The following is a 56,304-nucleotide window of genomic DNA, read 5'->3' as shown; positions in this document are numbered from 1 at the left end:
GGTTCTCATTGGTTCCATCAACTTCCTTGATTTATATGGACTGATATGTCACATTTTGAAAATGAATATTTTTGAAGAGATGCATAAGGATCTGTGAACATGCGAAATCTGGACATCACCACCCTTCGTTCATTTGTTGCCGTTGCGGATCAGGGCGGCGTGACGCGGGCCGCCGGATTTCTGCATCTGACTCAGTCTGCTGTTTCCATGCAGCTGAAGCGGCTGGAAGAGTTGCTGGGTTTGGAGTTGCTGGACCGCAGTGGTCGCACAATTGCGCTGACGGCCTCTGGTGAACAACTGCTGGCCTATGCCCGGCGTATGATCGCTTTGAACGATGAGGTGATATCTAAGCTCACGGACCAGGCTTACGAAGGCGAAGTTGTTCTGGGCGTTCCGCATGACATCGTCTACCCGGCCATTCCTCGGGTTTTGCAACGGTTCAACGCTGACTTCCCGCGGGTCCGCGTGCAATTGGTATCGTCTTATTCGCTGCAGCTGAAAGAGATGTTCAATCGCGGCGAATGCGATCTGATTCTGACGACCGAGGCTTCGACGGCGGACGGATCTGAAACCGTGGCCGAGTTGCCGTTGCGCTGGATTGGTGCTCCGGGCGGGTCGGCATGGCGCAAGCGCCCGATCCCTCTGGCAGTTGGCCGACGGTGCGTGTTCCGGCCGCAGATGATTTCGGCCTTGGACGCGGCGGGCATCCCGTGGGAACTGTCGGTCGAAACGGAAAACGACCGCACCATCGAGGCCACCGTCAGCGCTGACCTGGCTGTTCACGCTATGCTTGACGGCACCGAGGCGGCACATCTCGAACAGATCGATGCCGCAGGGGCGCTGCCCGATCTGCCAGCGCACATGATCAACCTGTATGGGGGCGAGGCCGGACGCGGTGCCGTCGTTGAGGCTCTGGCCACCTTGGTTCGTCAGAACTTCCGTATGCTGGGCAGCGCGCCGTTAAAGGCTGTTGTTGGGTAAGCGCCTGTCAGGGCGTCACCACGACTTTGCCGGTGGCAACCCGGTCGCGCAGCAGGTCCATGCCCTTTTCGGCTTCGGCCAATGGAAGCACATGGCTGATATGGGGCTTGATCCGACCCTCAGCGAGCCAGCCAAATAGTGTGTCAAAACTGTCCTGAACGATCTGGGGTCGGAACTTCAGGTAGCCGCCGATGTAGAATCCAATCACCGTCAGGTTTTTTACCAGCAGATGATTCGCCGGGATTTGCGGAACATCACCGCCTGCAAATCCGATGGGCAGCAGTCGGCCTTCGGGGTTGGTTGCCCGGAACGCGGCTTTGAACACGTCGCCGCCGATTGCGTCATAGACGACATCCGCGCCGCCCAGTTCCTTGACGCGTGCGCGCAGGTCTTCGGACGCGTCGATCAGATAATCGGCACCTGCCGCGCGGGCGACATCCAGTTTGTCCTGCCCCCGTGCATGGGCGATCACAGTGGCGCCCATCAGTTTGCCGATCTCGACGGCTGTCAGCCCGACGCCGCCTGCTGCACCAGTTACCAACAGGGTTTCGCCGGGTTGGAGGTGCGCGCGATGGTCCAGGGCGATGTGGCTGGTGCCGTAAGCGATCTGGATCGCTGCAGCGTTTTCAAAGCTTATCCCATCGGGCAGGGGGATCGCCCGGTTCGCGTCAAAGACGCCATACTCAGCCAGGCCGCCCTGACCTGAATATACAGCCACGCGATCTCCGAGGCTGAGGTGCGCGACGTCCGGGCCCAGCTTGTCGACGACACCGGCGATTTCCAATCCAAGCGTGAACGGAGCCGTCGGTGTGTCCTGATAGGTCCCTTTCTGCATCAACAGGTCAGCGAAGTTCAGTCCACAAGCCTTTATAGCGACGCGAACCTGTCCTGCGCCGGGCTCGGGCAGGGCGACTTCACTCAGTCGGGCTGCGGCGCCTTCGGTTGGAATAGAGTATGCCAGCATGATCGCGCTCCGTCCTTTTTTCGGGGCATAGATTCGTTTCAACTGCGGATTGTCAATCATTTCCCGACGGTGTCGGTTGTCTGGTGCACAATTGGTTGGCGGTGCAGGCCAAGACGCTGCGTCGAAATTGTACAACCCTAAATCTTTGTCGCCCGAAACAAATTCAACCTTCTTGAAAAAATACCCAAATGAGGCAATATTGCGCTATGGTGCTGTTTTGGGGGCATGATCCAAAATTAGGGAGTGGTTAAGCACGACTCGCTAGTGTTGCGATGACAAAGATCACGCGCCCTTGGTAGTTGTGTGTAGTAGAGGAGAATACCAATGACCCATCACGTCGATGTCCATGTGGGCAAGCGCGTCCGACATCGCCGCTGGCTGATTGGCATGACCCAGCAACAGTTGGCTCAGCAAGTTGGTATTAAGTTTCAACAAATTCAAAAGTATGAAACGGGTGCCAACCGGATCAGCGCGTCTCGCCTGTGGGATATTGCTGAGGCATTGGACGTTCCCGTCAGTTTTTTCTTCGAAGGTCTGGAAGAGGCCGAAAAAGAGAGCACTGGCAAAAAATCGGTTCCTGCCGATCTGATGGGGGACAAGGAAGCTCTGGATCTTGTGCGGTCCTATTATGCGATTCCCGAAAACCAGCGCCGCCGCCTGTTCGAACTGGCTCGGGTTCTCAGCGACGTAGCATAAATTCGCGGGTTGACTCTGTATCGCATGCGCCGCACGGGTAACGCATGCAAGAGTCTTCGTTAAGCGATCTGGAAGTAGCCGAAGAAATGGCCGACGCGGCACGCGTGGCCATTCTTCCGTTTTTCCGGCAAACCAATCTTCAGACCTCGAATAAACTGGATGACGGGTTCGACCCTGTCACCATCGCCGACCGCGATGCCGAAAAGGCAATGCGCGAGGTTCTGGCGCGCCATCGTCCCAACGACGGCATCTTTGGCGAAGAGTTTGGCCGCGACGAAGGCACCAGTGGCCGCACCTGGGTTCTCGATCCCATCGACGGCACCCGAGGGTTCATCAGCGGAACACCCACCTGGGGTGTGTTGATTGCCCTCAGTACCTCTCACGGCCCGATCATGGGTGTGATTGATCAGCCGTATATCGGCGAGCGGTTTGTAGGCTCGGCGGACATAGCGCAAGTCACTGGGCCGACGGGGACGGCAGCTTTACAAACACGCTCAACGTCCGCTTTGGATCAGGCAATTGTCTTCACCACCTTCCCCGAGGTCGGTACGCCCGAAGAACGTTCGGGGTTCGAGGCTGTGGCCCGGCAAGCAAAACTGACCCGCTATGGTATGGATTGCTATGCCTATGCGCTGGTGGCGGCGGGGCAGGTTGATCTGGTGATCGAGTCCGGCCTGAACGCATACGATATTCAAGCCCCAATCGCGGTTATCGAGGCCGCAGGTGGTGTCGTGACAGACTGGCAGGGTGGCCCGGCCCACAATGGCGGTCGTGCTTTGGCGGCCGCAAACCCGGACCTGCACGCAGCGGCTTTGAAAATCCTGCGAAACTACTGATATTGGTTGCTGCGCTCAGATCGGTCGGGTAGGTTCTGCCCGGCTGGTTCTTGTGTCCGTTTTCCGCCAGCCGTTGCACTCCATGCATGAAACGGGCTGATGCAGGAGGGCAAAATGACTGAAATCCTTATCAAAAACGCAGACACCATTCTGACAATGGATGACGCGCGGCAAGAGCTGCCGGGCGCGGATATTCTAGTCCGAGGTGGGCAGATCGAACAGATCGGCCACAATCTGCAGACAACCGGAGAAATCCACGACGCTTCGGGTTGTGTCGTGACGCCGGGGTTGGTGAACACCCATCACCACCTCTATCAGACCCTGACGCGGGCAGTTCCAGGCGGGCAGGATGCGCTGCTGTTCGGGTGGTTGCAGACGTTGTACCCGATCTGGTCGCGCTTTGGCCCGGAAGAGATGTTCGTGTCGGCTCAGATCGGTCTGGCTGAACTGGCCCTTTCCGGCTGTACGCTCAGTTCCGACCATCTGTACCTGTACCCGAACGGTGCGCGCCTGGATGACACAATTGCCGCCGCTGCCGAGATTGGCATGCGGTTCCACCCGACCCGCGGCGCGATGAGCATCGGTGAAAGCGACGGAGGGTTGCCGCCAGATGCGTTGGTCGAGGTCGAAAGCGCGATCCTTGACGACATGACCCGTGTGGTCGACACCTTTCATGACCCCTCCGAGGGATCAATGTGCCGGGTTGGATTGGCCCCTTGTTCCCCGTTTTCCGTCAGCCGCGATCTGATGCGCGACACAGCGGTTCTGGCGCGCGACAAAGGCGTGATGCTGCACACCCATCTGGCTGAAAACGATGAGGATATTGCGTACTCGCAGGCTCAATTCGGATGCCGCCCCGGTCAATATGCCGAGGACTTGGGCTGGACCGGATCAGACGTCTGGCATGCCCATTGCGTCAAGCTGGACGGGGCAGAGATCGATCTGTTCGCCAGATCCCGCACGGGTGTTGCGCATTGCCCTTGTTCCAATTGCCGATTGGGTTCGGGTATTGCACCGATTCGGGCGATGCGCGATCAGGGCGTCCAGGTCGGGTTGGGTGTCGATGGATCGGCCAGCAATGACTCTGGCAATTTGATCCTTGAAGCGCGTCAGTCCATGCTGCTTCAGCGTGTCGCCAATGGCGCGGATGCCATGTCTTCCCGAGAAGCGCTTGAGATCGCGACGCGCGGCGGAGCGGATGTCTTGAACCGCCCCGATTGTGGGCGGCTAGAACCGGGAAAACGTGCCGACATCGCCATTTGGAACACACGTGGCATTGAAAGTGCGGGCAGTTGGGACCCGGCCGCATTGCTGCTGGCCGGGCCGATGAAGGTGAAGCATCTGTTTGTAGAAGGACGACAGATCGTGCGGGATGGGCATGTCACAACCCTAGACATACCCCGCGTGATCGAACGGCAGAACCAACTGGCCCGCGCGTTGCAGGCCTAGGGAGTCACGCGACGACCGGCGATCCAAACCTCGGCGATTGCCCGGTCGTCGCCCATCATGATGGTTGGGAAGATTGCCTCCCACAGGTCATCGGCGCAAGCTTCGCGTTGAGCGATTGCAGGGGTCGAGGCCAGGTCGAGAACGACCAGATCAGCCTCCATCCCCGGTGCGACGTTGCCAATGCTATCGTCCATTCGCAACGTGCGGGCCGATCCGACCGTGCCCAGCCAAAGCAGTTGCGCGGCGTGCAGGGGTGATCGGCGCAATTGCCCGATCTCATAAGCCGCCGCCATCGTCCGCAGCATTGAAAAGCTCGACCCGCCACCAGTGTCCGTCGCCAGCCCTACCCGATGTCTGTCGCGCATCAGTCCAGCCATGTCGAATAAGCCGGACCCGATGAAAGTGTTTGAGGTTGGGCAATGGATCAGCGAGGCGTCGATCTCGCGCAACCGGTCGCGTTCGCGTGCTTCAAGGTGAATGGCATGACCATACAGGCCATTTGGACCCAGCAGGCCGAATTTCTCATAAGTGTCCAGATAGTCCCGCGCGTCGGGGAACAGCTCGCGAACCCAGGCGATTTCATCCGTCTGCTCGCTGAGATGGGTTTGCATCAGGCAGTGAGGGTATTCGGCCCATAGGGCGCCCATCGCTTCCAGTTGCTCGGGCGTTGAGGTCGGCGAAAACCGTGGAGTGATAGCGTAGGATATCCGATCGACGCCATGCCATTTTTCCAGCAGCGCCTGGGATTGGTCATAGGCCGTTTGCGCAGTGTCCTGCAGCCCTTCGGGCGCGTTGCGGTCCATACAGGTTTTACCCGCTACCACACGCTGACCGCGTTGTTGGGCAGCGGTGAAGAAGGCGTCGACGCTTTCGGGGTGGATGGTGCAGAAACTGCACATGGTTGTGGTGCCCTGCGCCACCGTCAGATCGAGATACCGGTTGGCAATCTCACTTGCATAATCGACGCTCCCGAACTTCATTTCCTCGGGGAACGTGTAAGAATTCAGCCAGTCGATCAGGCGCTTACCCCAGCTGGCGATCATGGCCGTCTGGGGGTAGTGCACATGCGCGTCCACGAAACCGGCCATGATCACATGCTGGCCGTGGTCAACAACTTGGGCGTCTGGGTTCGCGGCGATCAGGCTGTCTGCATCCGCGACAGCAGAGATGCGGCCATCTTCAATCAGTACCGCTTCGCTGATCGTCACGGCCTCTGTCGGCTCACCTTCAAAAGGTGATCCGTTGAAACTCAGGACGCGCCCTTTCAGAAGCGTTTTTTGCGCCATTTCCATCTCTCTCCGCCTGTATGGGACTGCGAAACAGCATAAGGGGACGAAACTTGCCGGTAAATCGGCGCATTGTCATTGTTTTCCGGTAGCTGCTTCTTCTAATTAGGGGTCAATGCGCGAACAGACGGGGGCAGACATGACGACAGGCTATGATGAACCCGTAACTGACCCCGCCAACGAAGAAGATGCCTATGCGCTGGACCGACGGACCGTCGCAGCGATCCTTTATGCGGTTGATGTAAACGACCGGGACAAGCTGACGGAGCTGATGGAGCCGCTGCATCCGGCAGACATCGCCGACCTTCTGGAACAGATAAACCCCTATGACCGTGGGCGCCTGATCCGTCTTTACGACAAGGAATTTGACGGCGATATCCTGTCTGAACTGGACGAAGCCGTGCGCGAAGAGGTCATCGGCGTCTTGCGCCCCGACGTTCTGGCCGACGCCGTGCGCGACATGGAAAGCGACGATGTCGTCGACTTGCTCGAGGACCTCGAAGAGCCGCAGCAAGAGGCCATTCTAGATGCGCTGGAGGATTCCGAGCGGATCGCGGCGGAACAGGCGCTGTCTTACCCAGAAAACTCGGCTGGCCGCCTCATGCAACGCGAAGTTGTCATGGCGCCCGAGCACTGGACGGTGGGACAGGCCATCGACTTCATGCGCGCCAACGATGATCTGCCCGAGCAATTCTATCACGTTGTTCTGGTCGACCCGCGCCTGAAGCCAGTAGCACAAGTGACGTTGGGCAAGCTGATGGCGACCCGTCGGGATGTACCGCTGCACGATATCGCAGAAGAGGAATTTCACACCATTCCGGTCGATCAGGACGAAGAGGATGTGGCCTATGCCTTTAACCAGTACCACCTGATTTCCGCTCCGGTCATTGACGGGGACGGGCGTCTTGTAGGTGTCATCACCATCGACGATGCGATGGTGGTTCTCGATGAGGAACACGAAGAAGATATTCTGCGTCTGGCTGGTGTGGGCGAGGAAAGTTCGTTGTCCGACAGTGTCGCCGCCACCAGCAAGCGCCGGTTGCCTTGGCTTGCGGTGAACCTCTGCACGGCAATCTGCGCTTCGTTGGTGATTTCCCAGTTCGAGGCGGCAATTGATCAGTTGGTGGCGCTGGCCATCCTGATGCCGATCGTCGCCTCGATGGGCGGCAATGCCGGCACGCAGTCGCTGACGGTTGCGGTGCGGGCGCTGGCGACTCGCGACCTGACCAATGCGAACGTCATGCGCGTGATCCGGCGCGAATTGTTGGTCGGCATGCTGAACGGGCTGTGTTTTGCCATCGTCCTGGGCACGGTCGGGATGATGTGGTTCGATTCTCCGATGCTGGGTGTCGTGATCGGGTCGGCCTTGGTCGTGAATATGATCATCGCAGGCTTTGCAGGTACGGTAGTACCGGTCTTGCTGGACCGTCTGGGCGTTGACCCGGCGCTGGCGTCAGGGACTTTTGTGACGACCACGACGGATGTCATGGGGTTCTTTATCTTTCTTGGGCTTGCCAGCGTGGTGCTACTGTGACCGATCTGGCTGAAATCAAAGCCGCTGCGCGTAAGGCGGCTTTTGCTCGCCGCAAGGTGGCGTTCGATGCGCGTTTGCCGGGGGCGGCCGGGCGCTTGTCCGAAGTTCTGGCAGGCCATCGTAGCGTGCCGATGTCGGGTTACATGCCGATCCGCACCGAAATCGATCCGCTGCCCGCCATGGCCGAAGCTGCGGCCTACGGCCCGGTTGGCGTGCCGGTCATTCAAGCGGCCGGGCAGGCGTTGCGGTTTTCGCGATGGACGCCCGAGGGCGTTTTGAAAGATGGCCCGTTCGGCGCAATGATTCCCGAGGTTGACGACTATTTCGATCCCGAGATTCTGATCGTGCCGCTGGTTGCCTTTGATGCGCGTGGTGGAAGGCTGGGTTATGGGGGCGGTTTCTATGACCGCACTCTGGAAGGGTTGCGCGCCAAGCATCCGACCCTGGCCATCGGCTTTGCCTTTGATGCGCAAGAGGCAGAGGGACTGCCTCTGGAGCACACAGATCAGCCGCTGGACATGGTCATCACGGAAAGCCGGATACTGACCTTCAAACCCTAACCCATGTTTTCAGCGCGGAAGTACTCCCATGCATCTTGCTTGGAACCGTCCGGCAAGGTGCAGATTCCGGTTTGGCCGTTCTCACCATCCTGTATCTCGTACTGCCCGCCTTGTTCGATACAGAAGGTCGCGGCCGGATTGGCCAGCCCGACGGGCTGATCCGCAGTCTGATTAGTCTGATCGCAGGCAGCAAGGAGGGCCATGGCGGCCACAAGAGTGCAGTAACGGGTCATTTATGTCTCCTGTCCAATGCGTTTTCACAATGCATGGCGCCACCTTAACCACTTGTGCTTGCCGGATGCCACACTTAGGACGTTAGGCATGAGAATACTATTTCTGGGTGACGTCATGGGCCGCGCCGGACGCGCGGCCATTCAGCAGCATTTGCCACGTCTGCGCGACGAATGGCGGTTGGACTTCGTTGTGGTCAATGGCGAAAACGCTTCGAACGGTATGGGTCTGACGGGGGATCACGCCAAGCTGCTGTTGGACTCGGGCGCTGATTGCCTGACGCTGGGCGATCACGCGTTCGACCAGAAGGATATGCTGCAGTTCATCGAAAACGAACCTCGTATCGTGCGCCCCGTAAATTTCGCCAAAGGCGCGCCGGGCAGGGGGCATCGTTTGTACACAGCACCCGGCGGGCGCAAGGTTCTGGTTGTTCAGGTGTTGGGGCAGGTTTTCATGAAGCGTCCCTTCGACGACCCGTTTTCGGCCATTGAACCGATCCTGAAATCGCACCCGCGCGGTGGTCAGGCACAGGCGATCATTGTTGATATGCACTGCGAGGCGACATCCGAGAAGATGGCCATGGGCCACTATTGCGATAAGCGCGCAAGCCTTGTGGTGGGCACGCATACGCATGTTCCGACTGCGGATGCGCAGATCCTGCCGGGTGGCACGGCCTACCTGTCGGATGCGGGAATGTGCGGTGATTATGACTCGGTCATTGGGATGGACAAATTGGAGCCCATGCGCCGGTTTATCACCGGCATGCCGAAGGCCCGGTTCACACCGGCCAACGGTGAGGCCACGCTGAGCGGTGTGTTCGTTGAAACTGACGACCGCGATGGGCAGGCCAAATCTGTTCAAATGGTGCGCGTTGGCGGGCGGTTACAGCAGGCGGGGCCGCAATAAAGGCACGTCAGGCTTGCTCTGTCGCGCGCAATGCGTGAAACTGCCTGACGGGCGCGCAAGCCAGGCCAGGGTTCGGACAGAATACCAAGAATGCAATTCCTTCAACTGACAGAAACGGGAAGCGCAATACTCGCGCTGTTGGTCGTTGCAGGCATGTTCATCATGTTCCTGCGCGAAGTCTATCCGACGGAGGTCGTCGCCATCGGCGGTGTTGCGGTGATGCTTGTGACGGGTATTCTGCCCTACCAAAGCGCGCTGGCTGTCTTGTCCAACCCCGCTCCTTGGACGATCGCCGCGATGTTTATCATCATGGGCGCGCTGGTGCGGACCGGCGCGTTGGACGCGTTTACCTCGACGGCTCAGAAACAGGCGCAGGTAAACCCAAAACTCGCGATCGCGACGCTAATGGCATTTGTTGTCCTGGCCTCGGCTGTTGTATCGAATACGCCTGTCGTCGTCGTTATGATCCCGGTTTTCGTTCAGATTGCCCGAACTCTGAACGTACCCGCGTCAAAGCTGCTGATCCCGCTTAGCTATGCCGCCATAATGGGCGGAACGCTGACGTTGATCGGTACATCGACCAACCTGCTGGTGGATGGTGTTGCCCGCGCGCAGGGCATGACGGCCTTTTCGATTTTTGAAGTTACGCCGTTGGGCATTGCCGTAGTGATTTACGGGATGTTCTATCTGCGTTTCATCGCGCCGCGATTGCTGCCGGATCGGGACAGTATGGCGTCCATGCTCAGCGATCGTTCAAAGATGAAGTTCTTTACCGAGGCCGTGATTCCACCAGACAGTAACCTGATCGGGCGCGAAGTGACCGGAGTCCAACTGTTCAAGCGCCCGGGCGTGCGCTTGATCGACGTGGTTCGGGGTGACGAGTCACTGCGTCGTAACCTCAAGGGCGTTAACCTGAAGGTCGGCGACCGTGTGGTCCTGCGAACCGAGATGACGGAATTGCTTAGCTTGCAGACAAATAAAGAGCTTAAGCGTGTCGACCAGGTCTCGGCGGTTGAGACCAAAACGGTCGAGGTTCTGATCACCCCCGGTTGCCGCATGGTCGGACGGACACTTGGCGCAATGCGGTTACGGCGGCGTTATGGTGTCTATGTGCTGGCCGTGCACCGACGGAACCAGAATATCGGGCGCCAGTTGGATGATCTGGTTGTTCGGGTTGGGGACACTCTGCTGTTGGAGGGCTCACCGGCGGATGTCCAAAAGCTTGCCGCTGATATGGATATGGTTGATGTAACTCAACCTTCGGCCCGCGCCTTCCGCCGAAGCCACGCGCCGATTGCCATCGGATCGCTTACGGGGATTGTTGTGTTGGCTGCGCTGGGCGTGGCACCAATCCTGCTACTGTCGATTTTGGCAGTTGCAGTTGTTTTGATGACCCGCTGTATTGACGCGGATGAGGCGTTTTCCTTCGTCGAAGGTCGGCTGCTGGCCTTGATCTTCTCGATGCTGGCGATTGGGGCGGCACTCGACAAGTCCGGTGCGGTTTCGCTGATTGTCGAGGCTGTGGCTCCTGGCCTCAGTGCCTTACCGCCATTCCTGATTATTTGGGCCGTCTACTTGTTGACCTCGGTGCTGACCGAACTTGTGTCGAACAACGCTGTGGCGGTTGTGGTGACACCGATTGCAATCGGGTTGGCACAGGCAGTGGGGATCGACCCGCGTCCATTGGTGGTGGCGGTCATGGTGGCCGCTTCGGCGTCATTCGCGACGCCGATCGGATATCAGACCAACATGATGGTCTACGGCCCCGGCGGGTATAGATTCACGGATTTCCTGAAAGTTGGCGTACCACTGAACCTGACCGTCGGTTTGTTGGCGTCGCTGCTGATCCCCTTGATCTGGCCCCTTTGAAGTCGGCGCAGAACCGCTGGTTTTCCTGCGAAGTCCTTGTAAACTCTGATTCTCACACAATGTTTTGAATAAGTGAATTTACAGGAAGGAGCACGCCAATGCTCAAGACCGGATACACTGTGCTGACGGCTGCAGCCATTTCTGCCGTGCTGACTGGCGCGGCCGCAGGTGGAACGATCGAAGGTACGGCCACGTATCGCGAACGCATCGCGGTTCCGCCCGACGCGACGCTTTATGTGCAATTACAGGATGTCTCGCGCGCGGACGCGCCGTCGGTGACCCTGTCGGCCAAGCGTTACGCGTTGACCGGTGTGCCCGCGCAGTTCGAGTTGAGCTATGATGACGCGCTGATCCGGGAGGGGATGCGCTACGTGGTGCGCGGCTCGATTTTCCAGGGCGACAAGTTGTTGTTCACAACAGACACCGCCTATCCGGTTTTGACAAACGGTTCCGGCAACACAACAGACTTGGTTCTGGTGAAAGCACAACCTGCGGGTTCTGCTACGCTGGAGGACACTAACTGGATGGCCACCGGACTAAATGGGGCCGCGCTTGAGACTGAAAAGCGCCCGTCGCTTTCTTTCGCTAAGGATGGTGCATTCTCGGGCAGCGGTGGATGCAATCGCTTTTCTGGTCAGGCCGAAATCTCTGGCAACAAGATCAATTTCCCGGACAATATGGCGGCAACGCTGATGGCCTGCCCGCCGCCCTTGGATGATGTGGAACGGCAGTTTTTTAAAGCTCTGCAGGGTGTCACCGCATATGCCTTCAAAGGCGATACGCTGGTGTTACTGGACAGCGCCGGGCAACCCGTCGTGCAACTCGCCCGGCAACAATAGGCCGTAATGGGCCGTCAAGCGACGGCCCTAGACCGTCCGGCATTTCGACCCGAAAAGATGCAGCCACCCAAGAACGAGCCCTCCAGTGCGTTGTAGCCGTGGTAGCCGCCACCGCCAAATCCTGCGACTTCTCCGGCGGCGAACAGGCCGGGGACAACCTGACCATCCGCGCCAACCATTTGGCTGTCGAGATTAGTCTGCAATCCACCCAGCGTTTTACGCGTCAGCACATGCAGTTTGACCGCAATCAGCGGACCGTTGGCTGGATCAAGAAACTTATGCGGCTTGGCGGTCCGGATCAGTTTATCCCCCCGATAGTTGCGCGCTGCCAGAATGGCTGCCATCTGCGCGTCTTTGGTAAAGGGGTTGTCGATCTGTGAATCCCGCGCCTCGATCTGGGCGCGCAGGTGGGCTTCGTCGATCAGACCTCCGCCCAGATGGTTCATTCCGCTGACCAGTTCGGTCAGGGTATTCGCGACGATGAAATCCTCGCCGTGTTCCTTGAACGCCTCGACCGGAGCGGTGGCCTTGGACCCGGTCAGAATGCGTTGGAACAAAACCTCTTTCCAACCGCCGTCGGTCATATCAGGATTCTGTTCGGACCCGGACAGCGCGAATTCCTTCTTGATCACCTTCTGGGTCAGAACGAACCAGCTGTATTCATGGCCGGTCTTCAGGATTTCCTTCAGCGTGCCCAAAGTATCAAAACCTGGCAGGCACGGCGGCTTCAATCGGTTTCCCTCGGCATCGAACCACATGGAGCTTGGGCCCGGCAGGATACGGATGCCATGTGACGGCCAGATCGGGTTCCAGTTGCGCACACCTTCGGTGTAATGCCACATACGGTCGCCGTTGATTACATGACCGCCAGCCTTTTCGCTGATGCCAATCATACGCCCGTCGACGTGGAATGGCACGCCTGCGACCATGTCCTTTGGCGGCTCACCCAGCCGGTCACGCGGCCAGTTTTTGCGCACCATCTCAAAGTTGCCGCCGATACCGCCCGATGTCACGATGACAGCTGGGGCGTAAAACTCGAACTCTCCAACTTCGTCGCGATTGGTTTTGGAACCGTGTGCCGCGGTGTCGTCGGCCAGAACCTCGCCCGAAACGCCTTTGGCCGCACCGTTCTGCATGATGATGTGGCTGACCTGATGGCGGAATCTCAGCTCGATCAACCCGTTTTTGACGTGTTCGCGGACACGGCGAATAAAGTGTTCAAGTACACCCGGACCGGTACCCCAAGTGATGTGAAAACGGGGAACCGAGTTTCCGTGACCATCTGCGTATGAGCCACCCCGTTCAGCCCAACCGACAATCGGGAACCAACGCAGGCCCATGTCGTGCAGCCAAGGGCGCATCTCGCCGGCCGCGAATTCCACATAAGCCTCGGCCCATTTGCGGGGCCACGCGTCTTCATCGCGGTCGAACTGTGCGCTTCCCATCCAGTCGCGCAAGGCCAGGTCATAACTGTCCTTGATGCCCATTCGCCTCTGCTCGGGCGTATCGACCATGAAAAGCCCACCGAGGCTCCAGAATGCCTGACCACCAAGGAAATGCTGGGGCTCCTGATCGACCACGATCACCTTCTTGCCGCGATCGCCCAACTCGGCGGCGGCTGCCAGCCCGGCCAACCCGGCCCCCACGACGATGGCATCTGCAGAATTGTTGGTCATGTTATGTCCTTTCAGCGGCGGCGGAACCACAGGATGAACGGCAGCGCCACGGCGTACATCGTGATGCCGTACACGGCCGAGGGCAGTGCCAGCGGGCTGAACCCGCTTTCAGTCCCGGTGATCAGCGCGGCCAGCGTAATCCCAAGCGTAGAGTTTTGTATGCCGGTCTCGATTGAGACCGTTTTACTTTCCTTCCACGACAGATCTGCGGCACGCGCCAGTCCCAGCCCGATCAGCAACAACGCGATGTTCAGCGAGATCAACCCGGCGCCCATGACGCCGAGGTTGTCGACGAACAGCTGCCAGTTTCCGGCCAGGGCCGCCAGAACAATCAGCACGAACAGGACGGTCGCGAGCTTTGAAAGCGGCGCTTCGATCCTGTTTGCAAACCCTGTTGCAAAGCTGCGAAGTGCTACGCCGATGGCAACGGGCAGCGTGGTGATAAGAAACATGGCGATGGCCAGCCCTGTGATCGAAACCTCTGGCGCGGCATCGCCCAAAAAGTAGCTCACTGACCACGCGGCCAGGAATGGAACGGTCATCATCGAAAGCAGGCTGATGATGGCGGTAAGACTGACCGAAAGGGCGACATCCCCTTTGGCCAGCTTTGACAGGATGTTGCTGGTCACACCACCCGGGCAAAAGCTGAGGATCATGATGCCAACCGCGATCTCGGGTGGAAGGGCAAACAGTTTGACCGTGATGAAGGCCGCGACCGGCAGCAGCACAACCTGACTCAGCGCGCCGATGGCGAATGGGTAGCGCCGGTTAAAGACGCGGCGGAAATCGGCAACCTCGAGCCCAACGCCCAGAGACAACATGATTATGGCCAGCGACAACGGCAGGCCGACATTTATTAGAAGATCCAAGAACAACTCCTCCCAAAGCCGTTCGGGTCACCCTAAGCGAGCGATCGTGGATCAGGCAATAACGCCGTTAGGTCATCCGTAGCGTTCGGCAAATCTGCGGAGGATTTCGGCCGGTTGCGTGACGTCCGCTGCGTGGCACATGTCGATCAGGCGCTGCGCGTCCTCGGGCGGGAAATAGCCGTGGTTCTTGTAGATATTGATGCGTTGCTCAAAGTCGCGCGCATCAGCTTCGGGGTGGAATTGTGTGGCGTAGACATTCTGCCCCCAGCGGATCATCTGAAACGGACAGGAGTCCGAGGCCAGCAGGTGGACGCACCCGTCTGGCAGCGCTTGCACCGCTTCCTTGTGGCCTACGAAAGCGTCGAATGTTCCCGTCAGTCCAGCCGTCAGCGGATCTTGAGCGCCATCTTCTGTCAGGTGACAGGTCGAGGGGCCGACGGGTTCGCCATACTTGTCTTTGCTGACGTTTCCCCCAAGGTGTGCGGCCAGAATGCCCAGCCCATAACAGCAGCCCATAAAGGGATGATCCTGCGCGATGATCTGCGGCATTAATCCCATGATGGCCGCCTCAATGCGCGCGTCGGTCTCGGATTTTGTCGCCGGGTCGTCACTGACGCAACCGGGGCCGCCGCCGACGATCACCCCGGCATAATCCGTGACGTCCAGATCATCGGGCAATTCCTCGCAATCCAATCGAATACGATGGGTTTGCTCGGGTGCAAGCCCGGTTTTGTCCAGGATCGATGCGTATTCGGCATCGGACGCGTCGGTTTCAGGGCGCAATTGCAGGATCAGAAATCGTTTCATGGGGGGCTCTTATCCGTCACAGCGGCCAGAACACAAGGATCGAAGGGACAGAAACGGCAACGATCAGGATTTCCAGCGGTAACCCCATGCGCCAGTAGTCGCCAAAATGATAGCCTCCGGGACCAAGCACCAACGTGTTGTTCTTATGCCCAATTGGGGTCAGGAACGCAGCAGAGGCAGCCACGGCGACGGTCATCAGGAACGGATCGGGCGATACCTCCAGCGTGCGTGCCATTTGTATGCCGACCGGGGCCGCAACGATGGCCGTCGCCGTGTTGTTCAGCACATCCGACAGCGTCATGGTGACGACCATAAGGACTGTCAGAATGGCCCATGCGGGCAGGCCGTCGGTGAGTTGTACCAGTGCATTGGCGATCAGCTCGGTGCCGCCGGATGTTTCCAATGCGCTGCCCAAGGGGATCATCGACCCAAGCAGCACAACCACAGGCCATTCGATGTGATTGTAGATATCCGCAATCGGCATAATCTTGGTCAGCACATACGCAACCACAACCAGACCCAAGGCGATGGGCAGGTAGATCAGCCCGACACTGGCCGCCATTACGGCGGCAGCAAACAAACCGATCGCCAGCCAAGCCTTTTCGTTGGCGGTAACATTCAGCCCGCGTTCAGCCAGCGGCAGACATCCCAGCCAATCGGTTACATCGGCACTCCGGTCGCGCGGGCAGAGCAGCAGAAGGATATCCCCCGCCTCGATCTGCGTTTTGCGCACCTGCTCGGTGATGCGGCGGCCCTGGCGTGAAATGCCCATGAGAACAGTACTCTGACGCCAGGCCAATCCCAGCCCCTGCGCTGTGCGCCCGCTGACGCGGGAGTTCACCGGTACGACCACCTCGATCACTTCGAGACCGTCCCCTTCAGCCGTCAAAAGTTCCTGCCGGCGTGTGTCCGAAAAGTCGAGGTTCAACGCAGCGCGAAATTCGTCCAGCGCCTCGGGGCGGGCCTCCAGCACCAGCGCGTCGCCCGGTTTGATTGTCGCGTGAGTCGACCTGCCATAGCGCCGTTTGCCATCCCGGATCAGGCCGATGATGGCCACATCTGATTTTTCGGCGGCTTCGTACAATTCGCTGACACGCTTGCCGATTTGTGGCGACTCGGGTGGTATGGTGAGCTCGGCGATGTACTCAGCCAACATTTCGGAAGTTTCTTCCTGCGGTCCACGGTTCGGGATCAGGCGCCAGCCAACCAACGAGACAAAGGCCAGCCCGGCGATTGCCGCCAAACCACCAACCGGGGCGAAATCGAACATGCGGAACGGCTCGCCCAGCGTCTCGGCACGGATTGAGGCGATGATGATGTTGGGTGGTGTTCCGATCAGCGTGGCCATGCCCCCGAGGATGGTGGCAAAACTCAGCGGCATCAGAGTCAGACCAACTGACCGGCCCGCCTTGCGTGCGGTCTGGATATCGACCGGCATCAGCAGCGCGAGCGCGGCCACGTTGTTCATGAAGGCCGACAGAACAGCGCCGATCCCACCCATCAGCGCGATATGCGCACCCAGTCCCCGCGACGCATCCACCAGTGTGCGCGTAATCAGAAAAACCGCGCCCGACCGCACCAACCCGGCTGAGACGACCAGGACAAGCGCCACGATGATGGTAGCGGGGTGCCCGAACCCGGCAAAGGCGTCATCGACGGGCACGACGCCCAGAACAACTCCGAACAACAAGGCAGTGAATGCCACGAGGTCGTATCGAAATTTCCCCCACAACAGCATTCCAAATACAGTGGCGAAAAGGGCAAAAAGAATAATCTGGTCTGACGTCATGCCGCCACCATACCTGTCGAGGGGGCTGTCGCAAGCCGCTCCCTTGATCCCATGCCCTGCAAACGTCTATATGAGCGCCGAATACGCAATCACTATCACGAGGACGCATCATGGCAGGCCATTCCAAATGGGCCAACATCCAGCACCGCAAGGGGCGTCAGGACGCCGCGCGGTCCAAACTGTTTTCCAAACTGTCGAAAGAAATCACCGTCGCCGCCAAGATGGGCGACCCTGATCCTGACAAGAACCCGCGCCTGCGTCTGGCCGTAAAAGAGGCCAAGTCGCAGTCGGTCCCCAAGGATGTGATCGACCGCGCGATCAAGAAATCGGTGGCGGGCGAAGGCGATGATTACGAAGAAATCCGGTACGAGGGCTATGGCCCCAACGGCGTAGCGGTGATCGTCGAAACGATGACCGACAACCGCAACCGCACCGCTTCGACTGTACGTTCGACCTTTTCAAAGAATGGCGGGAACCTGGGTGAGACCGGCTCGGTTGGGTTCATGTTCGAACGCAAGGGCGAAGTGGTCTACACGGCGACCGTAGGCGATGCGGACACAGTATTTGAGGCGGCAATCGAGGCTGGTGCCGAAGATGTCGAAAGCTCGGACGAAGGTCACATCATCTGGTGTGCCGATACCGACCTGAACGAAGTGTCGAACGCACTCGAGGCGGCGCTGGGCGAAACCGAGTCCACCAAGCTGGTTTGGAAGCCCACGACGACGACTGAACTGGGTCTGGAAGACATGCAGAAGCTGATGAAACTGGTTGATGCGCTGGAAGACGATGATGATGTTCAGCGCGTGACCACGAATTTCGAAGCGACGGATGAGGTCATGGCGCAGCTCTGACCCGTATTGCGGTAGAAGCTTGTAAAACCCGGCCTCTGGCCGGGTTTTTTGCATTGCGCACATAGGGTTCTTGGCCGGTCGCGCTGAAGTGAGTATGCTGAAAAGACTAGATTATTCGACCCTGTGCAGCGAACACGCTGCGCAGAGCACGGAGAAACACAGACAAGCGAGTGACGGACATCGCTCAGGACACGTCCAAAAGAAACGTCCCGGTCCTGGCCGGGCAAAGCATTTTATCCCAGGTCGCCTGGACTTTGGGCAGCCCGTCCGTCGTTTTGCCGTTTCTCGCGGTCTCGTTGGAGCTTCCGATGTTCATAGCCGGGGCATTGGTGTCGGTGCGCATGGTTGGCAGCATGATTTCGGACGTGTTTCTGGCGCAACCGATTGCGGCGCGTGAACGGAAGAAACGCGCAATTGCTATGACCGAAATTGCCATCGGCGCCTGCCTCGTCATGGCCGTGGTCGTTGCAGCGACCGGTGTCGTGCCGGTCATCGGGCTGGCCTTTGTGGCGGCCTTCTTCCTGATCGGTGTGATCGAAGAGATTCAGTCGCTCATGTTCACCGACCTGCTTGGGGATCACGTACACTCCAAATCGCGGATGATCATGCACTACCTGCAGCTTGGCGTCGGTGGGTTGGGGGCGATTGGTATCGTCCTGCTGGTTCATGAGATCACTAAGGAAAACCCACCGTTTTCCCGCCATTCCGCAGTCATCGCTGTCTCTGTGACCTTTTTCGTTTTATCCGGCCTGTCGATCCTCATGATGTCAGAGGATGCAGGGCCGTCAGAGGAAAATGCCAACCCGCGGCCCGTGAAAAAGCGAAAGTTCATCGAGAATTTCACCGATATCGCTGCCATGTTCGATGAGGCCTGGTTCCGCCGATATATGCTTATGCGTATGCCGCTTGTGGTTGTCTCGCTGTCCGTGCCCTTCTTCGCCCTGATCGCGGCCGAAGCTCATCACAGTTCGGCCAAGGGGCTGACAGCCATGATCGTGTCGTCGGCGTCGGGATATCTGGTGTCTGCCCCGTTGTGGCAGTTTGTAAACATGAAATCACACCGCGCCGTGATGGTGGTCGGGAACCTGATGGTTGCATTCACCGGGGGTGCGCTTTTGGCGGTTCATTTTATGGGCATGGATCATGAGGTGCATCTGCATGCCGTTGCCTTGTTCATTGTGACAGTGGCGGTGACGGGGATCGGCAGCGCCAGAAAGCTTTATTTTCTGGATGTCGCGCCCAAGGACCAGCGGGTCAAAGGAGCGGCTGCAGTCAAAAGCATTTGCCGGATTTCCGGGGTGTTGTTCTCTGCCGCTCTGGCGGGTGTGGCGCATATGCACGAGGTCGCCTGGGCAATCGCGTTCATTGTCGCCACCAGCGTATTTGCAGCAATCACCTGTTACCGTGTGGTTCTTCCACGTACCAAGAAAGCAGTTCGTTCTTGAACCGGCGTCTCAGGTGTCGACAGGAAGAAGGGCCTTCGCCGCAGTGCGTCTGACCGCGGCGGTGAGCGGGGCAAGTGCGGTGGACAGGACCCGGCCGACTTGCCAGGTCAGCCTGACGTCCAGCGGAGCGTTTGGTAGCACAGGGCATAAGCGGCCGTTCTCCAAAGCTTCCTGCGCAAGGCCGACTGGGTTCATGCCCCATCCCAATCCGGAAATAGCGGCCTCAACAAACCCTTGCGAAGAAGGCAGAAAGTGCGATGGCGGTGAGAGGCGTTGACCTGTTTGCCGAGTTATCCACGCTTTTTGCAGGCCGTCTTTGCGGTTGAACGTCAAGCAGGGTGCGCGGGACAATGTGTCGGCATTGACGCCGTCCACAAACCACTTGCGCATGAAATCCGGGTTGGCCGTGGGTAGATACCGCAAGGCGCCAAGGGCGAAGGCGTCGGCGCCAGGGATCGTGTCTCCTCCGACTGTGATGGCGGCGCTGACCTCGCCGCGTCGCAGCCATTCTGCCGAGTGGTCCTGATCGTCGACGACCAGATCGAACAGCAGGCCGTCGACCTGCGACATTGCGTTGATGAACCACGTCGCCAGGACGTCGGCTGGAACCGCGATGCGTACACGTGCTGGGCCGCTCGTCTGATCCATTGTCAGTTCGCGGGCCAATTCCGCCTCAAGCAGCCCAATATCCTCGGCATGCTGCGCGATACGTAAACCCATCGGAGTGGCCGTGCAGGGTGTTCCCCGATTTATCAGGGCCGCACCCACGCGGTCCTCAATCGCTTTGATCCGCTGTGAAATAGCCGATGGCGTCACCGATAGTTCAGATGCGGCAGCGTCAAAACTACCATGGCGCAAAATGGCGGACAGCGCGGACAGGTGGTTGGGGTCCAGTAGCATTAGCCTAGCTTAATTCTGATAAACATCTTTAATTTGATAGATGGCCGCCGGGCGCGTAGTCAATGCTTCAGAACGCAGGAGGCTACATGTCCACATCTCTGATCGCCGGTTTCGCGCTTGGTTTCAGCCTTATCCTCGCCATTGGCGCACAAAACGCGTTTGTCTTGCGTCAGGGACTGCGGCGTGAGCATGTATTTCCCTTGTGTCTCACCTGTGCGGTATCGGATGCCATCCTGATCGCGGCAGGGGTGGCCGGGTTTGGAACGCTGGCGCACGCCTTGCCGTGGTTCGAGACGGTCATGCGTTATGGCGGCGCGATTTTCCTGACATGGTACGGGCTGCGCAGCCTGAACTCGGCCTGGCGCGGCGGCGCGGTGATGGAGATCGGTGAGGCCAGCCGCACCAACCTGAAACCGGTTCTGCTGACCGTACTCGCGTTCACCTGGCTCAATCCGCATGTATATCTGGATACGGTTGTTCTGATCGGGTCGATCTCGGCGCAGTATGATGACCGTATGGCATTTGCATTGGGCGCCATGACCTCAAGCTTTGTCTTTTTCTTTTCACTTGGTTACGGGGCTGGCGTTCTTTCGCCGATTTTTGCGCGACCAAGAGCATGGCAAGTGTTGGATATTCTTATTGGTTTGGTCATGTTGGCAATTGCTGCCAAACTTGTGTTGATGTGACGGGTTGCCTCTTCCAGGCTTTCGGTGTTCTACCGTTAACATGACAACTTTAGCCTCCCAACCTCGCCCCGTGGCGGGCATGCTCTGGATGTTCACCGCTGGCTTGTCCTTCGTGGTCATGACCGCTCTGGTAAAATCGCTTGGGGCTACGATGGACCCAATTCAAGCTGCGTTCCTACGGTTTGCAATCGGGTTGATCTTTCTGTTGCCGGCATTGCGTCTGGTGCTTGCGACCCATCTGACGCGCAGGCACATAGTCCTGCTCGGAACGCGCGGGTTCGTCCACGCCTTTGCGGTGATGTTGTGGTTCTTTTCGATGACGCAGATCCCGCTGGCCGAGGTCACGGCAATGAACTACATGACGCCGGTCTATGTCACTCTGGGAGCAGCGCTGTTTCTGGGCGAAAAACTGGCCATTCGCAGGATTGCAGCGATCTGTGTGGCGCTGGTCGGTGTCTTGATCATCCTTCGCCCCGGGTTTCGTGAAATTTCGCCAGGCCATATCACCATGTTGGGGGCAGCTCTGACATTGGGTGGGTCATACCTGATTGCCAAGGTCCTTGTTCGCGACCTTCCGCCTTCGGTCGTCGTGGCCCACATGTCGATCTGGGTGACCGTGGCGCTGATCCCTTTTGCGATTGCCGTTTGGACGCCACCAAGTCTGCGCGACCTTGGTGTGCTGGTTCTGGTGGCCAGCTTTGCCACTGCGGGCCATTACTTCATGACGCTGGCGCTGAAAGCTGCTCCGGTAGCGGTCACGCAACCCGTAACGTTTCTGCAGTTGATCTGGGCCACACTGCTTGGGGCGCTGGTCTTCCATGAAGGCATCGACGTCTGGGTCGTTGCAGGGGGTTCTGTGATTCTGATTGCTGTCAGTTTTATCGCCTGGCGTGAGGCGGTTCTGAACCGCAGCAGCTTGACGACCCCCAGTATCGCGCCCAAACTTTAGCTGTCTCGGATGGTTAAAAACGTTATTGATTGACGAGTCAATAAAAACCCCTTAGCGTTTTCTCAGTATACGTAATGAGGGGATAGCGATGCCGAAACTCGGAATGGAGCCAATCCGTCGTGACGCGATCGTCAAAGCGACGATCGCCGAACTCGGGTCGAAAAAATCCCTTGATGTGACCGTAAGCCAGATCGCCAAACGGGCCGGTATGTCCAGCGCGCTGGCGCATCACTACTTTGGCGGCAAGGATCAGATTTTCCTGGCCGCCATGCGCCGTATCCTGTCCGATTTCGCAGCCGAAGCCCGCGATGAACTCAGAAAGGCCGCTCCGCAAGAACGGGCTCAGGCGATTATCCGGGCCTGCTTTGCACCCTCCTGTTTTACACCGGATGTCATTGCGGCGTGGATGACGTTTTACGTGTTGTCGCAGACCAACGATGACGCTTTGCGTTTGTGGCAAATCTATCAGGCGCGGATTCGGTCAAACCTCATCGACGCCTTGCGTCCGCTGCTGAGCGACCCGGTCGAGGCGGCCGAAAACATGATTGCCCTGATCGACGGGCTGTATATCCGCGCCGCACTCAGCGCACCGGAAGAGCCACAACTGGCCGTTAACCACGCAATGCGTGTCCTCAACACTCTGCTCGAGGCTGAAAAATGACAAAACCGAACATTCTGATCCTGATGGTGGATCAGCTTAACGGGACCCTCTTTCCAGACGGTCCCGCTGACTGGCTTCACGCTCCTAACCTGAAGAGGCTGGCGGAACGGTCAACCCGGTTTGCCAATGCATACACGGCCTCTCCGCTTTGCGCGCCGGGACGGGCCAGCTTCATGTCCGGTCAGTTGCCCTCGCGCACAGGTGTTTATGACAACGCCGCCGAGTTCCGCAGCGATATTCCCACTTATGCGCATCACTTGCGCCGGGCGGGCTACTACACCTGCCTGTCTGGCAAGATGCATTTCGTCGGCCCCGACCAGTTGCACGGGTTCGAGGATCGCCTGACCACCGACATCTACCCGGCCGATTTCGGCTGGACGCCGGACTATCGCAAACCGGGCGAACGGATCGACTGGTGGTACCACAACATGGGCTCTGTCACGGGTGCGGGCGTGGCCGAAATCTCGAACCAGATGGAGTACGATGACGAGGTCGCCTACAATGCTACCGCCAAGCTGTACGATCTGGCGCGCGGCAAGGATGACCGCCCTTGGTGCGTCACCGTCAGCTTTACCCACCCGCATGATCCTTACGTGGCGCGCCGCAAGTATTGGGACCTGTACGAAGACTGCGAACATCTGCAGCCCGAGGTTGCAGACCTAGGTTATGACAATCAGGACCCGCACTCTAAGCGTATCTTTGACGCCAATGACTGGCGCAGCTTCGACATCACCGAAGAAGACGTCCGTAAATCGCGACGCGCTTACTTTGCCAACATCTCGTACCTGGACGACAAGATCGGCGAGATCCTCGAGGTACTGGAAACCACACGGCAAGAGGCAATCATCATGTTCGTCTCGGATCACGGCGACATGCTGGGGGAACGTGGCCTGTGGTTCAAAATGAACTTTTACGAAGGTTCGGCCCGCGTGCCGCTGATGATCTCGGCGCCCGACATGCCTGCAGGTCGTATCGACACACCGGTTTCAACAATCGACGTTACGCCGACCCTTGGTGCGCTGGCGGGAGTTGATATGGCCGAGATCGCCCCATGGACCGATGGTGAAGACCTCGTGCCGCTGGCCAATGGAACTGAACGGACCGCTCCGGTGAAGATGGAGTACGCAGCCGAGGCCTCGTATGCGCCGCTGGTTTCGCTGCGCTATGGGAAATGGAAGTACAATCGCTGCGCATTGGACCCCGATCAGTTGTACGACCTGGAGGCCGACCCGCATGAGCTGGAAAACCTCGCCGACAAACCTGATCACGCAGGCACGCTGGAGACGCTGCGCGCCAAATCCGAGGCGCGCTGGGATCTGGACCAGTTCGATGCCGACGTCCGCGCCAGCCAAGCCCGCCGTTGGGTTGTGTACGAAGCGCTGCGGCAAGGTGGCTATTACCCGTGGGACTACCAGCCGCTGCAGAAGGCATCCGAGCGCTACATGCGCAACCACATGGATCTGAATGTCGTAGAGGAAAACGCCCGCTTCCCGCGCGGCGAGTGACCTCTGCACCTTTTTGAAAATACTCCCGCCGGAGGCGCCTTGAACGGGCTCGGCGGGTTATGGAGACCTGAAAATGGAAGCAGATTTCGTCATCGTAGGCGCAGGATCCGCAGGATGCGCGATGGCTTATCGACTGAGCGAGGCCGGGGCCTCGGTTCTGGTTATCGAACATGGCGGCACCGATGCCGGGCCGTTCATCCAGATGCCGGCGGCACTGAGCTATCCGATGAACATGCCGATGTATGACTGGGGCTATCGGTCCGAGCCCGAACCGCATCTGAACAACCGTCAACTGGCTTGCCCACGTGGGAAAGTCATTGGCGGTTCGTCGTCGATCAACGGCATGGTCTATGTCCGCGGTCATGCGCGTGATTTTGACACCTGGGCAGAGATGGGCGCCGATGGCTGGTCCTATGCAGATGTGCTGCCGTACTACAAACGTATGGAGACATGGCATGACGGCGGCCATGGTGGCGATCCGACATGGCGTGGCACAGATGGTCCGCTGCACGTCTCTCGCGGTCCACGTGAAAACCCGCTGTTTAAGGCCTTTGTCGATGCAGGCCAGCAGGCGGGTTACGAAGTTACCGGCGACTATAATGGTGAAAAGCAAGAGGGCTTCGGTCCGATGGAGCAAACCGTCTGGAAAGGACGGCGCTGGTCCGCGGCGAATGCGTACCTGAAGCCCGCGCTCAAGCGTGAGAATTGCGATATTGTGCGCGGACTGGCAACTCGGGTCGTTTTGGAAAATGGTCGCGCGACCGGGGTTGAGTTGATCCGTGGCGGCAAGAAAGAGGTCATCCGTGCCCGACGCGAAGTAGTTCTGGCGGCGTCCTCAATCAACTCACCCAAACTGCTGATGTTATCGGGCATCGGACCCGCAGCGCATCTTGCAGAGCACGGGATCGAGGTTGTTGCCGATCGCCCGGGGGTGGGTGCGAACCTGCAGGACCACTTGGAACTGTACATTCAGCAAGCATCCTTGCAGCCGATCACGCTGTACAAGCATTGGAACCTGATCAGCAAAGGCCTGATCGGGGCACAGTGGCTGTTCACAAAAACCGGCCTAGGCGCGTCGAACCAGTTCGAAAGTGCGGCCTTCATCCGATCCAAGCCGGGTGTCGAATACCCGGACATTCAGTATCACTTCCTGCCTATTGCTGTTCGCTATGACGGTCAGGCGGCGGCAGAGGGGCATGGGTTCCAGGCGCATGTCGGGCCGATGCGCTCGCCCTCACGCGGTGCAGTCACCCTCCGGTCTGCGAAGGTCGAAGATGCACCGGTGATCAAGTTCAATTACATGAGCCACGAAGAGGATTGGGAAGATTTCCGCACCTGTATTCGCCTGACCCGCGAGATCTTCGGGCAGGACGCCTTCAAACCCTACTCTGGTAAAGAAATCCAGCCAGGTTCGGATGTGCAGTCGGACGAAGAGTTGAATGCCTTTATCGCAGAGCATGCGGAAAGTGCCTATCACCCTTGCGGAACCTGCCGCATGGGCCGCGCCGACGACAAAAACGCCGTGGTCGATCCACAGGGGCGTGTGATCGGAGTGAATGGGCTGCGCGTCGCCGACAGCTCGATCTTCCCCCAGATCACCAATGGCAACCTGAACGCACCGTCGATCATGGTGGGCGAGAAGATGTCAGACCATCTGTTGGGTAAGGATGCATTGCCTGCCGCCAATGACCGGCCGTGGATTAATCCGCAATGGGCAGTTGCACAGCGGTGATTAATGGCATGAATTGATCCGCGTCAAAGCTGAGCGGGGCCGGGGCTAATAGACTTGAATCGTACCGACATATTTTCAGGAGCGAACAGGAATGTCCCACACCCCGCATGAACTGGCCGAAGAGTTTCCGGACAAGGTTGAGCTGATGAGCCAGCTCAAGCAATCGGATGCGCATTTCGCACGGCTGGCGGATGAATATCATGAGGTGAATCGCGAAGTTCATCGGGCCGAAACTAATGTCGAGCCGATGGATGATCTCGCAGAAACGGACCTGCGCAAAAAGCGCGCGGCGCTCAAGGACGAAATCTGGGCGATTTTGTCTAAGGCCTGAGATGGCGCGGGGGCTCTGCCCCCGTCGCGGCAAGCCGCGCCTCCCCCGAGGTATTTTCAAGCCAGGTGAAGATCAGGTCACTTCGTAAGGCAGGGTGCCCCGGGTATGGGCGTTGATTGTCAGACGTCGTTCCAATGGCGGGACCGAGCGTTGGTGGCAATTCTGCCGCTCGCAGATGCGGCAGGATATGCCAATCGGCTCGTAAGCGCTGGCGTTGTTGAAATCGAGGTTATCAGCGTAAACCAGCGCCTCGGCGTGGCGCACTTCGCATCCTAGCGCAATGGCATAGCGACGAACTGGGGCGCCGAACGAGCCTCCGGACTTCGACACATCCCGCGCCAGGGAAATGTACTGTACTCCGTCGGGTGTTTCCGCCAGTTGCCGCAGGAAATGGCCGGGTGTTTCAAAGGCGCGATGCACGTTCCACAGGGGGCAGGCACCTCCGAACCGGGCAAATTGCAGCCGCGTGGCCGAGTGCCTTTTGGTGATGGTCCCGGCTTGATCCACACGCACAAAGAAAAAGGGAATGCCCTTTGCGCCGGGGCGTTGCAACGTCGACAGCCGGTGCGCCACCTGCTCGATCGACGCTCCAAAACGGTTGCTGAGAAGTTCCAGATCGTGGCGGTATTCCTGTGCCGCAGCCAGAAATTCGGCGTAGGGCATCAGCGACGCCCCAGCGAAGTAGTTTGCAAGCCCAATCTTGGCAATCGCGCGCGCCTCGTCGCTTTGAAACTTGGCGAAATCCAGTGTCGCCTCAAGCAACTTGTCCTGACTGATCAGGGCGACCTGCAGCAACAATTGAAAAACCTGGGTCTGCGGAGCGATCCGAGAAGAAAGCAGCAGTGTCTTGCTGTCGGGGTCGTATTTCCGGGTTTCTTCGATATCCAAAAACTGTACCCTGATCCCGCGTTCGGCGAGGCTGTCCATGGCGGCGGTGCGTATGCCGCCATCATCCTGAGCACGGTTTGCGAACCGCTCGGCCGCGCGATCTACCGCATCTATGTAGTTGTCGCAGTAATGGAAAAAGTCTCGTACTTCTTCCCAGGGACTGGCCTGGATTTGCGCGTCTTCGCGTCCCAGCGCCTCGTCCAGCGACGCCAGCCGCTCGTGCGTCTGGCGGTAGGTTCTGTGCAGCGCAATGAAAGCCCGTGCCAGCGCCGGCGCGTTCGAGGCCGTCAGGCGCAGATCGGCAAGCGGTGGGGTGGCGTCATCAAAGACCGGGTCAGCCAGCGCTTCGCGCATGTCCGAGACCAGCCGCTCGCTGTCACCTGTACTCAACTCGGTCACGTCCATGCCGAATTCCTGAGCCAGCGCCAGAACAACCGTGGTCGAGATCGGCCGGTTGTTGTTCTCCATCTGGTTCAGATAGGGCAGCGATACGCCCAGTTTGGCGGCGAATTCCTTTTGGGTCAGCGTCAGACGCGTGCGCATTTCGCGCAGTTTCGCGCCAGCATAGAGCTTTTGGGTCGCCATAGCGGGCCTTTGCAACTTTTCTATTTCGGCAAACTAACTTTGCAAACCGTCATAGGCAAGCCGTGTCAAAGACCCAATTGCCGCTCGCGTCGAATTACAGACAAAATCGCACAGACGGCCAGAACTGAGGTCGCCAGCATCAGCCACAGCAAGGGCATCGCCCCGGTCTCATGGGTCAGCAATGTCCCTGCCAGAGCGCTAAGCCCTGCACCGCCCCCAAGCATGATTGCCCCGCTCAGCCCGGACGCCGTGGCGGCCAGATGTGGCCGAACTGACAGGGCGCCAGATGTAGCGTTGGGTATCGTCATCCCGTTTCCAATGCCAACAAATGTCATAAAGCCGAAAAAGCTGAGTGCTGTTCCGAGGCCCGCCAAGAACAGCACCGCAGACATTGTAACGCCCGCCGCGTTCATCCAGCACCCCCACAGCACCATCCGGTTGACGCCGAAACGTACAGAGTAGCGGCCGCTAAAGAAGTTGCCGAAAAAGTATCCGACTGCGGGCGCGCCAAAGTAAATACCCACCTCAGCGGCGCTGAGGCCGAACAATTCGGTGCCAATGAACGGTGCGCCGCCCAGATAGGCAAAGAAGGCACCGGATGACAGCGCAGACGACAGCGAATACCCCCAAAACCGGGGTGACCCGAGTAGTTCGGGGTATTCTCTGAACTGTTGCATCAACGTTTTGCCGCTTTTGGCCGAGGTTTCGCCAAAATCCGAATAGGTCAGCAGCAATGTCAGCGTGCCAAGAACGAAGGGCAGCCAAAAATTGGCCTTCCACCCGAAACTCTCTTCGAGCAAGCCCCCGATTGCGGGGCCGATCATGGGTACGATGGCCATGCCCATTGTCACATAGCCGATCATCGAGGCCGCTTGATCCTGATCGTACAGGTCCCGCACGGCCGCTCGACTTAGGACCATCCCAACCACGACGATTGCCTGGCACATCCTGAAAACCAGAAAGATCTCGACGTTGGGTGCATAGATGCAGCCCAGCGTGGCCAGCAGAAACAGGGCCAGCCCCCACAGCAGAACGGGGCGACGCCCTGCCTTGTCCGCGATTGGGCCGATCAGAATCTGGAGTGCAGCGTTCACCAGCAGGTACAAGGCGATCGACAGCTGCATGACCTTGTAGTCGGCCTCAAAGTGAAGGGCCATGTTGGGAAGGCTGGGTAGAAAGAGATTGAGGCTGAGCGCGGACAATCCCGACAGCAAAACAAGTGTAGTAATAGTTGGTGGCGAACGGTGCGCCGACGAAGAACTAAACTGCATGGTTCACGTGTATAGTGACCACGCCAGAGAATGCCATCCATCTTAGACGTTAGCGATAAAAATTTGCTACTTTACAATATTCACTTCGAGAGTTGACAAGAATTTGCAAATTTGCCGAAAGGCGCTTTGGTCTGGGTGCCTCAGCGTATAATGTCCCGCCAGATTTTACAGGGGATCATCGTTATGAAAGACATCCTTTCCGAGCTGGAAGACCGCCGCAACAACGCGCGGTTGGGGGGCGGACAAAGACGCATCGACTCGCAGCACGCGCGGGGCAAGCTGACTGCACGCGAACGGATCGAACTGCTGGTAGACGAAGGCAGCTTTGAAGAGTTCGACATGTTTGTCAGCCATCGTTGCACGGATTTCGGGATGGAAGATCAGAAACCTGCGGGCGACGGGGTTGTTACGGGCTGGGGCACGATCAACGGCCGCATGGTCTATGTGTTCAGTCAGGATTTCACGGTGTTCGGCGGGTCGCTTTCAGAAACGCATGCGCAGAAAATCTGCAAGATCATGGATATGGCGATCCAGAATGGTGCCCCTGTGATTGGCATTAACGACTCGGGCGGGGCGCGAATCCAGGAAGGTGTAGCGTCTCTGGCGGGTTACGCCGAAGTGTTCCAGCGCAACATCATGGCCTCGGGCGTGGTTCCGCAGATCAGCGTGATCATGGGTCCCTGCGCAGGTGGCGCTGTTTACAGCCCTGCGATGACCGACTTTATCTTCATGGTCAAAGACACGTCTTACATGTTCGTGACCGGCCCGGATGTGGTTAAGACTGTCACCAATGAGGTCGTCACTGCCGAGGAACTGGGCGGGGCATCAACCCACACCAAAAAGTCTTCGGTCGCCGATGGTGCGTTCGAAAACGATGTGGAAGCATTGGCAGAAGTGCGCCGTCTGGTTGACTTCCTGCCGCTCAACAACCGTGAAAAGCCGCCGGTTCGTCCGTTTTTTGATGAGCCTGACAGGATCGAAACCTCACTGGACACGCTGATCCCCGACAATCCGAACACGCCCTACGACATGAAGGAACTCATCACCAAAGTGGCGGATGAGGGCGATTTCTACGAGATCCAGGAAGATTACGCCAAGAACATCATCACCGGTTTCATCCGACTCGAAGGGCAGACGGTCGGCGTTGTGGCGAACCAGCCGATGGTTCTGGCTGGTTGTTTGGACATCGACAGTTCCCGCAAGGCGGCGCGCTTCGTGCGCTTCTGCGATTGTTTCGAAATCCCGATCCTGACGCTGGTAGATGTGCCGGGCTTCCTGCCAGGGACGTCGCAGGAATACGGCGGTGTCATCAAACATGGTGCCAAGCTGCTGTTTGCATATGGTGAAGCGACGGTTCCAAAAGTCACCGTCATTACTCGTAAGGCCTATGGCGGCGCGTATGACGTTATGGCGTCGAAGCACCTGCGCGGCGACTTCAACTATGCCTGGCCCACGGCCGAGATCGCAGTGATGGGCGCGAAAGGTGCGACCGAGATCATTCACCGTGCTGACCTTGGCGATGCCGAGAAGATCGCGAAGCACACGCAGGATTACGAGGACCGGTTTGCGAACCCGTTCGTCGCAGCCGAGCGCGGATTTATCGATGAGGTGATCATGCCGCAATCGACTCGCCGTCGTGTATCTCGGGCCTTCGCCAGCCTGCGCAACAAGCAACTGAAGAACCCGTGGAAAAAGCACGATAATATTCCGCTTTAAGGGCGCACACCGATTGATCTGCCCGGCCGGGGCTTCTCGGAACAACGGTCAGGGCAGATTGATTGGGGAAAAAATTGACTTTGAGGCCACAACTGATAAATGAACTGCTTTATAGGACATAGAAAAGCGCGGGCCAAAAGCCATGCGCGCGCGATCCCGGAGAGAGGAGCTTGCCTACGGCGGGTCCGGGATCGCGCCTTTGTTCTTTTCCTGTTTGGATGCGTTTCCCCCGTTTTCGCAGACACTGAGAGCCTGCTGCCTGTTCCGTCTGGCCAGCCTGTGCATCTGAGTGACGTTCTGCTGGACAACAACCCGGGTGAGCTGTGGGTGCGCTTTCGTTTCATTGCACCAAAGATCGGCTCGACGGTTGGGCGGATCGGGTATGACGTTGCCTCGGCCGATATGGAGCATCTGTGCCAAACCCTGGCGGTTGCATATGTGGCCAAGCACGAGCTTGACCCTGCACGAGTGGTTATTTCGCTGTCCGACCGCCCCATCGAATTCGGTCGCGCATCCCCTGACGCTACGCAGTTCTTTGAAGCCTACCGGCTGGAACAGTCCCGGTGTATCTGGGAGGGGCTCTGACCATGAAACTCGTTTTTCACTCAGTCAGAGCGTTTCTGAACAGCTACGCGGCTTTGGAGGTGCGCACCATGACATCATCCTGTGACGGATGTGGATATCTGATACCTGTAAATCCTGGCATTCGCGAGGTGACGACATGCTGAAACATCGCGGGTTTCCCGGACGCCTGCCGGGCACGGACTTTCAGTTCACCATTCGTCGGGCCAACCCAAAGGGCGTGACGCCACTGACCCGGCGCGAGAGGTTTCGGGATCGCAAACCCGCGGACAAGCGCGCGGACGTGGCGTTCATGGAGGCCTTGTGGGCACATTTCGGCGATCAGCCCTTTGAACGGGGCAATCTGGATGCAGGTCGCCTGAGCTGGCTGTTTGAGCGCGAGGTTGTTGCGGCCGAAGACCCGTTTGATCCGGCCAGTTACGACGCGCTGCTGGTTATTGATCCGGACGTGGGCCGGGTCTCTTTTCCCGAAATTTTTGACGGGGTGCGCTGACCGTGCAATCCGCTGTCGCACATAAAGGTTTGGGGATCACCCGATCCGGAACCCTGCCCAAATTGGGGCAGGGCCGTTATGTGCGTTCAGAAATTCAGCTGAGCCGCCAGCTGAATGCGGTCGCTGTCAAAGGTACGTCCGGTCGGCGCGTCGTTCCGCTCACCAAAGAAGTATTCGGCGCTGAGCGTCAGATTGTCGGTTGCCTTGTAAAAAGCGTTCACGTGGACCGTCTCAACCTCGGTGAAGGACAGTGTTCCGGTCGAGGTTGGCAGGTCGTAGTCCTCTTCTCCGTAGGCGATGCCGACATTCCATTTCGGCCCAATGTCCTGACGGAATTCCACGGTAAAGCCGTCTACATCGTTGGCCTGCCCGTTGACGATGGCGTCGCCCGCAGCGATCAGATAGGGGCCAATCGCTTCGCCGTCGACATAGTTGACCTGAAACAGGCCGCCATCCCAGGGCCGGATACCAGCCGAGACTGTGAAGCCGGTCTGATCCACTTCGACGTCCCCGGATTGCGCTTTGCCGTACAGCGCCGAGGCACGGGCGATGTATTTGCCATCATTGAATTCGATAGACCCGGTCAGGACGGGGTCGTTCGAATCGGAGCCGCCAACGTTCTCTTCGACCGAAACCGCAAACGTGGTGTTCGCGCCGATTTTGTTCGTGTAGCGCACCTGCGGAACGCGCGCGAAGGGAATCCCGACGGGCCCGTTGAATTCGACGGTCGTTGGGTACGTGTCCAGCGGCTGGAAATTGGTCCAGAACTGACCGATCAACCAGTTGTCACCGATGCGGATATTGGCGTGGCGCAGACGCAGTTCAGCTGGCCCCTCCGTCCCACCAGAAAACAGGTCCAGTTCCAATTGGCCCGAGATGTCGCCGATGGCAGACGGCGTTTTGGTCCGAAGTCCGATGCGCGATTGGCGTGCGGTGGCCCCGAAGGTGCCGCTCGTGGCATTGGCGGGCTCCCCAATCCTCGTCGTGTCGGCGAGGTCCCCCAACTCAAAATCTGTGTCGAAGAAAAAGTCGGCCTTAACATAGCCGTAGACATCAAGAGTTGTGTTTCCGATTCGAAGATCACCGGTTCCGGCCCCCGGTTTTTCGGCCTCCAAAGCTTCGACACGGGCGCGCAGGGCGTCGAGTTCCGCCTGAGTTTGGGCATCTTGGGCAAAAGCGGCCGTGCCGGACAAGCCAAGTGCGGAAACGGCAAGCAGCAACGCCGGCTTTCTCTTTGCAATCATGTGGATAATTCCTTGTGTGCGAGTGTGCACCGGCACCGTTTCACGCAAGGGACTTTGAGGGAAATCACGAGAACGGGAAAAAAATCGTCCGCTTTTTCAAGGAAATGTGCAGGATTTTCGCTCCGCGCTCACCCAATGGTGAACAGATCGGTTAACCCTTTGCATTTGAGAGGCGATTTTCCACCTCAATCTTCCGTAACCCGTGATGCTGCGGGTGCAGAAACAAACCTTTCGGCGAAGAAAAATAACAGAAATGTGACGGTGCCGATTTTGTCTGCTGCGCCCGAAACAGCACCCAGCCTCGGCACGAATCTGCGCGCTAATTCGCCCAATGGGCGAATTCCAGCCGGAATCTCGGTTGGAAACAATACTTTGTTTACTCGGCGGATTGTGCCAAGCAACCTGTTTAAGCCGTGCGGCTCTACTTTGCCTGCGTCGCACATGCACCTACTATTCCGTACCCCTTCCTTCCGCGGGCAGGCTTGTGATTTTCACAAAGTCCTGTCCGCGTTTTTCTTTGCGTATGTACCATGCATAAAGCGGCACAATCTTGCGCAAAAAATCGATCAGGACTGCCTGTTATTGAATAACAAGGCGGAAATCCGACATCTGCCCCGGAACGCATCAAGAATCCAAAAGGGGCAGATATCATGCGAATCTCGAAATTCTTCCTTGCAGTGGCGACCTGTGCAGGCCTTGCCGCCTGTGGGGACACCACCGGTGAACAGGCGTTGCTTGGCGGTGGCGCGGGCGCAGTGGGCGCTGCGGTCGTCAATGCCGATCCGTTGTTCGGTGCCGTGGTCGGCGCAGCGGGTAACGTCCTGTACTGCAAGACACAGAACAACTGTAGGTAACACCAAGTTTTTCGGGGCGCGTGTCGCCCCGACCGTCATCGCGCAAAACGCCGTCGTAGGGTCAATGCCCTGCGGCGGCGTTTCGCGTTTTCAGAACACCAAGACAAAGGACGTTCCATGTTCAACAAGATCCTGATCGCCAACCGGGGCGAAATCGCCTGCCGGGTCATCAAGACCGCCCGCAAGATGGGTATAGGCACCGTCGCCATTTATTCGGACGCGGACAAGAATGCGTTGCATGTGTCGATGGCGGATGAGGCCGTTCACATCGGCCCGCCCCCCGCGAACCAGTCCTATATCGTGATCGACAAAGTCATGGATGCCATTCGCGAAAGCGGCGCGCAGGCGGTGCATCCCGGTTATGGCTTTTTGTCCGAGAACTCCAAATTTGCCGAGGCTCTGGACGCCGAGGGCGTTGCCTTTGTGGGTCCGCCGGTTGGGGCCATTGAAAGCATGGGCGACAAGATCACCTCGAAGAAAATCGCGCAAGAAGCCGGTGTTTCGACTGTCCCCGGCTATATGGGCCTGATCGAAAACGCTGATGAGGCCGTCAGGATTTCCAACGAAATTGGTTATCCCGTCATGATCAAGGCCAGCGCCGGCGGCGGCGGCAAGGGCATGCGGATCGCCTGGAACGACGAAGAAGCGCGCGAGGGCTTTCAGTCGTCCAAGAACGAAGCAGCGAACTCCTTCGGCGATGACCGGATCTTTATCGAAAAATTCGTGACTCAGCCGCGACACATCGAGATTCAGGTTCTCTGCGACAGCCACGGCAACGGCATCTATCTGGGCGAGCGCGAATGCTCGATCCAGCGTCGGAACCAGAAGGTGGTCGAAGAGGCACCATCGCCCTTCCTGGATGAGGCGACCCGCAAGGCGATGGGTGAACAGGCGGTGGCCCTGGCCAAGGCCGTGGACTACGCCAGCGCAGGTACGGTTGAATTCATCGTTGATGGCGAAAAGAACTTCTACTTCCTGGAAATGAACACCCGCCTTCAGGTGGAACACCCCGTGACCGAACTGATCACCGGTGTCGATCTGGTCGAGCAGATGATCCGCGTAGCTGCCGGTGAAGAGCTGACGATCACACAGGACGATGTAACCCTGACCGGCTGGGCGATTGAAAACCGCCTGTATGCAGAAGATCCCTATCGTAACTTCCTGCCCTCGATCGGGCGTCTGACCCGTTATCGTCCGCCGCAGGAAATCGCATCCGGTCCACTGCTGGTGAACGACAAGTGGCAGGGCGAAGCGCCGGCAGGCGACGCAGCTGTACGTAACGATACCGGCGTCTATGAAGGCGGCGAGATCAGCATGTACTACGATCCGATGATCGCAAAACTGTGCACATGGGCTCCGACACGTGAGCAAGCCATCGAGGCCATGCGCGTTGCGCTCGACAGTTTTGAGGTCGAGGGCATTGGTCACAACCTGCCGTTCCTGTCCGCAGTGATGGATCACCCGAAGTTCGTCAGCGGGGACATGACCACGGCCTTTATTGCCGAGGAGTACCCGGACGGTTTCGAAGGCGTCACTCTGCCCGAGGCCGACCTGCGCCGGATCGCAGCGTCCTGTGCCGCGATGCACCGGGTTGCTGAAATCCGCCGTACCCGTGTTTCGGGGCGCATGGACAACCACGAACGCAAAGTTGGCAAACGCTGGGTTGTGACGCTGCAAGGCGAGGATTTCGCCGTTCAGGTTAATGCCGACAGAGAGGGCGCAACGGTCAAATTCGAAGATGGCACGACTCTGCGGGTTGCTTCTGACTGGACGCCTGGTGATCAACTGGCCGTGCTGGACGTTGACGGCAGCCCGCTGGTTCTGAAGGTTGGCAAGATTTCGGGCGGATTCCGCATTCGCAATCGGGGCGCGGACCTGAAAGTGCATGTACGGCGTCCTCATCAGGCAAGACTCGCGAAACTGATGCCTGAAAAACTGCCGCCGGATACTTCGAAAATGCTGCTGTGCCCGATGCCTGGTCTGATCGTGAAGATCGACGTCGAAGTTGGGCAGGAAGTGCAGGAGGGTCAGGCACTTTGCACCGTTGAGGCGATGAAGATGGAAAACATCCTGCGCGCCGAGAAGAAGGGCGTCGTCGCCAAGGTCAACGCGGGTCCCGGCGATAGCCTCGCCGTGGACGACGTGATCATCGAGTTTGAGTGATCATGAAACAGTATTCGCCATACAACCAAAGCTTCCCGGCGTTCGGCGCCGGGGGCCTTGGGCGTGGCGAAGGCGTTCAGCCGCCCTCGCGCCGTTCGCGAATCTCGCGTTGGCGCAGGGGCGTTTTGTCGATAGAGCGGCCAATCTCGCGTACGCTCCATGGGGAAGGCTTGCGCAGTTTGACCACGCCATCCTTGTCGACGAACACCATCTGGAATCCGCGTGGACGCAACTGTGACCGGATCGGAGAACGGGCAGACGGGTCGGTGTCGGTCAGTACAACGACATCCCGATCGCGCATGGCTTCTTCACCTTCCACCAGCATATCGATCTGCTGCTGGAACCGCGGGTCTGCAGGGGTGTCGGCAAAAACGACGATGGGTCGATTGATCCACAAGTATTCGCTCAACTCGCTGTCACCAGCGGGGCGGACAAACTCATCATCGGGCGCAGACCCATCCGCAGCCACAGCGGCCAGCGGGAATAGTGCCGATAAAACAAGGGCAAGCGTTCGTGTCATGGGGCCTCCTGTTCGTTTGAATATAGCCTCTGTGTCGATGAAAGCGACCGGCGAAATGCACATCGCGCTCAAATTTTTGCGCGATCCTACGTCGCACATGGCGGCTCGGAACATCAAAACGCGCAGGCTGCGGCCCGGCGCGAACCGAATTGAGAAAAGGAAATCGCAATGACCGATACGAAAGACTGGCAGGCGCTGGCCGAGAAAGAGCTGCGCGGTCGCCCGTTGGACGACCTGACCAAAGAGACGCTGGAAGGCATCGACGTCAAACCGCTCTATACACAAGAAGATACGGCTGAACTGCCACATATGGGGTCGCTGCCGGGCTTCGGTCCATTCACGCGTGGGGTGAAGGCAACCATGTATGCCGGTCGTCCCTGGACCATTCGGCAATATGCCGGTTTCTCAACCGCAGAGGAATCGAACGCCTTCTATCGCCGTAATCTGGCAGCCGGTCAGCAAGGTGTCTCGGTTGCTTTCGATCTGGCGACGCACCGCGGCTACGACAGTGATCACCCGCGCGTTGTGGGAGATGTTGGTAAGGCTGGCGTGGCGATCGACAGTGTCGAGGACATGAAGATCCTGTTCGACGGCATTCCGTTGGACAAGGTCTCGGTCTCGATGACCATGAACGGGGCGGTGATCCCGATTTTGGCAAGCTTCATCGTTGCAGGCGAAGAGCAGGGGCATGATAAATCCGTTCTGTCCGGCACCATTCAGAATGACATTCTGAAAGAGTTCATGGTGCGCAACACCTATATCTATCCGCCAGAGCCTTCGATGAAGATCATCTCGGACATCATTGAATTCACGTCGAATGAGATGCCGAAATTCAACTCGATCTCGATTTCGGGCTATCACATGCAAGAGGCCGGGGCGAACCTCGTGCAGGAGCTGGCCTATACGCTGGCCGACGGGCGCGAATATGTCCGTGCCGCGACTCAGGCCGGGATGGACGTGGACAAGTTCGCTGGCCGTCTGTCTTTCTTCTTTGCCATCGGCATGAACTTCTTCATGGAGATCGCCAAACTGCGCGCCGCGCGGACGCTGTGGCACCGGGTGATGACCGACTTTGGTGCTAAATCCGAACGGTCCAAAATGCTGCGGACCCACTGCCAGACGTCAGGCGTGTCGCTGCAGGAACAGGACCCCTACAACAACGTGATCCGCACCGCCTATGAGGCGATGAGCGCGGTTCTGGGCGGCACCCAGTCGCTGCACACCAACGCTCTGGACGAGGCGATTGCGCTGCCCACCGATTTCTCAGCCCGCATCGCGCGAAACACGCAGTTGGTGCTGCAAGAGGAAACCGGAGTGACCGATGTGGTCGATCCGCTGGCGGGTTCCTATTACGTCGAAAGCCTGACCAACGAGTTGATCGAAAAAGCCTGGGCCCTGATGGAAGAGGTCGAGGAAATGGGCGGTATGACCAAGGCCGTCGCTTCGGGCATGCCCAAGCTGCGCATCGAGGAAAGCGCCGCGCGTCGTCAGGCCATGATCGACCGGGGCGACGAGGTGATCGTCGGCGTCAACAAGTACCGCAAGGAACAGGAAGACCCGATCGACATTCTGGATGTCGACAACGTGGCCGTGCGCGAAGCTCAGGTCGCGCGGCTGGAACGTATCCGTGCAACGCGTGACGAGGCCGCCTGCCAACAAGCGTTGGACGCTTTGACCACTACCGCCCGTGAGGGTGGAAACCTACTGGCCGCCGCCGTCGAGGCCGCCCGTGCCCGCGCATCCGTAGGAGAGATCAGCATGGCAATGGAAAAGGAATTCGGCCGTCACCGCGCCGAGGTGAAAACCCTGGCAGGGGTTTATGGTGCGGCCTACGAAGGTGATGAAGGTTTTGCCGCCATCCAGAAATCCATCGAAGAATTTGCTGAGGCTGAGGGCCGCCGCCCCCGCCTTCTGGTGGTCAAGATGGGCCAGGATGGGCACGACCGGGGTGCCAAGGTGATTGCCACGGCCTTTGCCGATATCGGCTTTGACGTTGACGTTGGGCCGCTGTTCCAGACCCCGGCCGAGGCCGCTCAGGATGCGGTGGATAATGACGTTCACGTGATTGGCATCTCGTCTCAGGCGGCAGGACACAAGACGCTTGCGCCGCAACTGGTCGAGGAATTGAAGAAGGCTGGTGCCGAGGACATCATCGTGATCTGCGGTGGGGTGATCCCACAGCAGGATTATCAGTTCCTTTATGATCACGGCGTCAAAGCGATCTTTGGTCCGGGCACCAACATTCCTGAGGCAGCGCAGGACATTCTGCGTCTGATCCGCGAAGCCAAAGGGTGACGTTGCCCAAAGGTTTTTCGATGAAAAACCTTGTGATTCCGCGTCTTTGACGGAAACATGCGACCAGATCCATTAGGATCTGGTCGTTTTCCATAGGAGGGTCGCGCGTGTTTCTGGATCATCTGGCCGTTGCTGGCGAAACGCTGGAAGAGGCGTCGGCGCATATCGAACAGGCGTTGGGAGTGCCGCTGCAGGACGGCGGCAAACACGAAACCTTCGGTACGTATAACCGGTTGCTGGGGCTGCGGGACGGTCTTTACCTTGAGGCTATCGCGATCGATCCTGAGGCTCCGAACCCGCAAAGAACCAGATGGTTCGATCTTGATCGGTTCAAGGGGGCGCCCCGTTTGACCAACTGGATTTGCCAGGTGTCGGATATCGAAGCTTCGCTTACCGTTTTCCCGGATGGTTCCGGCCACCCAATAGATCTGGCCAGAGGCGCACTGCGCTGGCAAATGGCGGTGCCGCCCAATGGTCGTTTACCCTTCGATAATCTGTTCCCGGCGCTCATCCAGTGGCACGGTGATTTGCATCCGGCGAAGATGTTGCGGGATAGCGGCTGCCGATTGCAACGCCTTGTAGTTTATCATCCTGATGCGCTGGAACTGGCCGGACTCTTAGGTGATTTGGATATTGTGGTGTTCGACACCGGCCCGGCGGCGCTACGGGCAGAGTTCGAGACACCGCACGGACCACGCGTGTTGGAATGAGGATCAGGCAAGCCCGGGTCGCGGATGCCCATGGGATCGCCGCGATCACTAACGCGATCATCCGCGATACGCTTGTGACCTTCACCACAGATGAACGCAGTGTGGATTGCATTGCCGGCGATATCGAAGCCCGAGGTCCCGCTTATCTCGTCGCCGAATCGGATGGGAAGGTTCTCGGATTTGCTACCTATTCACAGTTTCGTTTCGGCCCCGGGTACGCGCAGTGCAGTGAGCACACAATCCAATTGGCACCCGAGGCGCGGGGGCAGGGCGCAGGTCGCGCTTTATTGTCGGCACTCGAGGCCACGGCACGAGCAGACGATGTGCATGTGTTGGTGGCTGGAATCTCCTCGGCCAATCCGGATGCAGTTGCCTTTCACGCAGCCCTGGGTTTCACCGAAGTTGGCCGCATGCCCGAGGTCGGGTTCAAGTGGGGAAAACGGTTAGACCTTGTCCTGATGCAGAAAATTCTTGCTCAGGACGGATTGGTCGCACCTGACATGCGCGATTTGGGGCGCTAGGGTGCGCTCATGTCGATCTGGATCCGAATATCTGATGCGCTAAGCGCGCTTGCTCAGGGCGAAAGCCTCACCGCTGTATTTGAGAAACTGCGCTCGCCGCCCGAACGATCCGTGGCGTTCACCATTGCGGTGATCGCGTTGGGCGCAAAAATGGCCAAGGCGGATGGTCAGGTGACGCGGGATGAGGTTACGGCATTCCGCGACGTTTTTCAGATTGCCCGCGAGGATGAAGAAGGCGCGGCGCGTGTGTTCAACATGGCCCGCACGGACGTTGCAGGCTATCAGGACTATGCCCGTAAGATCGCGCGTATGTTCTCTGAAGACAGCACCACGCTATGCGACTTGATGGAGGGGCTCTTCCACATCGCGATGGCGGATGGGTTCTATCATCCCAACGAAAACGAATTTCTGGAAGAGGTCAGCCGGATCTTTGGCCAGACGGATGCCCAGTTCATGGCCCTGCGCGCGCGTTTTGTGCCCGATGCGCCCAACGACCCCTATACGGTTCTTGGGGTTCCGCGGGACATGCCATTGCCTGATATCCGCAAGGTTTGGCGGCAACTTGTGCGCGAAACGCATCCTGACGCGATGCTGGCGCGCGGTGTACCCGAGGAAGCCGTTCGCCTGGCCGAGAAAAAGATGATCGACATTAACCGCGCCTGGGACGAAATCAACGGCGCGCGGGCCTAAGCTATGCGTCTGGCGACCTACAACATCGAGTGGTTCGCCAACCTGTTTGATCGTCAGGACGAACTGATCGTCGATGACAGCTGGTCCGGTCGCCATAATGTCACCAAGGCACAGCAAATCGAGGCTATTGCTAAGGTCCTGACGGCAATCGATGCGGATGCAGTGTTGATAGTCGAGGCACCCAACTCGGGGAAAAGCCAGAATACGGTCCGCGCGTTGCAAAATTTTGCCGAAGCGTTTGACCTTCGAACGACCGACGCCGTGATGGGATTTGCCAACGATACCCATCAGGAACTTGCGCTACTCTATGATCGGCGCGCGCTGACGGTGCGCCATGATCCGAAAGACGGCGACAGATCTGCGCCGCGTTTCGATGGTGTTTTTAACATCGACCTCGATATCGACGCGACCGAAGATCATGTGCGTTTTTCCAAACCTCCGATGGAATTGGCGGTCCAAACGTCTGGCGGGGCCTCGTTTCGCCTGATTGGGGCGCATCTGAAATCAAAAGCCCCACACGGCGCCGAAACCCGAGACGAGGCGATCCGAATTTCGATTGCCAACCGGCGTAAGCAGTTGGCGCAAGCCATTTGGTTGGCCAGACGGGTCAAGACGCATTTGGCGGCCGACGAACAAGTAATCCTGCTGGGCGACCTCAACGATGGTCCGGGGTTGGATGAGTTCGAAAACCTGTTCGGGCGATCGTCGGTCGAAATTCTGTTACAGGCGGGTTTGTTCGACCCGCACGCAGATTCGGCGTTTGGACCAAAGGCGGGTGAGCGCCTTTCGACCGCACGTTTTGTGCGACCCAAAGGCGGTGGGTATCTCGAAGCTCTGCTGGACTATGTCATGATCAGCCAGGATCTGCGCGACCGCCGGCCGGATTGGCGCATCTGGCATCCGTTTCACGACCCAGCCTGCCTTAGCGCAAAAGATCTGCACGAGGCGTTATTAACTGCATCTGATCATTTCCCCGTAACTCTGGATATCGGCCTGTAGCCTTTCAACTGAAATTCAACTGCCCTATATTTTCGATATGAAACACCTCATTCCAATATGTGCTGTGACCGCGGCTCTGGCCCTTCCCGTTCATGCCGAGGAAGAGGCTGGCAAGTCCCTGATGGAGCAGGGGGCAGAGTTATTCTTTGAAGGCTTGAGGCAAGAGATGGAGCCTGCGCTTGACGATTTGCTTGGGCTTGCGGAACAATTCGGCCCGGCCATGCAATCCTTCATGGCGGAAATGGGCCCTGCCTTGGCGGACCTGGCGGGCGAAATTCAGGATTGGAGCGCCTATGAAGCGCCTGAGATATTACCCAACGGTGATATCATCATCCGTAAGAAGCCTCCTCAGGACCCCGACGTGCAGCCGGAATTGCCTGAAAGCGCACCCGAGGGCGAGATCGAAATCTGAGGTTTAATCCCGGATGATGACGCGGGGCTCGGATTTCAGCGCGCTGGCCAGCGAACTCAACCGCGCCACGGCGACCTCGCTGAACAAAGGGCTTGCCGCAGTGGGCAGAAACAGCTCTAGCTGCCTCTTTTTGGGATAGAACTTCAATGTTCCCATTTTGGCATCGTTTTTCATCCACAACATGGCACCGAACCGCATCGCCTTACCCAGAATCTCGGCCTGTTTCTGGTCTTTTTCGTCCAACAGTTCGTAGAGCGGGGCAAAACGGTTGCCTTCGCGCTTGTTTCGGTATCGGTGTTGCAGCGCCAGCCCGATAAAGACCCGCTCCGAGTGTTTCAGGCCACCCAGATTGGCGCGCGTCACATTGTCAAAGCAGACCTCGGCCCGATAGTCGGGATGGGCACGCCAACTGACATCATGCAAAAGGCAGGCCGCTTTCACCAGGCGCACACGCGCGGGCGGAGCAGACTTGAACAGCGGCATCACGAAATCGAACAGGTGTTTGCCAAAGCCGGGCAAACGGGAATCCTTGGCTTCGGAAAATCTGCTGGCCTCGATCAGCGGGTCGCAGTCACGCAGGTTCTGCGGCATCTGCTCGTACAGCAGCCCTTCGCGGATACCATAGCTTGAGATGGCGATGTCCTTGGGTTTGAACGTGCGGATCAATCGCGCCAGAACATCCATTGCATAGGGAATCAGTGCCATCCGCGATCCCGATACGCCGGCCTGGCTGCGCAGCTTTTCGGGATCACCCTTTTCAATGAACTTGATGGTCTCACGTACCTGTTTTGTGGTCATGCGGTATTCGTGCAGCACGTTCAGGGGATACCCGCGGCGCAGCATGTCCAGTCGCGCGAAGGCCCGCCAGCTACCGCCCACAAGGAACAGCCTGTCGCGTTGCGGCCCCATTTGATCGCGCAGATTCTCCATCGTGGCTTTGATGTGGGCCTTGCGTGCCCGACGTCCGCCCTTGATGTCCCGCAGTTTCAGAGGGCCCAGCGCTGAAGTCACACGCCGCCCGACGTCGCCGTCTCCGATTTCGGCGAGTTCCATAGATGATCCGCCGATGTCGCAAATCAGACCATACGCGCCGGGCCAGCCCAGCAAAACACCCTGCGCGGACAGGCGGGCCTCTTCGTCGCCGTTGATGACGGAAACGGTCAGGCCGGTTTCGGCTTTGACCTCGTCGCAAAACTCAGGGCCGTCCTTGGCTTCTCGCACCGCGGCAGTCGCCACGACGTGCAGGCCGGGCAGGCCAAGATCGTCAGACAGACGGGCAAATCGGCGCAATGCAGCCAGCGCGCGTTTGCGGCCAAGCGGGTTGAGGTGCCCGGTATCAGACAAGCCTGCGCCAAGCTCGCACATCACTTTTTCATTGTAGAAATAAGCCGGCGATCGCGCCGCGCCGTCAAAGATAACCATCCGGACCGAGTTCGATCCAACATCGACCACGCCCACGCGCGACAAGGCTCGTGCTTCGGGATCGTCGAAGAGGGGCTTGCCGAACGGCCCCCAGTCAGGGATTTCGGTTTCGACAGTCTGATCCATGTCTCTTCCAGGTATTCCGGGTGCAGAATGCGAGATGACCGGGTGCGGGTCAATTACCAGATTAGACATCGTCCAAATCCGCGGCCAAAACACGCACGGCCAGTGCACGGGTTATGTCGCGCTTTTCCGACAGGGCAAGCTGGTCCAGTTGCGCCACCACGTTCGCCGCCGTTTCAAAGCGCCGGTCCATATGTTTGACCAGATAGGCGATAACATCTGGGCTGGGGTTCAGTTGCCGGTCCACGAACAGCTTTGCCAGAACCGCACCCAGTAAAGCATCATCCGGTGGATCAAGCGCCACATGATGCGCGCCCTCGATCCGGCTTTGCAAATCCGGCAACGGCAGTTGCCAGAATTTGGGTGCAAGCCGCCCGGTCATAAGCAAGGCATTGCCTTCAGCCAACACAAGGTTGTGCAGGTGGAACAGAGTTTTCTGCTGTTCGGGATCGCCAGCGACCATCGGTACGTCTTCGACCGCCACCGGAGTGCGGGCAAGGGTGGGCACATCGTCGTACCGAACGTCCGATGCCTGAATGATCCGCCCACCGGTTTCCGCCGCCCAGACGTGGGCCAGATGGGTCTTGCCTGCGCCGGCGGGGCCGCTCAGCACCAGTTTGTTGCCCGGCCAGGAGGTGGCCGAGATCATTGCGACGGCCAGGGCATTCGCAGGCGATACAAAAAAGTCCTCACGCCCCAGCGCAGTCTTGGCCGGAAGATCAAAGCTCAGCTGAAGGGCCATCAGGAATCTTCCCGGTCCGCGCTTTCGAGGCCGGTATACAGGCGGCTGTCCAGGTAGACTGATGTACCAAACCGCGCGATCACGCCCAGTGCCGCCGCTACGGGAACTGCAACCAGCATCCCGACAAAGCCGAACAACGCCCCAAAGACCGACAAGGCCAGCAGCAACCATACAGGGTGCAGACCAACCGAATTGCCAACAAGTTTCGGCGTCAGGAAGTTACCTTCGGCCACCTGACCCAGTGCAAAAATACCGGCAACCAGACCGATATGCGCCCAATCTCCCCAGAACTGGAACAGAGCCAGACCGATGGCGAGCGTCCCGCCGATCAGCGCTCCGAGGTATGGAATGAAGGTGACCAGCCCGGCAATAAATCCGACAATCAGTCCGAATTGCAGACCAACAGCCATCAGCGCCACGGCGTAGTATGTGCCGAGGATCAGGCAGACTGTGCCCATGCCGCGAACAAATGAGGCAAGAACGGCGTCAATTTCTTCGGCCAGACGTTTGATTGTGGGGGCGTGGTCGCGCGGCAGCAGGTCTCCGATACGGGCGATCATGCGATCCCAGTCCAGCAACATGTAAACGGTCACGACCGGGACGATAACCAGCAGAACGACCACATTGATCGCAGAACCCAGCGAGGCCGCAACGGTTTGCAACACATCACCGGTCTTGGATTTCAGGGTTTCGCCCAATGAGACAAGGAACTGATGGGTGTTTGACTCAGAGTCCAAAAGCGACGGGAACTGCTGCTCAATGAAGCCGCGTAGCTGTTGGAACAAGCTGGGCATGACCTCGACCAGCTCGATCAACTGAGTGATCAGGGCTGGCACGACCATCAGGATCATCAGGGCAAAACTCAGGATGCCTACAACGGTGATGATCGCGGTGGCTGCCATGCGCGACAAACCCAGATTTTCCAACCGATCCGCAACCGGATCAAGGAAATAGGCGATGGCGCCGCCGATCACGAACGGTAGCAGGACGTCGCCAAGTGCCCACAAGCAAAGCACAAAAACTACAGTGGCAATGCCCCAGTATCTGAGTTGATCCTTTACCGGCAAGGCCATGCTTGTCCCCTTGTTCTTGGCTCCTACCGGCGTTCTTGGCTTATGCGGCGCGGTGATGCAAGCGGTTCATGCGTGGGGAATTCCGGACCTCAGGAGCTTAGCGTGCCAAGCTCTGGCGTGTCGGCGGTGGCGGTTTCGTCCGGCCAGTTGGTGCGCCAGATTTCAGCCGACCAGTGCCCGCAGTGAACCGACGGCCGGTCAAAGCCGGGCACAGGTGTCAGCAGTGGCGATACGACGACGTCGTGGCGCGGAACCGCGAAATAGGGGAATGAGTATCGCTCTTTGCCTGATGTGTTGACCACCCGATGGGGTGTGGATTTCAACCGGCCGCCCGACCACAGTTCGAGCATGTCGCCGATATTGACGACAAACCCACCGGGCGGACAGTCCGGAGTGATCCAGCCGCCGTCGCGGGTCTGCACTTCGAGCCCGCCAACGGGGTCCGGGGCGATAATGGTCAAAGCGTCCGTGTCCTTGTGCGGATGAATGCCAAACCCTTCCTCGTCCGGGGCCTGTGGGGGATAGTGCAGCAGGGTCATGTTGGTCATTGGCGTGACGAAAGCATCCCTCAAGATATTCGGCTTCAGGTCCAGACCGATCTCCAGCGCGCCCAACAGCAGGTCCGTCACCCGGTCCAGTTTCGCCCAATATCCCAGAATGACATCCTGCGCCTCGGGCACTTCGTTCGGCCAGAGGTTCGGGCCATAGAGTGCGCAGTCCTGACGCACCGGGGCTTCCTCGGGCACATCGAAATGCAGCTTGTAGCCTTCGTATTTGTCCGCTTTGCCCGAGCCGTCATTGGGTGTGAAAAAACCCATGGGAATATAACCGCGATAGTTGTCGCGGGTGATGGCCTGATCCCATTTGCTTTGCTCGTCGATGTCAAAGATCGCGCGGGTTTTGGCACGAACTTCATCGACGGTATCCGGTGAAACGCCGGTGCCCGTGACGGACAGGAAACCAATATCGGTACACGCACCCAAGACTTGCTGGACCGCAGCGCCGTGATCCGGATGCGCAGCGTCGTTGAGCGGAGAAATGTCGATCGTGGGAATTGTCTGCATCAGTGAATCCTCACGCCTTGCCGATCCAGTTCTGCGTGAACCGGAGTGAGGTTCAGCTCGTGCAGCTCCTGATTGCTTTTCAGCGACAGCGCTGCAGCAATTCCCGCACCCTGACCCATGACCGCGCAACAGGCCATGTTGCGGGTTGCGGCGTGGGCAACCTTGTCTGCCCCGTGTGAGCGTCCAGCGACCAGCAGCCCTTTGACACCTTTGGGCAGCATCGAGCGATAGGGTACTTGCATGTATCGCCCCGTGGTCGGCAGGATCAGGATGCCATAGCCATCTATGAATTCAGGATAGATGCCGATCGTGTCCTCGAACCGGCCCTGATGGCGGGCGTCATCCTCGGTCATGTTGTAGACCGCGTCGATTTTGCGCGTGTCGCGAATTCCTATGGTCATCCCGAAATTGCGTAACCGTGCGTTCTCGCATCCTGGCATAAACCGGCGCAGGGCTTCGATGGCCAGCATCGACTGACGACGGCCTTCGATTTCACCCCGTGTCAGGCTGTCGGGATCGGTTCCGTCGATCTCAGCCAAGTGGATGAGGTTCATATAGGTCAGCTCACCCGTGTCATGCATCGCGCCCCATGTGCCCGCGATGGTGTTGAGATGTGACGGGATCAGCCCCTCATCAATCGCCTGCTGAAAAGGCTTGTGCACGAAGGGCGAGAACATGTCGTCTTCTTTACCTGAGGTTTCGATGTTCCATTCGCCGCCGCCGCCCCAATCCTTGTACGTCTGCGGATCGGCTTTGACACCTTCCATAAAGGCGCGTTTGTCGACGCCGGCCAAATGGAACATGACCGAGGCCGCCATCATGTCTTCGCGGGCGGTTTTGTCGGTCGGCGCACCTGCGCGGTGGGCTACGTCCGCGTCGCCGGTGGCGTCGATCACAACCTTGGCCAGAATCGCCTCGCGCCCCGCCTTGGACTCGGTGATGATCCCGGTGATCCGGTCGCCATCCATGATCGGAGCGACGAACTGCCGGTGCAGCATCGGATGAACACCAGCCTCTTCGACCAGTTTGTCGGCCACCAGCTTGAACCCTTCGCTGTCCAACTCATAGCTCAGCGACTGGCTCTCCGGGACGGCGGCGCCCATGTCCTTGGCGCGGGTCTCGAATTCCATACCGATACCGCCTGCCTCGACGGTTTGTTCGTGGCGGTACCAGGCAAAGCCTTCCACACCCACGGCGGTGATATTGCCACCCATGCAGCCAAATCGGTCGACCAGAGACACTTCGGCCCCCGCGCGGGCAGCGGCGAGTGCTGCGGCCAGCCCTGCCGGACCCGATCCGACAACAAGAACGTCCGTCTGGTGGACAACGGGAATTTGGCGTGCGGGTTCCTGAATGGTCTGCATGTGGGCCCCTTGGGTTTTACATTCCTGTCACAATCAAAGAGCCTGACTGGCGGGTCAATCAAAAAACCGACCGACCCGAGGTCGCAAATTTACCAATGCATGATTGCCCCCGGCAGGGCTTTGGAATAATGACCTTTGAAGTCCAAATTCACCTTTAAAGGTTCAAAATGCGCCTCAGCCGTTACTTTCTGCCCGTTCTCAAGGAAAACCCGTCCGAGGCCCAGATCGTCAGCCACCGGCTGATGCTGCGTGCCGGAATGATTAAGCAAGCCTCTGCCGGGATCTATTCGTGGCTTCCTCTGGGCTTTAAGGTTCTGCGCAAGCTGGAAAACATCATCCATGAAGAGCAGGCGCGCGCAGGCCATATCGCAATCCAGATGCCCATCATCCAATCGGCGGACCTGTGGCGTGAATCCGGGCGCTATGATGACTACGGTCAGGAAATGCTGCGTATGAAAGACCGGCACGACCGGGATATGCTGTTCACGCCGACCGCCGAAGAACTGGTCACCGACATCTTCCGCGGCCACGTTAACAGCTACAAGGACCTGCCGCTGACCCTGTACCAGATTCAGTGGAAATTCCGCGACGAGATCCGCCCCCGTTTCGGCGTGATGCGCGGTCGTGAGTTCTATATGAAGGACGGCTACAATTTCGACCTGACCAAAGAGGACGCGCTGCACGCCTATAACCGCCATCTGGTCACTTATCTGCGCACCTACGAGCGCATGGGCCTGCAGGCCCTTCCGATGCGCGCCGATTCCGGCCCCATCGGCGGCGACAATACGCACGAATTCCTCGTGCTGGCCGATACCGGTGAATCCGAGGTGTTCTATGACAGTGCCGTGACCGACCTGACCTTTGGTGATCGTCAGATCGATTATGACAGCCGCGAGCAGTGTCAGGCGATCCTTGAGGAGTTCACCTCGAAATACGCACGCACGGATGAGACCCATGACGAGGCGCTGTTCAACAAGGTCCCGGAAGATCGCCGCCGAGTTGCGCGCGGGATTGAGGTTGGTCAGATCTTCTACTTCGGCACCAAATACTCTGAAGCCATGGGTGCGACGGTTCAAGGCCCCGATGGCAAGCCGACGCCGGTTCACATGGGCAGCCATGGTATCGGTGTCAGCCGTCTGGTCGGCGCGATCATCGAGGCCAGCCATGACGACAATGGCATCATCTGGCCCGAAGGCGTGACCCCGTTCCATTGTGGCATCGTCAACCTGAAACAGGGTGATGACGAGGCTGATGCCGCCTGCGACAAGATCTACGGTGCGTTGACGGCTCTGGGTCTTGACCCGCTGTATGATGACCGCAACGAGCGGGCAGGGGGCAAGTTTGCCACAATGGACCTGATCGGTCTGCCATGGCGCATCACCGTTGGTCCGCGCGGTCTTAAGAACGGTGTGGTCGAACTGACCTGCCGCCGCACAGGCGAAAGCGAGGAAATGCCCCCCGAGGCCGCAGTCACAAAGATCGCAGAGATCTATGAGCGCATCGCCTGACAAAACCGACGCGCCGCTGATCTCGGTCATCACTGCGACCTACAACCTGCTGTCGCAAGGGCGGCAGGACAGCTTTCGCGAGGTGATCGACTGCATGGCGCGGCAGGGCTGTGCCCGGGCTGAGCATATCATTCAGGACGGCGCGTCGACCGATGGGACAGTGGAGTTCCTGCAGGAACTGACAGCGGATGCCCCACGCACGCGGCTGATAAGCGAACCGGATTCTGGTTTGTACGACGCCATGAACAAAGGGGCGCAGGCCGCATGCGGGGAATACTTGCTGTTCCTGAACTCGGACGATTCATTGGCGTCCGATGATATCCTGAGCACCGTCGCGGACCGTCTCGAGGCGGCCCAGCCGGATTTCCTCTATGGCTCGACCCTGCGGCGGTACGAGGACGGATCGGAAACCCGCGAAAAGCGGATGTCGCTGACAGCGATCCTGCAACGGATGCCGTTCTGCCACAATTCGGTGCTGTTGAAGCGGGATGTGTTTCTGGCTCTGGGCGGGCACGACACGCAGTTCCGCGTCGCTGCCGATTACGATCTGATGTTGCGGCTATTGACCGAAGGGTATCAGGGCGAACGCACGGACGAGCCGATTTCAATGTTCTGGGGCAGGGGGGTGACAAGCGATATTGTCATAACCGCCGAAGACTATGCTCGTGTCTGGATGAAATACTACGATGGGTTCAAAGCGGCCCAGGACCTGACGCAGGAGGATTTCTTTCGGTTCTTCCGGCGCGGCCACATGCCCGTGCCTTTGATCCTGGAGCGGTTGTCAAAGCCCGGTACATCGGATGCAATCAAAGCAGCCGCACGCCACAGCTTGTGGAAGACCATGCGCCGGTCTGTCCAGTTCTGGCGCAGCTTCTAGGCGCGGCCTACCGTCGGACGGGCTGTAAGAATGTCTCCGTCAGCTTGCTGACCTCGTGCAACTACGATCGGACGTCCCAACCTCCGGACCAGTTCCTTGAACTCGAGGCCCAGAAAGCGCAGTCCGCAAACCCGGTCTCCGGTCAGGTTGTCCGTGATGCACATCCGTCCATCCCGGAAGACAAGACCATAACCTTTATCGTTCAGGACGTCTGTCAGACCCGCCCAGTTTGCAGCGCTGGCAAAGATCGGAAGTATCGTCGCGCGCAGCAAGGCTGCGGATTCACAATCCAGTTCCGTTGATATTTGTCGGACCGTAATTGTGTCCGGTTTTTCTGTATCAATTCTAATACTCATGAGCGACCCCCGCTCTAAAAATGTATTCCCCCGTAACTAGGGTGACAAAGTTTCCCAAAATAAGCAAAAAGCGAAATAAAGTTGCGTCTAAAATGTTGCATTTTGAGTGCAGTTTGCCTCGCCGTGCTCACATTGACTTCATACATGAAACAATATCCGGCTGTCTGTGAAGAGCGTCACAACCAGTGGTGTATTCCGTCGGCAGACGATCACCTTTTAGTTCGAATGCATGTTCGAACCAAGGCACGACTGATTCGCAGATCCCGGGCTTTGGCGCGCCTTGGACAAGCTGGAATTCACTGACCTAAGAACGGCGACCATTAACGTATTCGCCTGACAATGCAGCTCTTGTTTCCATGACTTGGCGCGATGATCTGCTCTGCTCTTATACTTTCAGATCGCACAACCGGCCCTGCCGCAATGCCTCGGTGATATGAACCACCGGGTTTTTTCTGAATTGGAAACCGAAGCGGCCGTGACCGGCAGGCGGATAACAGGTGCTAATCCGCGCGGCGGGGCTGACTACCGGGTTGACCATCTGGTGAAATGCCGAAAGGGTCGCGTCAACAAAGCTACCGGAATAAGCATGGCTAAAACACCCCCGCCCTTTGCCCTCTTTGAATGGAAAATCGCCTGGCGTTACCTGCGCGCGCGTCGCGCCGAGGGTGGCGTCAGTGTGATGACGTGGATTTCCCTGATCGGTATTACGTTGGCCGTCTTTGCGCTGATCGCCACTTTGGCAGTCCGGTCGGGTTTCCGGTCTGAGTTCGTGGGCACCATTCTGGGGGCTAATGCGCACGTGACGGTTTATTCCACTGGCGAGTTTGACGCTCAGGGCCGGGTTGACCGTACGATCGCGAATTACGACGAGATAGCCGCCAGTATTGCGCGGGTTCCCGGCGTTGAACGCGCAGCCCCTCTGGTCAAAGGCCAGGTTCTGATCACCAATCGCGACCGCAGCAGCGGGGTCGAGGTGTTCGGAATTCAACCCGACGACCTGCATGATCTGCCGGGTGTCGCTGAAAGCGAACAGGCAGTAGGGGACCTGTCCCGGTTTCAGAACGGTGAAGATGCGATTGCCATCGGGTCCGGCGTGGCCCGCAGCATTGGGGCGACGGTTGGTGACACGGTCAAACTGACGTCACCCAACGGAGTAAAGACCGCCTTTGGCACTTCGCCGCGCGTGAACGCCTATCGCGTGGTCTACGTTTTCTCAGCAGGGCGATATGACATCGACCGGACCCGTGTCTACATGCCGTTCGAACAGGCGCAAAGCTTTTTCAACCGCGAAAGCGTGGCAGACGAAATCGAAGTGATGGTCGAACGACCCGAGGAGATGAATCCGATCCTGATCCCGATCCTTGAGGCTGCGGGACCGCGCAGTCAGATCTGGACATGGCAGGACGCCTCTGGTGGTTTCCTGCGGGCGCTGGAGGTTGAGGACAATGTGATGTTTATCATACTGTCGATCCTCGTTCTGATCGCCGCTATGAATATCGTTTCCGGCCTTATCATGCTGGTCAAGAACAAAGGGCGGGACATTGGTATTCTGCGCACCATTGGTCTGAGCGAAGGGTCGGTTCTGCGTGTCTTTTTCATCTGTGGGGCATTTACCGGCATTATTGGCACGGCCATGGGGGTGATCCTCGGTTGCCTGTTTGCTATCTATATCGATCCAATTTTTTCCTTCGTGAACTATGTCATGGGTGGCGGAGTGTGGGACCCGTCTATTCGCGGCATTTATGCCCTGCCGGCTGAGTTGCACCTGACAGACGTTCTCAAGGCAATCGGGTTGTCGCTGGGGCTGTCCTTCTTTGTCACCTATTTCCCCGCCCGTCGCGCGGCGCGGATGAACCCGGTTGAGGCGCTGCGCTATGAATGATGTGACGATGCGGCTGGATGGTCTGACCAAGACCTATCTGCAGGGCACACCCGGCGAGGTTCAGGTGCTGCGCGGTGTGGATTTGGAACTTTGCGCTGGCGAGGCGGTGGCCTTGGTCGCCCCGTCCGGTGCAGGTAAATCGACGCTGTTGCACATTGCCGGGTTGCTGGACGCTCCGGACAACGGGTCAGTCGAGATTGCGGGTCAGAATGTGGCGGGCAGGGGCGACCGGACCCGTACCGCTCTGCGGCGGCAGGATGTGGGCTTTGTGTACCAGTTCCACCATTTGCTGCCCGAATTCACAGCGCTCGAAAATATCACTTTGCCGCAACTGGCCAACGGTGTTTCCGAGAAATCTGCACAAGAGAGGGCGATGACGTTGTTGGATCGGGTTGGTGTTGCGGCGCGTGCTAATCACCGCCCTGCCGCATTGTCGGGCGGAGAACAACAGCGTGTGGCTTTTTGTAGGGCCTTGGCCAACAAACCGCGCATTTTGTTGGCGGATGAGCCGACGGGAAATCTGGACCCCGAAACGTCTGATCAGGTGTTTGACGCCTTGATGGCGCTGGTCCGGGACGAGGGGCTTTCCGCGCTGATCGCGACGCACAACATGGACCTTGCGGCGCGCATGGACCGAAAGCTGCGGCTTGAGGCGGGTATGCTCAGGCCAGTTGAGTGATGGCGACTCCGACGGCCATCACAGCGATGCCTCCTGCGCGGATCCAGGTCAGTGGCGTGACCTGAGCGCCAAACAGGCCAAAGTGATCAATGGCCGCCGTGCTGATCAGTTGACCCAGTAAGACAAAGAACACTGCGTTACCGACGCCGAAATGCGGCGCGACATGTGTGATGGACAGAACGTAGAACGCGATCAGGACGCCGGCCAACAGCAGGTGCTTCGGCGCTTGGCCCACCTTGGACAGCGCTTCCATACCCGGAAACAACAGCATGACCAGCGCCGAAGCGACGAACGCGATGGCGAACAGGATCACGGCTGCAGTCGTGGGCGACCCGATCAGCTTGCCCAAAGCTGCATTCAATGCCGCCAGAATCGGGACACCGATCCCGGCTGCCAGCATGATCGCTGCGTATTGTGTCATTGCCTGTATCCTCTGCGCCGGGTTCGTTGATCTGGATCATTGCGCCAAGCTGCCCGCCGGGCAAGCCTGCAAATGTCAATCGAGACAGGAGGATGCGATGATCAGGCCCTTGTTCGGGACTATTTGCATGGGGTTCGCCGCCGTGGCGTCTCAGGCCATGGCGCAGAACGTGGAAACCGGTGCCGAGTTGTATGGGCATTACTGCGCCACGTGCCATGGGATTGATGCGACTGGCCATGGTCCAATGGCTGGTGTGCTGATCATTCAACCCACTGATCTGACGCAACTTGCCGGAGAGGATGGCGTTTTTCCGACGGCCCGCGTCGTGGCGCGTATCGACGGGCGCGACCCGTTGGTCAGTCACGGCAGCCCGATGCCCGTCTATGGCCCCTATTTCGAAGGGCAGGACACCACGATGAAAACCGCTGATGGCCAGCCGATCCTGACCAGTCAGCCGATTGTAGATCTGGTGGCATATCTGCAAACGCTGCAGTGAATCTTGCCGCTAGCGGCAGATACCCTCGACCTTGGCCCCGCTCCACGGGATGACAACGGCACGTTCCCGTTTTTCGCCGGGCAGGGGAGACAGATTAAAATGCGCGCCTAGCATTTCATGAAGCCTTTGCGTTCGCGGGGCGGTCGGATCCAGCGCCCGGCAGCAAACATATTCTTCGACAATCGCCCCCTGTTGCTCAAACCCATAGGACAGAAAGTCCGGCGATGTTTTCAGATCGAACTGATAGGGGTCCTTGTTCCCGCCATGCTCGGCGGCCGCGCGAAGGGGGTGGTAACCGGTGGTTTTACGGTTCTGCCATTGCCAGACATGGGTCAACTCATGCGCCAGCAACATCGCGGATATCAGGTCCATTTGCTCCGGAAAATCGGACATATAGTCCTCAAGATACCACTCCTGAGTGAAATAGATTTTGTTGAACAGGGCAACTGCGGCAGGTTTTGCGGTGACGATCCCTTCTTCGGTTGGGGGCAAAATACGTTCCCGGCAGGCCAGGCGTGGACGGTCCTTGCGGTAGAATGTGATAGGCGCGACCGGAGCGCCCTCAACCAGACGCACTCGATCCAAGTTCAGTGTGTCACCCTGGACAACACTGGCAAAGGCGCGTTCCTGATCCGTCAGCGGACGACCGCAGGCGGCAAACAGAAAGAGAAGCGTCATCAAAATGCGAGGGACCATAGTTCAAGCCTAATGCGAAGTACCCGCGCTGCAACCCGTTTTCACAGGCTCATCGCCAACACGCGGCTGATTTCTGTCAGCGAACGATTGGATTGATCCATCCACGTATTGAAGGCCTCCTGCACCGCCGCCATCGCTTTTTTTGAGGTCGGAATCTTGCCGACCACTCCTTCGGCAACCAGTCGCGCGGTCACGTCTTGCGAGAGGATAAAGCTGTCCCGCCCGGCGAACCGCATGGCATATTGGGCTGAGGCCCCGCCCAAGCGCGACCCGCGCTTGGCCAGCATCGCCAAAAGCCCGATGTAGTCGGACGACGGCCAACCGCCCAGAACCTGACCCGCACCGCCTTCTTCACGCAATTCCAATAAAAAGGCGGCATTGTCCCGAACCGTGGAGATTTTGGTCCCGTTGCGGACGATACGGGTGTCCTGAAGCAATGCGTCGAACTTCTCATCATCCATAAAGGCGCAGCGCCCGACATCGAACCCATCGAACGCGGCCTCAAACCCGCCCCATTTGTTTTCGATGACCTTCCAGTTGAACCCGGCCTGAAAGACGCATTTGGTGATAATCGAAAGCCAGCGATCGTCTGGCATGGCCGCAAGTTCGGCCGGGCTTTTGGGTTTGCTCAGTTTTGCGTCCAAGGCAGCCGGACCGCCGTGGCGATCCGCTGCTATGGCGAAAATCTCTTCGAAGTGGCGCATCTGTTGTGTCCTCCGCGGTTAGGTTTGCCCGATGGGCGGCAGGTTGCAAGGTCCCAAATCAGGGCGCATTTTTTGGTCTTTAGAGCCGTCGTAATTGGGAAACTGCACAAAAATCGGCATTTGGATAAAGAAATGCTCGACAAAACAGGGGATTCGGGTTTGTGATTGACCCGTCAATCAATGTCCCGCGTCAAAAAAGTGAAAACACGGTTGGCGCGGGTGTTCGGCACAATGCAGCGGGTGGGGACTTGCAGCTTGGTCCGAGGCGAAAAATTCCGCCTTGGTTCAAAGTGTTCACTTCCCTTTTGCGGCTAAAATTGTGCATGTTGCGACATGGTATTGTCGTCCGACGAACCTATCGGTGCGGAAGTGTGCGCCGAGGCGGACGGTACACAAATAAGACAGGGAGAATGTCGATGAAAAAACTCAGTGTCAGCCTATTGGCTATGATGGTAGCCGGTTCCGCCTATGCCGCCGATATGGGCGCCGTGGACGAACCGATCAAACTGGCAATCAACGAATGGACTGGTCAGCACGTGACAACTCACGTCGCGGGCGAGATGCTGAAGGCTGCGGGCTATAACGTCGAATACGTAACAGCC

Annotated in this window: 55 protein-coding genes (1 of these 55 only partly in view); 34 read left to right on the top strand and 21 right to left on the bottom strand. The window is 58.4% G+C overall.

What is annotated here, in order from left to right:
• Positions 1 to 99: 99 nt before the first annotated feature.
• On the top strand, positions 100 to 981 hold the full coding sequence (locus MHN28_RS06420) for a LysR family transcriptional regulator (RefSeq protein ID WP_239337249.1): 882 nt from the start codon (positions 100 to 102) through the stop codon (positions 979 to 981).
• Positions 982 to 988: 7 nt separating this feature from the next.
• Here the strand turns inward: MHN28_RS06420 and MHN28_RS06415 are convergent, their stop codons facing one another.
• Positions 989 to 1,945: an NADPH:quinone oxidoreductase family protein gene (locus MHN28_RS06415; protein WP_239337247.1), complete on the bottom strand. Its 957-nt coding sequence runs from the start codon at positions 1,943 to 1,945 to the stop codon at positions 989 to 991.
• Between the two features lie 324 nt (positions 1,946 to 2,269).
• On the opposite strand from MHN28_RS06415, the gene MHN28_RS06410 reads away from it, so the two are divergent.
• The 3 genes from MHN28_RS06410 to MHN28_RS06400 all read left to right on the top strand — a co-directional run bounded on the left by MHN28_RS06410 (position 2,270) and on the right by MHN28_RS06400 (position 4,926).
• Positions 2,270 to 2,641, top strand: a complete 372-nt coding sequence (locus MHN28_RS06410) for a helix-turn-helix domain-containing protein (protein WP_239337245.1) — start codon at positions 2,270 to 2,272, stop codon at positions 2,639 to 2,641.
• 68 nt (positions 2,642 to 2,709) lie between these two features.
• Positions 2,710 to 3,477 (top strand): histidinol-phosphatase, encoded by a 768-nt coding sequence (gene hisN / locus MHN28_RS06405; RefSeq protein ID WP_370645674.1) that lies wholly within the window; start codon positions 2,710 to 2,712, stop codon positions 3,475 to 3,477.
• Between the two features lie 114 nt (positions 3,478 to 3,591).
• Positions 3,592 to 4,926: an 8-oxoguanine deaminase gene (locus MHN28_RS06400; RefSeq protein ID WP_239337240.1), complete on the top strand. Its 1,335-nt coding sequence runs from the start codon at positions 3,592 to 3,594 to the stop codon at positions 4,924 to 4,926.
• Here MHN28_RS06400 and guaD read toward each other — a convergent pair.
• Positions 4,923 to 6,212 carry a guanine deaminase gene (gene guaD, locus MHN28_RS06395; protein WP_239337238.1) on the bottom strand — a complete coding sequence of 430 codons (1,290 nt, stop codon included), beginning with the start codon at positions 6,210 to 6,212 and terminating at the stop codon, positions 4,923 to 4,925. The genes MHN28_RS06400 and guaD overlap by 4 nt on opposite strands.
• A 139-nt stretch (positions 6,213 to 6,351) precedes the next feature.
• On the opposite strand from guaD, the gene mgtE reads away from it, so the two are divergent.
• A complete protein-coding gene (gene mgtE, locus MHN28_RS06390; protein WP_239337237.1) occupies positions 6,352 to 7,746 on the top strand; it encodes a magnesium transporter in 1,395 nt (464 codons plus the stop codon).
• Positions 7,743 to 8,306 carry a 5-formyltetrahydrofolate cyclo-ligase gene (locus tag MHN28_RS06385; RefSeq protein ID WP_239337236.1) on the top strand — a complete coding sequence of 188 codons (564 nt, stop codon included), beginning with the start codon at positions 7,743 to 7,745 and terminating at the stop codon, positions 8,304 to 8,306. The genes mgtE and MHN28_RS06385 overlap by 4 nt, the downstream gene beginning before the upstream one ends.
• Here the strand turns inward: MHN28_RS06385 and MHN28_RS06380 are convergent.
• A complete protein-coding gene (locus tag MHN28_RS06380; protein ID WP_239337235.1) occupies positions 8,303 to 8,539 on the bottom strand; it encodes a DUF333 domain-containing protein in 237 nt (78 codons plus the stop codon). The two genes, MHN28_RS06385 and MHN28_RS06380, sit on opposite strands and share 4 nt — an antisense overlap.
• A gap of 88 nt (positions 8,540 to 8,627) precedes the next feature.
• Here MHN28_RS06380 and MHN28_RS06375 point away from each other — a divergent pair, with 88 nt between their 5' ends.
• From MHN28_RS06375 to MHN28_RS06365, 3 genes are all read left to right on the top strand, one after another.
• A complete protein-coding gene (locus tag MHN28_RS06375) occupies positions 8,628 to 9,443 on the top strand; it encodes a TIGR00282 family metallophosphoesterase (protein WP_239337234.1) in 816 nt (271 codons plus the stop codon).
• Positions 9,444 to 9,533: 90 nt separating this feature from the next.
• Complete coding sequence (locus MHN28_RS06370) at positions 9,534 to 11,312, top strand: SLC13 family permease (RefSeq protein ID WP_239337233.1); 1,779 nt, start codon at positions 9,534 to 9,536, stop codon at positions 11,310 to 11,312.
• A gap of 98 nt (positions 11,313 to 11,410) precedes the next feature.
• Positions 11,411 to 12,151: a YbaY family lipoprotein gene (locus MHN28_RS06365; protein ID WP_239337232.1), complete on the top strand. Its 741-nt coding sequence runs from the start codon at positions 11,411 to 11,413 to the stop codon at positions 12,149 to 12,151.
• Positions 12,152 to 12,165: 14 nt separating this feature from the next.
• Here MHN28_RS06365 and MHN28_RS06360 read toward each other — a convergent pair whose 3' ends face one another.
• The 4 genes from MHN28_RS06360 to MHN28_RS06345 form a co-directional block, all read right to left on the bottom strand.
• Positions 12,166 to 13,827: an FAD-binding dehydrogenase gene (locus MHN28_RS06360; RefSeq protein WP_239337231.1), complete on the bottom strand. Its 1,662-nt coding sequence runs from the start codon at positions 13,825 to 13,827 to the stop codon at positions 12,166 to 12,168.
• A gap of 11 nt (positions 13,828 to 13,838) precedes the next feature.
• Entirely contained in the window at positions 13,839 to 14,696 is an 858-nt protein-coding gene (locus tag MHN28_RS06355) for a bile acid:sodium symporter family protein (RefSeq protein ID WP_239337229.1), read from the bottom strand.
• A 72-nt stretch (positions 14,697 to 14,768) separates the two neighbouring features.
• The gene (locus MHN28_RS06350; RefSeq protein WP_239337227.1) at positions 14,769 to 15,503 is read right to left on the bottom strand and encodes a glutamine amidotransferase; all 735 of its coding nucleotides are present in this window, start codon (positions 15,501 to 15,503) and stop codon (positions 14,769 to 14,771) included.
• A gap of 16 nt (positions 15,504 to 15,519) precedes the next feature.
• Positions 15,520 to 17,292 carry an SLC13 family permease gene (locus MHN28_RS06345; RefSeq protein WP_239337224.1) on the bottom strand — a complete coding sequence of 591 codons (1,773 nt, stop codon included), beginning with the start codon at positions 17,290 to 17,292 and terminating at the stop codon, positions 15,520 to 15,522.
• 110 nt (positions 17,293 to 17,402) lie between these two features.
• Between MHN28_RS06345 and MHN28_RS06340 the strand changes: the two genes are divergently transcribed.
• On the top strand, positions 17,403 to 18,143 hold the full coding sequence (locus tag MHN28_RS06340) for a YebC/PmpR family DNA-binding transcriptional regulator (protein ID WP_239337221.1): 741 nt from the start codon (positions 17,403 to 17,405) through the stop codon (positions 18,141 to 18,143).
• 170 nt (positions 18,144 to 18,313) lie between these two features.
• On the top strand, positions 18,314 to 19,588 hold the full coding sequence (locus tag MHN28_RS06335; RefSeq protein WP_239337219.1) for a permease: 1,275 nt from the start codon (positions 18,314 to 18,316) through the stop codon (positions 19,586 to 19,588).
• A gap of 9 nt (positions 19,589 to 19,597) precedes the next feature.
• Here the strand turns inward: MHN28_RS06335 and MHN28_RS06330 are convergent, their stop codons facing one another.
• The gene (locus MHN28_RS06330) at positions 19,598 to 20,488 is read right to left on the bottom strand and encodes a LysR family transcriptional regulator ArgP (RefSeq protein WP_239337216.1); all 891 of its coding nucleotides are present in this window, start codon (positions 20,486 to 20,488) and stop codon (positions 19,598 to 19,600) included.
• 86 nt (positions 20,489 to 20,574) lie between these two features.
• Between MHN28_RS06330 and MHN28_RS06325 the strand changes: the two genes are divergently transcribed.
• The 6 genes from MHN28_RS06325 to MHN28_RS06300 all read left to right on the top strand — a co-directional run bounded on the left by MHN28_RS06325 (position 20,575) and on the right by MHN28_RS06300 (position 26,352).
• Positions 20,575 to 21,174: a LysE/ArgO family amino acid transporter gene (locus MHN28_RS06325; protein ID WP_239337215.1), complete on the top strand. Its 600-nt coding sequence runs from the start codon at positions 20,575 to 20,577 to the stop codon at positions 21,172 to 21,174.
• Positions 21,175 to 21,253: 79 nt separating this feature from the next.
• Positions 21,254 to 22,123, top strand: a complete 870-nt coding sequence (locus MHN28_RS06320; RefSeq protein ID WP_370645666.1) for a DMT family transporter — start codon at positions 21,254 to 21,256, stop codon at positions 22,121 to 22,123.
• 88 nt (positions 22,124 to 22,211) lie between these two features.
• Positions 22,212 to 22,784 carry a transcriptional regulator BetI gene (gene betI / locus MHN28_RS06315; protein ID WP_239337213.1) on the top strand — a complete coding sequence of 191 codons (573 nt, stop codon included), beginning with the start codon at positions 22,212 to 22,214 and terminating at the stop codon, positions 22,782 to 22,784.
• The gene (betC, locus tag MHN28_RS06310; protein ID WP_239337212.1) at positions 22,781 to 24,289 is read left to right on the top strand and encodes a choline-sulfatase; all 1,509 of its coding nucleotides are present in this window, start codon (positions 22,781 to 22,783) and stop codon (positions 24,287 to 24,289) included. The genes betI and betC overlap by 4 nt, the downstream gene beginning before the upstream one ends.
• 73 nt (positions 24,290 to 24,362) lie before the next feature.
• Positions 24,363 to 26,021, top strand: coding sequence for a choline dehydrogenase (betA, locus tag MHN28_RS06305; protein WP_239337211.1), 1,659 nt, complete (start codon positions 24,363 to 24,365; stop codon positions 26,019 to 26,021).
• 91 nt (positions 26,022 to 26,112) lie between these two features.
• Positions 26,113 to 26,352, top strand: a complete 240-nt coding sequence (locus MHN28_RS06300) for a YdcH family protein (protein ID WP_239337210.1) — start codon at positions 26,113 to 26,115, stop codon at positions 26,350 to 26,352.
• Between the two features lie 72 nt (positions 26,353 to 26,424).
• Here MHN28_RS06300 and MHN28_RS06295 read toward each other — a convergent pair whose 3' ends face one another.
• Both MHN28_RS06295 and MHN28_RS06290 read right to left on the bottom strand, forming a co-directional pair.
• Positions 26,425 to 27,825 (bottom strand): short-chain fatty acyl-CoA regulator family protein, encoded by a 1,401-nt coding sequence (locus tag MHN28_RS06295; RefSeq protein WP_239337209.1) that lies wholly within the window; start codon positions 27,823 to 27,825, stop codon positions 26,425 to 26,427.
• A gap of 65 nt (positions 27,826 to 27,890) precedes the next feature.
• Positions 27,891 to 29,096, bottom strand: a complete 1,206-nt coding sequence (locus MHN28_RS06290) for a multidrug effflux MFS transporter (protein WP_239337208.1) — start codon at positions 29,094 to 29,096, stop codon at positions 27,891 to 27,893.
• 183 nt (positions 29,097 to 29,279) lie between these two features.
• Between MHN28_RS06290 and MHN28_RS06285 the strand changes: the two genes are divergently transcribed.
• The 3 genes from MHN28_RS06285 to MHN28_RS06275 all read left to right on the top strand — a co-directional run bounded on the left by MHN28_RS06285 (position 29,280) and on the right by MHN28_RS06275 (position 31,887).
• Positions 29,280 to 30,812, top strand: coding sequence for an acyl-CoA carboxylase subunit beta (locus MHN28_RS06285; protein WP_239337207.1), 1,533 nt, complete (start codon positions 29,280 to 29,282; stop codon positions 30,810 to 30,812).
• Positions 30,813 to 30,911: 99 nt separating this feature from the next.
• Positions 30,912 to 31,397 (top strand): DUF6497 family protein, encoded by a 486-nt coding sequence (locus MHN28_RS06280; RefSeq protein ID WP_239337205.1) that lies wholly within the window; start codon positions 30,912 to 30,914, stop codon positions 31,395 to 31,397.
• A gap of 136 nt (positions 31,398 to 31,533) precedes the next feature.
• On the top strand, positions 31,534 to 31,887 hold the full coding sequence (locus tag MHN28_RS06275) for a hypothetical protein (RefSeq protein WP_239337203.1): 354 nt from the start codon (positions 31,534 to 31,536) through the stop codon (positions 31,885 to 31,887).
• An 86-nt stretch (positions 31,888 to 31,973) separates the two neighbouring features.
• Here the strand turns inward: MHN28_RS06275 and MHN28_RS06270 are convergent, their stop codons facing one another.
• On the bottom strand, positions 31,974 to 33,131 hold the full coding sequence (locus MHN28_RS06270) for a DcaP family trimeric outer membrane transporter (RefSeq protein WP_239337201.1): 1,158 nt from the start codon (positions 33,129 to 33,131) through the stop codon (positions 31,974 to 31,976).
• Positions 33,132 to 33,781: 650 nt separating this feature from the next.
• Here MHN28_RS06270 and MHN28_RS06265 point away from each other — a divergent pair.
• Both MHN28_RS06265 and MHN28_RS06260 read left to right on the top strand, forming a co-directional pair.
• Entirely contained in the window at positions 33,782 to 33,985 is a 204-nt protein-coding gene (locus MHN28_RS06265; RefSeq protein WP_239337199.1) for a hypothetical protein, read from the top strand.
• Positions 33,986 to 34,102: 117 nt separating this feature from the next.
• Positions 34,103 to 36,148, top strand: a complete 2,046-nt coding sequence (locus tag MHN28_RS06260; RefSeq protein ID WP_239337197.1) for an acetyl/propionyl/methylcrotonyl-CoA carboxylase subunit alpha — start codon at positions 34,103 to 34,105, stop codon at positions 36,146 to 36,148.
• Between the two features lie 76 nt (positions 36,149 to 36,224).
• On the opposite strand, the gene MHN28_RS06255 is transcribed toward MHN28_RS06260, so the two are convergent.
• Positions 36,225 to 36,668, bottom strand: coding sequence for a DUF4174 domain-containing protein (locus MHN28_RS06255; RefSeq protein WP_239337195.1), 444 nt, complete (start codon positions 36,666 to 36,668; stop codon positions 36,225 to 36,227).
• Positions 36,669 to 36,836: 168 nt separating this feature from the next.
• Between MHN28_RS06255 and scpA the strand changes: the two genes are divergently transcribed.
• The 6 genes from scpA (at position 36,837) to MHN28_RS06225 (ending at position 42,295) form a co-directional block, all read left to right on the top strand.
• Positions 36,837 to 38,963 (top strand): methylmalonyl-CoA mutase, encoded by a 2,127-nt coding sequence (gene scpA / locus MHN28_RS06250; protein WP_239337192.1) that lies wholly within the window; start codon positions 36,837 to 36,839, stop codon positions 38,961 to 38,963.
• Positions 38,964 to 39,070: 107 nt separating this feature from the next.
• Positions 39,071 to 39,673, top strand: a complete 603-nt coding sequence (locus tag MHN28_RS06245; protein WP_239337190.1) for a VOC family protein — start codon at positions 39,071 to 39,073, stop codon at positions 39,671 to 39,673.
• Positions 39,670 to 40,194, top strand: a complete 525-nt coding sequence (locus MHN28_RS06240) for a GNAT family N-acetyltransferase (RefSeq protein WP_239337189.1) — start codon at positions 39,670 to 39,672, stop codon at positions 40,192 to 40,194. Before MHN28_RS06245 ends, MHN28_RS06240 begins: the two co-directional genes overlap by 4 nt.
• A gap of 9 nt (positions 40,195 to 40,203) precedes the next feature.
• Positions 40,204 to 40,884 (top strand): molecular chaperone DjiA, encoded by a 681-nt coding sequence (locus MHN28_RS06235; RefSeq protein WP_239337188.1) that lies wholly within the window; start codon positions 40,204 to 40,206, stop codon positions 40,882 to 40,884.
• 3 nt (positions 40,885 to 40,887) lie between these two features.
• Positions 40,888 to 41,883 (top strand): endonuclease/exonuclease/phosphatase family protein, encoded by a 996-nt coding sequence (locus MHN28_RS06230; protein WP_239337187.1) that lies wholly within the window; start codon positions 40,888 to 40,890, stop codon positions 41,881 to 41,883.
• Between the two features lie 37 nt (positions 41,884 to 41,920).
• The gene (locus MHN28_RS06225; RefSeq protein ID WP_239337186.1) at positions 41,921 to 42,295 is read left to right on the top strand and encodes a hypothetical protein; all 375 of its coding nucleotides are present in this window, start codon (positions 41,921 to 41,923) and stop codon (positions 42,293 to 42,295) included.
• A gap of 3 nt (positions 42,296 to 42,298) precedes the next feature.
• On the opposite strand, the gene MHN28_RS06220 is transcribed toward MHN28_RS06225, so the two are convergent.
• The 5 genes from MHN28_RS06220 to MHN28_RS06200 form a co-directional block, all read right to left on the bottom strand.
• The gene (locus MHN28_RS06220) at positions 42,299 to 43,843 is read right to left on the bottom strand and encodes a Ppx/GppA family phosphatase (protein WP_239337185.1); all 1,545 of its coding nucleotides are present in this window, start codon (positions 43,841 to 43,843) and stop codon (positions 42,299 to 42,301) included.
• A gap of 61 nt (positions 43,844 to 43,904) precedes the next feature.
• The gene (locus MHN28_RS06215; RefSeq protein WP_239337183.1) at positions 43,905 to 44,582 is read right to left on the bottom strand and encodes a DnaA ATPase domain-containing protein; all 678 of its coding nucleotides are present in this window, start codon (positions 44,580 to 44,582) and stop codon (positions 43,905 to 43,907) included.
• Positions 44,582 to 45,655: an AI-2E family transporter gene (locus tag MHN28_RS06210; protein ID WP_239337181.1), complete on the bottom strand. Its 1,074-nt coding sequence runs from the start codon at positions 45,653 to 45,655 to the stop codon at positions 44,582 to 44,584. Before MHN28_RS06210 ends, MHN28_RS06215 begins: the two co-directional genes overlap by 1 nt.
• Before the next feature lie 89 nt (positions 45,656 to 45,744).
• A complete protein-coding gene (locus MHN28_RS06205) occupies positions 45,745 to 46,719 on the bottom strand; it encodes an isopenicillin N synthase family oxygenase (RefSeq protein ID WP_239337179.1) in 975 nt (324 codons plus the stop codon).
• Positions 46,719 to 48,083: an FAD-dependent oxidoreductase gene (locus tag MHN28_RS06200; protein WP_239337176.1), complete on the bottom strand. Its 1,365-nt coding sequence runs from the start codon at positions 48,081 to 48,083 to the stop codon at positions 46,719 to 46,721. The genes MHN28_RS06205 and MHN28_RS06200 overlap by 1 nt, the downstream gene beginning before the upstream one ends.
• Before the next feature lie 167 nt (positions 48,084 to 48,250).
• Here MHN28_RS06200 and proS point away from each other — a divergent pair, with 167 nt between their 5' ends.
• Positions 48,251 to 49,591, top strand: coding sequence for a proline--tRNA ligase (proS, locus tag MHN28_RS06195; RefSeq protein WP_239337173.1), 1,341 nt, complete (start codon positions 48,251 to 48,253; stop codon positions 49,589 to 49,591).
• Complete coding sequence (locus MHN28_RS06190; protein ID WP_239337170.1) at positions 49,575 to 50,468, top strand: glycosyltransferase family 2 protein; 894 nt, start codon at positions 49,575 to 49,577, stop codon at positions 50,466 to 50,468. Before proS ends, MHN28_RS06190 begins: the two co-directional genes overlap by 17 nt.
• Here MHN28_RS06190 and MHN28_RS06185 read toward each other — a convergent pair.
• Positions 50,465 to 50,824: a hypothetical protein gene (locus MHN28_RS06185; protein WP_239337167.1), complete on the bottom strand. Its 360-nt coding sequence runs from the start codon at positions 50,822 to 50,824 to the stop codon at positions 50,465 to 50,467. The two genes, MHN28_RS06190 and MHN28_RS06185, sit on opposite strands and share 4 nt — an antisense overlap.
• A gap of 586 nt (positions 50,825 to 51,410) precedes the next feature.
• On the opposite strand from MHN28_RS06185, the gene MHN28_RS06180 reads away from it, so the two are divergent.
• Positions 51,411 to 52,706 carry a lipoprotein-releasing ABC transporter permease subunit gene (locus MHN28_RS06180; RefSeq protein WP_239337164.1) on the top strand — a complete coding sequence of 432 codons (1,296 nt, stop codon included), beginning with the start codon at positions 51,411 to 51,413 and terminating at the stop codon, positions 52,704 to 52,706.
• Positions 52,699 to 53,385: an ABC transporter ATP-binding protein gene (locus tag MHN28_RS06175; protein ID WP_239337161.1), complete on the top strand. Its 687-nt coding sequence runs from the start codon at positions 52,699 to 52,701 to the stop codon at positions 53,383 to 53,385. Before MHN28_RS06180 ends, MHN28_RS06175 begins: the two co-directional genes overlap by 8 nt.
• Here the strand turns inward: MHN28_RS06175 and MHN28_RS06170 are convergent.
• Positions 53,369 to 53,806: a DMT family transporter gene (locus MHN28_RS06170; RefSeq protein WP_239337158.1), complete on the bottom strand. Its 438-nt coding sequence runs from the start codon at positions 53,804 to 53,806 to the stop codon at positions 53,369 to 53,371. The genes MHN28_RS06175 and MHN28_RS06170 overlap by 17 nt on opposite strands.
• A gap of 97 nt (positions 53,807 to 53,903) precedes the next feature.
• Between MHN28_RS06170 and MHN28_RS06165 the strand changes: the two genes are divergently transcribed.
• Positions 53,904 to 54,302, top strand: coding sequence for a cytochrome c (locus MHN28_RS06165; RefSeq protein ID WP_239337155.1), 399 nt, complete (start codon positions 53,904 to 53,906; stop codon positions 54,300 to 54,302).
• A 9-nt stretch (positions 54,303 to 54,311) separates the two neighbouring features.
• Here the strand turns inward: MHN28_RS06165 and MHN28_RS06160 are convergent, their stop codons facing one another.
• The gene (locus MHN28_RS06160) at positions 54,312 to 54,980 is read right to left on the bottom strand and encodes a hypothetical protein (protein WP_370645665.1); all 669 of its coding nucleotides are present in this window, start codon (positions 54,978 to 54,980) and stop codon (positions 54,312 to 54,314) included.
• Positions 54,981 to 55,039: 59 nt separating this feature from the next.
• Complete coding sequence (locus tag MHN28_RS06155) at positions 55,040 to 55,702, bottom strand: DNA-3-methyladenine glycosylase I (RefSeq protein ID WP_239337151.1); 663 nt, start codon at positions 55,700 to 55,702, stop codon at positions 55,040 to 55,042.
• Between the two features lie 416 nt (positions 55,703 to 56,118).
• Between MHN28_RS06155 and MHN28_RS06150 the strand changes: the two genes are divergently transcribed.
• Positions 56,119 to 56,304, top strand: the beginning of a protein-coding gene (locus MHN28_RS06150) for an ABC transporter substrate-binding protein (protein ID WP_239337149.1). The gene runs 765 nt beyond the window's last position; only the first 186 of its 951 coding nucleotides appear in the window; the start codon lies at positions 56,119 to 56,121; its stop codon lies off the right edge, out of view.

The organism is Ruegeria sp. Ofav3-42, from assembly GCF_022347725.1.
Taxonomy (GTDB): Bacteria; Pseudomonadota; Alphaproteobacteria; order Rhodobacterales; family Rhodobacteraceae; genus Ruegeria.
Note: the sequence above shows the minus strand (reverse complement) of the source record. Positions and strands in the feature narration are given on the sequence as shown.

Bases quoted from the DNA above. Each gene is read 5' to 3' on its own strand.
- MHN28_RS06170 (WP_239337158.1), bottom strand. From the start codon at position 53,806: ATGACACAATACGCAGCGATCATGCTGGCAGCCGGGATCGGTGTCCCG.
- MHN28_RS06415 (WP_239337247.1), bottom strand. From the start codon at position 1,945: ATGCTGGCATACTCTATTCCAACCGAAGGCGCCGCAGCCCGACTGAGT.
- MHN28_RS06165 (WP_239337155.1), top strand. From the start codon at position 53,904: ATGATCAGGCCCTTGTTCGGGACTATTTGCATGGGGTTCGCCGCCGTG.
- MHN28_RS06260 (WP_239337197.1), top strand. From the start codon at position 34,103: ATGTTCAACAAGATCCTGATCGCCAACCGGGGCGAAATCGCCTGCCGG.
- MHN28_RS06350 (WP_239337227.1), bottom strand. From the start codon at position 15,503: ATGAAACGATTTCTGATCCTGCAATTGCGCCCTGAAACCGACGCGTCC.
- MHN28_RS06175 (WP_239337161.1), top strand. From the start codon at position 52,699: ATGAATGATGTGACGATGCGGCTGGATGGTCTGACCAAGACCTATCTG.
- MHN28_RS06420 (WP_239337249.1), top strand. From the start codon at position 100: ATGCGAAATCTGGACATCACCACCCTTCGTTCATTTGTTGCCGTTGCG.
- MHN28_RS06270 (WP_239337201.1), bottom strand. From the start codon at position 33,131: ATGATTGCAAAGAGAAAGCCGGCGTTGCTGCTTGCCGTTTCCGCACTT.
- MHN28_RS06370 (WP_239337233.1), top strand. From the start codon at position 9,534: ATGCAATTCCTTCAACTGACAGAAACGGGAAGCGCAATACTCGCGCTG.
- MHN28_RS06215 (WP_239337183.1), bottom strand. From the start codon at position 44,582: ATGGCCCTTCAGCTGAGCTTTGATCTTCCGGCCAAGACTGCGCTGGGG.
- MHN28_RS06220 (WP_239337185.1), bottom strand. From the start codon at position 43,843: ATGGATCAGACTGTCGAAACCGAAATCCCTGACTGGGGGCCGTTCGGC.
- MHN28_RS06290 (WP_239337208.1), bottom strand. From the start codon at position 29,096: ATGCAGTTTAGTTCTTCGTCGGCGCACCGTTCGCCACCAACTATTACT.
- MHN28_RS06380 (WP_239337235.1), bottom strand. From the start codon at position 8,539: ATGACCCGTTACTGCACTCTTGTGGCCGCCATGGCCCTCCTTGCTGCC.
- MHN28_RS06210 (WP_239337181.1), bottom strand. From the start codon at position 45,655: ATGGCCTTGCCGGTAAAGGATCAACTCAGATACTGGGGCATTGCCACT.
- mgtE (WP_239337237.1), top strand. From the start codon at position 6,352: ATGACGACAGGCTATGATGAACCCGTAACTGACCCCGCCAACGAAGAA.
- MHN28_RS06225 (WP_239337186.1), top strand. From the start codon at position 41,921: ATGAAACACCTCATTCCAATATGTGCTGTGACCGCGGCTCTGGCCCTT.
- MHN28_RS06185 (WP_239337167.1), bottom strand. From the start codon at position 50,824: ATGAGTATTAGAATTGATACAGAAAAACCGGACACAATTACGGTCCGA.
- MHN28_RS06320 (WP_370645666.1), top strand. From the start codon at position 21,254: ATGCTCTGGATGTTCACCGCTGGCTTGTCCTTCGTGGTCATGACCGCT.
- MHN28_RS06255 (WP_239337195.1), bottom strand. From the start codon at position 36,668: ATGACACGAACGCTTGCCCTTGTTTTATCGGCACTATTCCCGCTGGCC.
- MHN28_RS06280 (WP_239337205.1), top strand. From the start codon at position 30,912: ATGAACTGCTTTATAGGACATAGAAAAGCGCGGGCCAAAAGCCATGCG.
- betC (WP_239337212.1), top strand. From the start codon at position 22,781: ATGACAAAACCGAACATTCTGATCCTGATGGTGGATCAGCTTAACGGG.
- MHN28_RS06265 (WP_239337199.1), top strand. From the start codon at position 33,782: ATGCGAATCTCGAAATTCTTCCTTGCAGTGGCGACCTGTGCAGGCCTT.
- proS (WP_239337173.1), top strand. From the start codon at position 48,251: ATGCGCCTCAGCCGTTACTTTCTGCCCGTTCTCAAGGAAAACCCGTCC.
- MHN28_RS06235 (WP_239337188.1), top strand. From the start codon at position 40,204: ATGTCGATCTGGATCCGAATATCTGATGCGCTAAGCGCGCTTGCTCAG.
- scpA (WP_239337192.1), top strand. From the start codon at position 36,837: ATGACCGATACGAAAGACTGGCAGGCGCTGGCCGAGAAAGAGCTGCGC.
- MHN28_RS06410 (WP_239337245.1), top strand. From the start codon at position 2,270: ATGACCCATCACGTCGATGTCCATGTGGGCAAGCGCGTCCGACATCGC.
- betA (WP_239337211.1), top strand. From the start codon at position 24,363: ATGGAAGCAGATTTCGTCATCGTAGGCGCAGGATCCGCAGGATGCGCG.
- MHN28_RS06205 (WP_239337179.1), bottom strand. From the start codon at position 46,719: ATGCAGACAATTCCCACGATCGACATTTCTCCGCTCAACGACGCTGCG.
- MHN28_RS06365 (WP_239337232.1), top strand. From the start codon at position 11,411: ATGCTCAAGACCGGATACACTGTGCTGACGGCTGCAGCCATTTCTGCC.
- MHN28_RS06345 (WP_239337224.1), bottom strand. From the start codon at position 17,292: ATGACGTCAGACCAGATTATTCTTTTTGCCCTTTTCGCCACTGTATTT.
- MHN28_RS06400 (WP_239337240.1), top strand. From the start codon at position 3,592: ATGACTGAAATCCTTATCAAAAACGCAGACACCATTCTGACAATGGAT.
- betI (WP_239337213.1), top strand. From the start codon at position 22,212: ATGCCGAAACTCGGAATGGAGCCAATCCGTCGTGACGCGATCGTCAAA.
- MHN28_RS06190 (WP_239337170.1), top strand. From the start codon at position 49,575: ATGAGCGCATCGCCTGACAAAACCGACGCGCCGCTGATCTCGGTCATC.
- MHN28_RS06160 (WP_370645665.1), bottom strand. From the start codon at position 54,980: ATGACGCTTCTCTTTCTGTTTGCCGCCTGCGGTCGTCCGCTGACGGAT.
- MHN28_RS06360 (WP_239337231.1), bottom strand. From the start codon at position 13,827: ATGACCAACAATTCTGCAGATGCCATCGTCGTGGGGGCCGGGTTGGCC.
- MHN28_RS06325 (WP_239337215.1), top strand. From the start codon at position 20,575: ATGTCCACATCTCTGATCGCCGGTTTCGCGCTTGGTTTCAGCCTTATC.
- MHN28_RS06275 (WP_239337203.1), top strand. From the start codon at position 31,534: ATGCTGAAACATCGCGGGTTTCCCGGACGCCTGCCGGGCACGGACTTT.
- MHN28_RS06240 (WP_239337189.1), top strand. From the start codon at position 39,670: ATGAGGATCAGGCAAGCCCGGGTCGCGGATGCCCATGGGATCGCCGCG.
- MHN28_RS06375 (WP_239337234.1), top strand. From the start codon at position 8,628: ATGAGAATACTATTTCTGGGTGACGTCATGGGCCGCGCCGGACGCGCG.
- MHN28_RS06200 (WP_239337176.1), bottom strand. From the start codon at position 48,083: ATGCAGACCATTCAGGAACCCGCACGCCAAATTCCCGTTGTCCACCAG.
- MHN28_RS06155 (WP_239337151.1), bottom strand. From the start codon at position 55,702: ATGCGCCACTTCGAAGAGATTTTCGCCATAGCAGCGGATCGCCACGGC.
- MHN28_RS06340 (WP_239337221.1), top strand. From the start codon at position 17,403: ATGGCAGGCCATTCCAAATGGGCCAACATCCAGCACCGCAAGGGGCGT.
- MHN28_RS06295 (WP_239337209.1), bottom strand. From the start codon at position 27,825: ATGGCGACCCAAAAGCTCTATGCTGGCGCGAAACTGCGCGAAATGCGC.
- MHN28_RS06285 (WP_239337207.1), top strand. From the start codon at position 29,280: ATGAAAGACATCCTTTCCGAGCTGGAAGACCGCCGCAACAACGCGCGG.
- guaD (WP_239337238.1), bottom strand. From the start codon at position 6,212: ATGGCGCAAAAAACGCTTCTGAAAGGGCGCGTCCTGAGTTTCAACGGA.
- MHN28_RS06230 (WP_239337187.1), top strand. From the start codon at position 40,888: ATGCGTCTGGCGACCTACAACATCGAGTGGTTCGCCAACCTGTTTGAT.
- MHN28_RS06300 (WP_239337210.1), top strand. From the start codon at position 26,113: ATGTCCCACACCCCGCATGAACTGGCCGAAGAGTTTCCGGACAAGGTT.
- MHN28_RS06180 (WP_239337164.1), top strand. From the start codon at position 51,411: ATGGCTAAAACACCCCCGCCCTTTGCCCTCTTTGAATGGAAAATCGCC.
- MHN28_RS06330 (WP_239337216.1), bottom strand. From the start codon at position 20,488: ATGCTACTGGACCCCAACCACCTGTCCGCGCTGTCCGCCATTTTGCGC.